Annotated in this window: 33 protein-coding genes, 2 tRNA genes and 3 rRNA genes (1 of these 38 running past the window's edge); 12 read left to right on the forward strand and 26 right to left on the reverse strand. The window is 71.9% G+C overall.

Annotated features, from left to right (window positions below; genetic code table 11):
* Positions 1 to 23 precede the first annotated feature (23 nt).
* From rrf to OG989_RS00015, 3 genes are all read right to left on the reverse strand, one after another.
* Positions 24 to 140: ribosomal RNA gene (gene rrf, locus OG989_RS00005) — 5S ribosomal RNA — on the reverse strand.
* Between the two features lie 84 nt (positions 141 to 224).
* Positions 225 to 3332: ribosomal RNA gene (locus OG989_RS00010) — 23S ribosomal RNA — on the reverse strand.
* Between the two features lie 372 nt (positions 3333 to 3704).
* Positions 3705 to 5219, reverse strand: a 16S ribosomal RNA gene (locus tag OG989_RS00015).
* The 16S, 23S and 5S rRNA genes sit together here, the layout of an rRNA operon.
* A 644-nt stretch (positions 5220 to 5863) precedes the next feature.
* Between OG989_RS00015 and OG989_RS00020 the strand changes: the two genes are divergently transcribed.
* Positions 5864 to 6091, forward strand: a complete 228-nt coding sequence (locus OG989_RS00020) for a hypothetical protein (RefSeq protein WP_121399376.1) — start codon at positions 5864 to 5866, stop codon at positions 6089 to 6091.
* Positions 6092 to 6094: 3 nt separating this feature from the next.
* On the opposite strand, the gene OG989_RS00025 is transcribed toward OG989_RS00020, so the two are convergent.
* The 6 genes from OG989_RS00025 to OG989_RS00050 all read right to left on the reverse strand — a co-directional run bounded on the left by OG989_RS00025 (position 6095) and on the right by OG989_RS00050 (position 11596).
* Positions 6095 to 6892 (reverse strand): carbon-nitrogen hydrolase family protein, encoded by a 798-nt coding sequence (locus OG989_RS00025; protein ID WP_327029344.1) that lies wholly within the window; start codon positions 6890 to 6892, stop codon positions 6095 to 6097.
* Between the two features lie 148 nt (positions 6893 to 7040).
* Positions 7041 to 8336, reverse strand: a complete 1296-nt coding sequence (gene clpX / locus OG989_RS00030) for an ATP-dependent Clp protease ATP-binding subunit ClpX (protein WP_151455911.1) — start codon at positions 8334 to 8336, stop codon at positions 7041 to 7043.
* Positions 8337 to 8555: 219 nt separating this feature from the next.
* The gene (locus OG989_RS00035; protein ID WP_327029345.1) at positions 8556 to 9218 is read right to left on the reverse strand and encodes an ATP-dependent Clp protease proteolytic subunit; all 663 of its coding nucleotides are present in this window, start codon (positions 9216 to 9218) and stop codon (positions 8556 to 8558) included.
* A 10-nt stretch (positions 9219 to 9228) separates the two neighbouring features.
* On the reverse strand, positions 9229 to 9870 hold the full coding sequence (locus OG989_RS00040; protein WP_091628855.1) for an ATP-dependent Clp protease proteolytic subunit: 642 nt from the start codon (positions 9868 to 9870) through the stop codon (positions 9229 to 9231).
* A gap of 169 nt (positions 9871 to 10039) precedes the next feature.
* A complete protein-coding gene (gene tig, locus OG989_RS00045; protein ID WP_327029346.1) occupies positions 10040 to 11386 on the reverse strand; it encodes a trigger factor in 1347 nt (448 codons plus the stop codon).
* Between the two features lie 136 nt (positions 11387 to 11522).
* Positions 11523 to 11596: transfer RNA gene (locus OG989_RS00050), tRNA-Pro, on the reverse strand.
* 179 nt (positions 11597 to 11775) lie between these two features.
* Here OG989_RS00050 and OG989_RS00055 point away from each other — a divergent pair.
* Positions 11776 to 11849, forward strand: a tRNA-Gly gene (locus OG989_RS00055).
* Between the two features lie 205 nt (positions 11850 to 12054).
* On the opposite strand, the gene OG989_RS00060 is transcribed toward OG989_RS00055, so the two are convergent.
* Complete coding sequence (locus tag OG989_RS00060) at positions 12055 to 13077, reverse strand: S66 peptidase family protein (protein ID WP_327029347.1); 1023 nt, start codon at positions 13075 to 13077, stop codon at positions 12055 to 12057.
* A gap of 40 nt (positions 13078 to 13117) precedes the next feature.
* On the reverse strand, positions 13118 to 13732 hold the full coding sequence (locus OG989_RS00065) for an AAA family ATPase (protein WP_151455988.1): 615 nt from the start codon (positions 13730 to 13732) through the stop codon (positions 13118 to 13120).
* 380 nt (positions 13733 to 14112) lie between these two features.
* Here OG989_RS00065 and OG989_RS00070 point away from each other — a divergent pair, with 380 nt between their 5' ends.
* Positions 14113 to 14556, forward strand: coding sequence for a hypothetical protein (locus tag OG989_RS00070; protein WP_151455989.1), 444 nt, complete (start codon positions 14113 to 14115; stop codon positions 14554 to 14556).
* Between the two features lie 499 nt (positions 14557 to 15055).
* The gene (locus OG989_RS00075; protein ID WP_225852340.1) at positions 15056 to 15475 is read left to right on the forward strand and encodes an ASCH domain-containing protein; all 420 of its coding nucleotides are present in this window, start codon (positions 15056 to 15058) and stop codon (positions 15473 to 15475) included.
* Between the two features lie 70 nt (positions 15476 to 15545).
* On the opposite strand, the gene OG989_RS00080 is transcribed toward OG989_RS00075, so the two are convergent.
* Complete coding sequence (locus OG989_RS00080; RefSeq protein ID WP_225852341.1) at positions 15546 to 16010, reverse strand: carboxymuconolactone decarboxylase family protein; 465 nt, start codon at positions 16008 to 16010, stop codon at positions 15546 to 15548.
* A gap of 147 nt (positions 16011 to 16157) precedes the next feature.
* Between OG989_RS00080 and OG989_RS00085 the strand changes: the two genes are divergently transcribed.
* The 4 genes from OG989_RS00085 to OG989_RS00100 all read left to right on the forward strand — a co-directional run bounded on the left by OG989_RS00085 (position 16158) and on the right by OG989_RS00100 (position 22935).
* Positions 16158 to 17024 carry a sigma-70 family RNA polymerase sigma factor gene (locus OG989_RS00085; protein ID WP_151455991.1) on the forward strand — a complete coding sequence of 289 codons (867 nt, stop codon included), beginning with the start codon at positions 16158 to 16160 and terminating at the stop codon, positions 17022 to 17024.
* Positions 17025 to 17130: 106 nt separating this feature from the next.
* Positions 17131 to 20322 carry an Hsp70 family protein gene (locus tag OG989_RS00090; RefSeq protein ID WP_327029348.1) on the forward strand — a complete coding sequence of 1064 codons (3192 nt, stop codon included), beginning with the start codon at positions 17131 to 17133 and terminating at the stop codon, positions 20320 to 20322.
* Positions 20323 to 20440: 118 nt separating this feature from the next.
* A complete protein-coding gene (locus OG989_RS00095; protein ID WP_327029349.1) occupies positions 20441 to 21664 on the forward strand; it encodes a S8 family peptidase in 1224 nt (407 codons plus the stop codon).
* A gap of 173 nt (positions 21665 to 21837) precedes the next feature.
* Entirely contained in the window at positions 21838 to 22935 is a 1098-nt protein-coding gene (locus tag OG989_RS00100; protein WP_327029350.1) for an NAD(P)/FAD-dependent oxidoreductase, read from the forward strand.
* A 100-nt stretch (positions 22936 to 23035) separates the two neighbouring features.
* Here OG989_RS00100 and OG989_RS00105 read toward each other — a convergent pair whose 3' ends face one another.
* The 7 genes from OG989_RS00105 to OG989_RS00135 all read right to left on the reverse strand — a co-directional run bounded on the left by OG989_RS00105 (position 23036) and on the right by OG989_RS00135 (position 33084).
* Positions 23036 to 24205: an MFS transporter gene (locus OG989_RS00105; RefSeq protein WP_151454979.1), complete on the reverse strand. Its 1170-nt coding sequence runs from the start codon at positions 24203 to 24205 to the stop codon at positions 23036 to 23038.
* 839 nt (positions 24206 to 25044) lie between these two features.
* Entirely contained in the window at positions 25045 to 25902 is an 858-nt protein-coding gene (locus OG989_RS00110; protein WP_151454978.1) for a family 3 encapsulin nanocompartment shell protein, read from the reverse strand.
* On the reverse strand, positions 25899 to 26636 hold the full coding sequence (locus tag OG989_RS00115; RefSeq protein WP_327029351.1) for a hypothetical protein: 738 nt from the start codon (positions 26634 to 26636) through the stop codon (positions 25899 to 25901). The genes OG989_RS00110 and OG989_RS00115 overlap by 4 nt, the downstream gene beginning before the upstream one ends.
* Before the next feature lie 58 nt (positions 26637 to 26694).
* A complete protein-coding gene (locus OG989_RS00120) occupies positions 26695 to 27678 on the reverse strand; it encodes an aldo/keto reductase (RefSeq protein ID WP_151454976.1) in 984 nt (327 codons plus the stop codon).
* Between the two features lie 44 nt (positions 27679 to 27722).
* Positions 27723 to 30848, reverse strand: a complete 3126-nt coding sequence (locus OG989_RS00125; RefSeq protein WP_327029352.1) for a non-ribosomal peptide synthetase — start codon at positions 30846 to 30848, stop codon at positions 27723 to 27725.
* Between the two features lie 448 nt (positions 30849 to 31296).
* Positions 31297 to 32865: a fatty acid--CoA ligase gene (locus OG989_RS00130; protein ID WP_327029353.1), complete on the reverse strand. Its 1569-nt coding sequence runs from the start codon at positions 32863 to 32865 to the stop codon at positions 31297 to 31299.
* A gap of 36 nt (positions 32866 to 32901) precedes the next feature.
* Positions 32902 to 33084: a hypothetical protein gene (locus OG989_RS00135; RefSeq protein WP_327029354.1), complete on the reverse strand. Its 183-nt coding sequence runs from the start codon at positions 33082 to 33084 to the stop codon at positions 32902 to 32904.
* 543 nt (positions 33085 to 33627) lie between these two features.
* Here OG989_RS00135 and OG989_RS00140 point away from each other — a divergent pair.
* On the forward strand, positions 33628 to 46599 hold the full coding sequence (locus tag OG989_RS00140; RefSeq protein ID WP_327029355.1) for an SDR family NAD(P)-dependent oxidoreductase: 12972 nt from the start codon (positions 33628 to 33630) through the stop codon (positions 46597 to 46599).
* Positions 46600 to 47704: 1105 nt separating this feature from the next.
* Here OG989_RS00140 and OG989_RS00145 read toward each other — a convergent pair.
* Both OG989_RS00145 and OG989_RS00150 read right to left on the reverse strand, forming a co-directional pair.
* Complete coding sequence (locus OG989_RS00145) at positions 47705 to 48526, reverse strand: FG-GAP-like repeat-containing protein (protein ID WP_192581577.1); 822 nt, start codon at positions 48524 to 48526, stop codon at positions 47705 to 47707.
* Positions 48527 to 49087: 561 nt separating this feature from the next.
* Positions 49088 to 49885 (reverse strand): S1 family peptidase, encoded by a 798-nt coding sequence (locus OG989_RS00150; RefSeq protein WP_327029356.1) that lies wholly within the window; start codon positions 49883 to 49885, stop codon positions 49088 to 49090.
* A gap of 193 nt (positions 49886 to 50078) precedes the next feature.
* Here OG989_RS00150 and OG989_RS00155 point away from each other — a divergent pair, with 193 nt between their 5' ends.
* Positions 50079 to 50345 (forward strand): hypothetical protein, encoded by a 267-nt coding sequence (locus OG989_RS00155; RefSeq protein WP_151457191.1) that lies wholly within the window; start codon positions 50079 to 50081, stop codon positions 50343 to 50345.
* A gap of 145 nt (positions 50346 to 50490) precedes the next feature.
* On the opposite strand, the gene OG989_RS00160 is transcribed toward OG989_RS00155, so the two are convergent.
* Entirely contained in the window at positions 50491 to 51036 is a 546-nt protein-coding gene (locus OG989_RS00160) for a hypothetical protein (RefSeq protein ID WP_151457190.1), read from the reverse strand.
* A gap of 396 nt (positions 51037 to 51432) precedes the next feature.
* Between OG989_RS00160 and OG989_RS00165 the strand changes: the two genes are divergently transcribed.
* The gene (locus tag OG989_RS00165) at positions 51433 to 51753 is read left to right on the forward strand and encodes a hypothetical protein (protein WP_327029357.1); all 321 of its coding nucleotides are present in this window, start codon (positions 51433 to 51435) and stop codon (positions 51751 to 51753) included.
* 149 nt (positions 51754 to 51902) lie between these two features.
* Here OG989_RS00165 and OG989_RS00170 read toward each other — a convergent pair whose 3' ends face one another.
* From OG989_RS00170 to OG989_RS00185, 4 genes are all read right to left on the reverse strand, one after another.
* On the reverse strand, positions 51903 to 52370 hold the full coding sequence (locus OG989_RS00170; RefSeq protein WP_151457188.1) for a ribose-5-phosphate isomerase: 468 nt from the start codon (positions 52368 to 52370) through the stop codon (positions 51903 to 51905).
* A 72-nt stretch (positions 52371 to 52442) separates the two neighbouring features.
* Positions 52443 to 53642: a DUF1015 family protein gene (locus OG989_RS00175; protein ID WP_151457187.1), complete on the reverse strand. Its 1200-nt coding sequence runs from the start codon at positions 53640 to 53642 to the stop codon at positions 52443 to 52445.
* Between the two features lie 92 nt (positions 53643 to 53734).
* Positions 53735 to 54088, reverse strand: coding sequence for a hypothetical protein (locus OG989_RS00180; RefSeq protein WP_151457186.1), 354 nt, complete (start codon positions 54086 to 54088; stop codon positions 53735 to 53737).
* Positions 54089 to 54288: 200 nt separating this feature from the next.
* Positions 54289 to 54912 carry a mycothiol-dependent nitroreductase Rv2466c family protein gene (locus tag OG989_RS00185; RefSeq protein WP_151457358.1) on the reverse strand — a complete coding sequence of 208 codons (624 nt, stop codon included), beginning with the start codon at positions 54910 to 54912 and terminating at the stop codon, positions 54289 to 54291.
* A gap of 213 nt (positions 54913 to 55125) precedes the next feature.
* On the opposite strand from OG989_RS00185, the gene pepN reads away from it, so the two are divergent.
* Positions 55126 to 57671 carry the 5' portion of an aminopeptidase N gene (pepN, locus tag OG989_RS00190; RefSeq protein WP_327029358.1) on the forward strand. It continues 7 nt past the right edge of the window, so 2546 of the gene's 2553 nt are visible here — the first part of the coding sequence; the start codon lies at positions 55126 to 55128; its stop codon lies off the right edge, out of view.

Here is a 57671-nt window from a genome sequence, read left to right on the forward strand (position 1 = left end):
GGGTGACCCTGAACTGAAAGATTGTCCGGCGGTGTCCTACTCTCCCACACCCTCCCGAGTGCAGTACCATCGGCGCTGGAGGGCTTAGCTTCCGGGTTCGGAATGTAACCGGGCGTTTCCCCTCCGCCATGACCGCCGTAACTCTATCGACATATCAAACAACACCAACCACGTGGTCTGTCGTTCGTTTATCGAGAGTTGCACAGTGGACGCGTAGCAGCTTAGTAGTCAAGTCCTCGGCCTATTAGTACCGGTCAACTGAACCCGTTACCGGGCTTACATTTCCGGCCTATCAACCCAGTCGTCTAGCTGGGGGCCTTACCCCACAAAGTGGGTGGGATACCTCATCTTGAAGCGAGCTTCCCGCTTAGATGCTTTCAGCGGTTATCCCTTCCGAACGTAGCTAACCAGCCGTGCCCCTGGCGGGACAACTGGCACACCAGAGGTTCGTCCGTCCCGGTCCTCTCGTACTAGGGACAGCCCTTCTCAAGTATCCTACGCGCACGGCGGATAGGGACCGAACTGTCTCACGACGTTCTAAACCCAGCTCGCGTACCGCTTTAATGGGCGAACAGCCCAACCCTTGGGACCTGCTACAGCCCCAGGATGCGACGAGCCGACATCGAGGTGCCAAACCATCCCGTCGATATGGACTCTTGGGGAAGATCAGCCTGTTATCCCCGGGGTACCTTTTATCCGTTGAGCGACACCGCTTCCACTCGCAAGTGCCGGATCACTAGTCCCGACTTTCGTCCCTGCTCGACCTGTCAGTCTCACAGTCAAGCTCCCTTGTGTACTTGCACTCAACACCTGATTGCCAACCAGGCTGAGGGAACCTTTGGGCGCCTCCGTTACCCTTTAGGAGGCAACCGCCCCAGTTAAACTACCCACCAGACACTGTCCCTGAACCGGATAACGGTCCGAAGTTAGATACCCAAATCAACCAGAGTGGTATTTCAAGATTGCCTCCACCCATACTGGCGTATGGACTTCACCGGCTCCCACCTATCCTACACAAGCTAATTCGGATACCAATGTCAAGCTATAGTAAAGGTCCCGGGGTCTTTCCGTCCTGCCGCGCGTAACGAGCATCTTTACTCGTAATGCAATTTCGCCGGGCCTGTGGTTGAGACAGTGGGGAAGTCGTTACGCCATTCGTGCAGGTCGGAACTTACCCGACAAGGAATTTCGCTACCTTAGGATGGTTATAGTTACCACCGCCGTTTACTGGCGCTTAAGTTCTCCGCTTCGCCCCAAAGAGCTAACAGGTCCCCTTAACGTTCCAGCACCGGGCAGGCGTCAGTCCATATACATCGAATTACTTCTTCGCATGGACCTGTGTTTTTAGTAAACAGTCGCTTCCCCCTGCTCTCTGCGGCCATACAACGCTCCACCCGCGCGGGGCTTCACGTCTCCGGCCCCCCTTCTCCCTAAGTTACGGGGGCAATTTGCCGAGTTCCTTAACCACAGTTCGCCCGATCGCCTCGGTATTCTCTACCTGACCACCTGTGTCGGTTTGGGGTACGGGCCGCTAAGAACTCGCTAGAGGCTTTTCTCGGCAGCATAGGATCACTGACTTCACCTGAATCGGCTCGGCATCACGTCTCAGCCCTAATGGTGTGCGGATTTGCCTACACACCGGCCTACACGCTTACCCCGGCACAACCACCGGCCGGGCTCAGCTACCTTCCTGCGTCACCCCATCGCTTGACTACTACCCGCCAGGTTCCCACGCTCCCCAACCTTGATCCGAAGATCGCAGCCGGTTTGGGTGGTTAGCACAACGAGGTTCATCAGGGACGCTCTTTCGCGGGTACGGGAATATCAACCCGTTGTCCATCGACTACGCCTCTCGGCCTCGCCTTAGGTCCCGACTCACCCAGGGCGGATTAGCCTGGCCCTGGAACCCTTGGTCATCCGGCGGAAGGGTTTCTCACCCTTCTTTCGCTACTCATGCCTGCATTCTCACTCGTGCCGCGTCCACAACTGGGTCACCCCGCTGCTTCACCCCCGGCACGACGCTCCCCTACCCATCCACACACCTGCACAAGGAATCAAGTCCAAGCGAGGTAAAAATGTGAATGCCACAGCTTCGGCGGTGTGCTTGAGCCCCGCTACATTGTCGGCGCGGAACCACTTGACCAGTGAGCTATTACGCACTCTTTAAAGGGTGGCTGCTTCTAAGCCAACCTCCTGGTTGTCTATGCGACCCCACATCCTTTTCCACTTAGCACACGCTTAGGGGCCTTAGCTGGTGATCTGGGCTGTTTCCCTCTCGACTACGAAGCTTATCCCCCGCAGTCTCACTGCCGCGCTCTCACTTACCGGCATTCGGAGTTTGGCTGATTTCGGTAAGCTTGTGGGCCCCCTAGACCATCCAGTGCTCTACCTCCGGCAAGAAACACGCGACGCTGCACCTAAATGCATTTCGGGGAGAACCAGCTATCACGGAGTTTGATTGGCCTTTCACCCCTAACCACAGGTCATCCCCCAACTTTTCAACGTTGGTGGGTTCGGCCCTCCACGCGGTCTTACCCGCGCTTCAGCCTGCCCATGGCTAGATCACTCCGCTTCGGGTCTAGGACACGCGACTGAACGCCCTATTCAGACTCGCTTTCGCTACGGCTCCCCCACACGGGTTAACCTCGCCACATGCCACTAACTCGCAGGCTCATTCTTCAAAAGGCACGCCGTCACCCCGCAAGGCTCCGACGGATTGTAGGCGAACGGTTTCAGGTACTATTTCACTCCCCTCCCGGGGTACTTTTCACCATTCCCTCACGGTACTCGTCCGCTATCGGTCACCAGGAAGTATTTAGGCTTACCAGGTGGTCCTGGCAGATTCACGGCAGATTTCAGGGGTCCGCCGCTACTCGGGAACACCCACAGAAGGTCAGCAACTTTCACCTACCGGACTCTCACCGTCTACGGTCAGCCATTCCAGACTGTTCGACTAGCCACTGACTTTGTAACTTCTCGAACAAGTGTCAGCTTGTTCAGCAGGGTCCCACAACCCCGACCACGCAACCCCTGACAGGTATCACACGCAACCGGTTTAGCCTCAATCCGCTTTCGCTCGCCACTACTCACGGAATCACTAAATTGTTTTCTCTTCCTACGGGTACTGAGATGTTTCACTTCCCCGCGTTCCCCCCACACACCCTATGTGTTCAGGTGTGGGTGACTGGACATGACTCCAGCCAGGTTTCCCCATTCGGACACCCTGGGATCACAGCTTGGTTGACAGCTCCCCCAGGCCTATCGCGGCCTCCCACGTCCTTCATCGGCTCCTGGTGCCAAGGCATTCACCGTTCGCCCTTGACAACTTGACCACAAAGATGCTCGCGTCCACTGTGCAATTCTCAACAAACGACCAACCCACAACCCGATCCGTGCGACACCAAACCCGACCACCGCCGGCGGTATGCCACACCAGGCCATGCCTGGCAACCATCCCCACCCACAGGTGAGGCAATGGCTCTGAAAGACAACCAACGGTTGTTCTTTCAGGACCCAACAGGGTGCTATCCGCCTTCTCCCAGCCGCACCAGGACTCCGTTCCCACCACCCGAAGGCAGCTGTACTAGGAAGAACCCGGCCGTTGCCAGGAAAAAACTCGCCAGTGTCTCCGCCATTGAGCACCCCGACCCGACATTCGCGGGCCGCGGGCTCCTTGCACCCTTTCGGGTGAAGGTGCTCCTTAGAAAGGAGGTGATCCAGCCGCACCTTCCGGTACGGCTACCTTGTTACGACTTCGTCCCAATCGCCAGCCCCACCTTCGACGGCTCCCTCCACAAGGGTTGGGCCACCGGCTTCGGGTGTTGCCGACTTTCGTGACGTGACGGGCGGTGTGTACAAGGCCCGGGAACGTATTCACCGCAGCGTTGCTGATCTGCGATTACTAGCGACTCCGACTTCACGGGGTCGAGTTGCAGACCCCGATCCGAACTGAGACCGGCTTTTTGGGATTCGCTCCACCTCACGGTATCGCAGCCCATTGTACCGGCCATTGTAGCATGCGTGAAGCCCTGGACATAAGGGGCATGATGACTTGACGTCATCCCCACCTTCCTCCGAGTTGACCCCGGCAGTCTTCGATGAGTCCCCGCCATAACGCGCTGGCAACATCGAACGAGGGTTGCGCTCGTTGCGGGACTTAACCCAACATCTCACGACACGAGCTGACGACAGCCATGCACCACCTGTGACCGCCCCCGAAGGACCTCACATCTCTGCGAGTTTTGCGGCCATGTCAAACCCAGGTAAGGTTCTTCGCGTTGCATCGAATTAATCCGCATGCTCCGCCGCTTGTGCGGGCCCCCGTCAATTCCTTTGAGTTTTAGCCTTGCGGCCGTACTCCCCAGGCGGGGCGCTTAATGCGTTAGCTGCGGCACAGGGAACCGGAGAGGCCCCCCACACCTAGCGCCCAACGTTTACAGCGTGGACTACCAGGGTATCTAATCCTGTTCGCTCCCCACGCTTTCGCTCCTCAGCGTCAGTATCGGCCCAGAGACCCGCCTTCGCCACCGGTGTTCCTCCTGATATCTGCGCATTTCACCGCTACACCAGGAATTCCAGTCTCCCCTACCGAACTCTAGCCTGCCCGTATCGACCGCAGGCTTGGAGTTGAGCCCCAAGTTTTCACGGTCGACGCGACAAGCCGCCTACGAGCTCTTTACGCCCAATAAATCCGGACAACGCTCGCACCCTACGTCTTACCGCGGCTGCTGGCACGTAGTTGGCCGGTGCTTCTTCTGCAGGTACCGTCACTTACGCTTCGTCCCTGCTGAAAGAGGTTTACAACCCGAAGGCCGTCATCCCTCACGCGGCGTCGCTGCATCAGGCTTCCGCCCATTGTGCAATATTCCCCACTGCTGCCTCCCGTAGGAGTCTGGGCCGTGTCTCAGTCCCAGTGTGGCCGGTCGCCCTCTCAGGCCGGCTACCCGTCGTCGCCTTGGTAGGCCATCACCCCACCAACAAGCTGATAGGCCGCGAGCCCATCCCAGGCCGAAAAACTTTCCACCACCAACCATGCGACCGGTGGTCCTATTCGGTATTAGCCCCCGTTTCCGAGGGTTATCCCAAAGCCTAGGGCAGGTTGCTCACGTGTTACTCACCCGTTCGCCGCTCGAGTACCCCGAAGGGCCTTTCCGCTCGACTTGCATGTGTTAAGCACGCCGCCAGCGTTCGTCCTGAGCCAGGATCAAACTCTCCAACAAAAACTTGTTGAAAAACTGTCCCGACAACAAAAAGTGTTGCCAAAGGAATCCAAGACCAACAAACCATAAATGGTCTGCCAGTCCGGGGTATAAATCATAATTGGCACTGGCTTATCAAGCACCCTGTTGAGTTCTCAAAGAACAACCACACACCACTCGGACGTCCCACATCGTGGGAACCCGCTTGGGGCAACCTCTTTACCTTACTCGGTTCGCTTCCCATCGTCAACCTCGTGTCCGAGGTGATCAAGGAAGTGTTCCGAATCCACGATGACGCTCGCCGTATCACGGCGGTCGTTGCTGTCGTGGGGAACCGCAGACCGGCCGATCGCCACTTCGTGGCCATCCGCCCGGCTCCTGCCGGCTTCCGAACTCTACCCGGTCGGCCTCGCGATCGCAACCCCATCTTGGAGTGTCCTCGCACCGCCCGGATCTCCAGCCTCGCCCGGCGTCTCCGCCACGAGCCTGGTGCCGTTGTCAGCCGGTTTGTCCGGCCTCCCGCGTGCAGAGAGAAAGTTACGCCGCCCGCCCGGAGAAGGCAAATCGGCGTTCGTCACTGTCAGTCCGGAATGACCGCCGGCGGTCGCGCATTCGTGATGACCGCCGGGGTCCGAAGGCGGTCCCGGCGTGCCAGAGTGTCTGTCATGGCTGACCTCCCGCGCACCCGGGTGACCGTGCTCGCCGAGGACGCGCTGACGGGACTGCTGCTGCCGTTCTGGCAGCTGGTCATCGGCGCCTTCGTGGTCTTCGTCGTCCTGGTCTCGGTGGCTCGGCTGGCCCGCCGTGGTCGGTCCCGCATGACGACGGCACTCCTGGTCACGGCCGCCGCGATCGCCGGCTTCGCCGTGCTGGGCGTACTGCTTCAGGGGTGAGCGTCAGAGGCGGCGGTTCGCGAGGCTGGGCAGCTCGGCGCGGATCGTCCGCAGCCGGTCGAGATCGAGGTCGGCGACGGCCAGGCCCGGGCCGTCGGGCACCTGGGTGAGCACCGTCCCCCACGGGTCGACCACCATGCTGCGGCCGTAACAGCTCCGGCTCGGCTGGTGGTCGCCGGTCTGCCCCGCCGCGGCGACGAAGCACTGGTTCTCGATCGCCCGCGCGCGCAGCAGCACCTCCCAGTGATCCCGCCCGGTGTGGACCATGAAGGCCGCCGGCACCACGAGCAGCTGGGCGCCGCCCTCGACCACGAGCTGCCGGTACAGCTCCGGGAACCGGAGGTCGTAGCAGATCGACAGGCCGACGCGAAGGCCCTCGACGTCAACGACCACCGGCTGGTCGCCCGGGGCGACGGTGGCCGACTCCAGGTAGGAGACCCGGCCGGGGATCTCCACGTCGTACAGGTGGATCTTCCGGTAGCTGGCGGCCAGCGTGCCGGAGCGGTCGAAGACCAGGGAGGTGTTCCAGGTGCGGGCCGGATCCGGCCCGCGCTCGTGGATCGACCCGGCGATCAGCCACATGCCCAGCCGCCGGGCGACGCCGGCGAAGAACTGGCCGACCTCGCCGTCGACCGGCTCCGGCTCGGGGAGCCCCGCGGCGGGGCCGAGATAGTCGACGAACTCCGGCAGGAGCGCGAGGTCCGCGCCGGCTGCCGCCGCGCGTTCCAGCAGGGCCTCCGCGGCCGCGAGGTTCGCCTCACGGTCTTCCCGCGAGTTCAGCTGACAGACGGCGACGCGCATGGGATCAGCGTACGACCGGAGGGGGCGCTTCGACAGCGTCGAAGAGGTGGCGGGGCTCCCGGGCCACGGGTGGATCGGGCCACCGGCGTCGGCCGGGCCGGACACGACACCGCGCCCGACCGGAGTGGTCGGGCGCGGCGGCGGTGGATCAGGCCGACTTCTCCTCGCGGTCCCGCCGGGCACGCCGGCCGGTGAACTCCCGGGGAACGATCGTCGGGTTGACGTTCTCGAGCACCACCTCGCGGGTGATCAGCACCCGGGCGGCGTCGGGGTTGCTCGGCACCTCGTACATCACGGAGAGCAGGACCTCTTCCATGATCGCGCGCAGGCCGCGGGCGCCCGTGCCGCGCAGCATCGCCTGGTCGGCGATCGCCTCCAGGGCCGGCGGCTCGAACTCCAGCTCGACGCCGTCGAGCTCGAAGAGGCGCTGGTACTGCCGGACCAGGGCGTTGCGCGGCTCGGTGAGGATGCGCACCAGGGCGATGCGGTCGAGGCTGCGCACGTTGGTGATCACCGGGAGCCGGCCGATGAACTCGGGGATCAGCCCGAACTTGAGCATGTCCTCCGGCATGACCTGGCTGAAGATGTCGTCGGTCGACCGCTCGGAGACCGACCGGAGCCGGGCGCCGAAGCCCGTGCCGCCGTGGCCGGTGCGGGCCTCGATGATCTGGTCGAGCCCGGCGAAGGCACCACCGCAGATGAACAGCACGTTTGTGGTGTCGATCTGGATGAACTCCTGGTGGGGGTGCTTGCGCCCACCCTGCGGCGGCACGTTGGCCACCGTGCCTTCCAGCATCTTGAGCAGCGCCTGCTGGACGCCCTCGCCGGAGACGTCCCGCGTGATCGACGGGTTCTCCGACTTGCGGGCGATCTTGTCGACCTCGTCGATGTAGATGATGCCGGTCTCGGCGCGCTTGATGTCGTAGTCGGCGGCCTGGATCAGCTTGAGGAGGATGTTCTCGACGTCCTCGCCGACGTAGCCGGCCTCCGTCAGCGCGGTGGCGTCGGCGATGGCGAACGGCACGTTCAGCATCCGCGCCAGGGTCTGCGCCAGGTGGGTCTTGCCGCACCCTGTCGGGCCGAGCAGCAGGATGTTGGACTTGGCCAGCTCGACGGCGTCACTGCCGGAGCCCGGCGCGCCGGCCGCCTCGGCCTGGATCCGCTTGTAGTGGTTGTAGACCGCGACGGCGAGCGCCTTCTTGGCCTGGTCCTGCCCGACGACGTAGGTGTCGAGGAACTGGCAGATCTCCATCGGCTTGGGAAGCTCTTCCCACTTCACCTCGCCGGACTCGGCCAACTCCTCCTCGATGATCTCGTTACAGAGATCGATGCACTCGTCGCAGATGTAGACCCCAGGGCCCGCGATGAGCTTCTTGACCTGCTTCTGCGACTTACCGCAGAACGAGCATTTCAGTAGGTCGCCGCCGTCACCGATCCGTGCCACCTACGTTCTCCCTGCACTCGTCGGCCGGAGACCCGGCCCTTGCCTGCGGACGTGGAAGCGCCCGCCTCGTTTCACCCCGCTCGTTTCACCCCGCCGGCGGACCGGTGGAGCGGCACAGACCCGACGTTACCCGCTGGCGGAGGTTTCTCCGACCCCCAAATCGGGTGTGTCAGACGGTCGGCCGGGAGCGGACTCCCGGCCGACCGCGACCCGAGCTGTTCAGCTGGCGGCGTTGGCCGCCAGCAGGCCCTTCTTGCGGCTGGTGAGGATGGTGTCCACCAGCCCGTACTCCTTGGACTCCTCGGCCGTCATGATCTTGTCACGGTCGATGTCCTTGCGGACCTTCTCGATCGGCCGGTTGCAGTGCCGGGAGAGCATCTCCTCGAGCTGCGTCCGCATCCGCAGGATCTCCCGGGCCTGGATCTCGATGTCCGAGCCCTGCCCGTAGCCGCCCTCGGTGGCCGGCTGGTGGATGATGATCCGCGAGTTCGGCAGCGCCATCCGCTTGCCCGGGGTGCCAGCGGCCAGCAGCACGGCCGCCGCGCTGGCGGCCTGGCCGAGGCAGACCGTCGAGATGTCCGGCCGGACGTACTGCATGGTGTCGTAGATCGCCGTCATGGCGGTGAACGAACCGCCGGGCGAGTTGATGTACATGATGATGTCGCGGTCCGGGTCGGTGCCCTCGAGCGTCAGCAGCTGCGCCATCACGTCGTTGGCCGACGCGTCGTCGACCTGGACGCCGAGGAAGATGATCCGGTCCTCGAAGAGCTTGTTGTAGGGGTTGGACTCCTTGACCCCGTACGACGTGCGCTCGACGAACGACGGCAGGACGTAGCGGTTGTGCACGGCCGCGAACTGGGGCGGCAGGCTCAGGTCGGTCATCGTCAGCTCCTCAGCTCAGGGTCCCGGCGCCATCCGGAACCTGGGCGGCCCCGATGATCACCTTGTCGATGAAGCCGTAGTCCAGGGCCTCCTGGGCGGTGAACCAGCGGTCGCGGTCGGAGTCGGCCTCGATCTGCGCCTGGCTCTGGCCGGTGTGGTGCGCGACCCGCTCCTGGAACATCCGCTTGGTGTAGAGCATCTGCTCCGCCTGGATGGCGATGTCGGACGCGGTGCCGCCCAGACCGCCGGAGGGCTGGTGCATCATGATCCGCGCGTGCGGCAGGGCGTAGCGCTTGCCCTTGGTGCCGGCGCAGAGCAGCAGCTGACCCATGGACGCCGCCATGCCCATCGCCACGGTCGAGACGTCGTTGTCGATGAACTGCATGGTGTCGTAGATCGCCATGCCGGAGTAGACCGAACCGCCCGGCGAGTTGATCCAGAGGTTGATGTCGCGGTCCGGGTCCTCCGCGGCGAGCAGCAGGAGCTGCGCGCAGATGCGGTTGGCGACCTGGTCGGTCACCTCGCTGCCCAGGAAGATGATGCGTTCCTTGAGCAACCGGTTGTAGACCGAGTCGTCGAGGTTGCCAATGGTGTCGCCACCGCGGGCATCGATCGCCCGGAGCGGCTTCGCTTGGATGTGCATGTCGGTCATGGCAGCCCTTCGCTCTCCGTACCGTCCTACCCGACACTAACCGCTCAGCCGGATGGCAGAGCGCCGGTCCGGGCAGTGTTCGCTATCAGCGCAGTACCGCCGAGGCGTACCCGAAAAGGGAATCGGCCGCCGTCCACCGCAGGCGGCGGACGGCGGCCTCCCCGCACTGTCAGTGCTCGTGGTTGTGCTCGGCCTCGTTCTCGGCGCGCAGCGCGTCGAGGGTGACCTCGTTGCCCGCCGAGTCCTTGATCTTGATGCGCTCCATGACCGAGGCCAGGGCCTTGCCCCGCCGCACGTCACCGAAGACGGCACCGGCCGCGCCCGAGCGGACCAGCTGGTCGTAGTACTGCTGCGGAGCCATCCCGGCGCGCTGGGCCCGGTGCACGATCTCGTGGCCGAACTCGTCGTCGGAGACCTGCACGTCCTCGGCGTCGGCCAGGGTGTCCAGCAGCAGCTGGACCTTGACGCCCTCGGTCGCCGCCTCGGTCAGCTCGGCGTCGATCTGCTCCTCGGTCTTCTCCTCGGCCGCGAGGTATTCCTCCAGGGAGGCGCCGATCCGCTCGAGCTGGTCGACCATCGCCTGCTTGCGGCTCTCGACCTCCTCGCGGACGATGCCCTCCGGCGCCGGCACCTCGGCGGCGGCCACCATCTGCTCCAGCGCCTTGTCGCGGGCGGCGTAGATCTGCTCGACCCGCTTGCCCCGGGTGACCCGCTCCCGCAGGTCGCCGCGCAGCTCCTCGATGCTGTCGAACTCGCTCGCCATCTGGGCGAACTCGTCGTTGAGCTCCGGCAGCTCCTTCTCCTTGACCGTGCGGACGGTCACCGCCACCTCGGCGTCGCGGCCGGCGAAGTCGCCGCCGACGAGCTGGGTGGTGAAGCTGGTGTCCTCGCCGGCGGCCAGGCCGACGACGGCCTCGTCCAGGCCCGGGAGGAGCTGCTTGCTGCCGACCTCGTGGGAGATGTTGCTGGCGGAGCCGCCCGGCACGTCCTCGCCGTCGACGGTCGCGTTCAGGTCGATCTGGACGTAGTCGCCCTCCTGGGCGGCCCGCTCGACGGTCTTCAGGGTGGCGAACCGCTCGCGCAGGTTCTTCACCTGCTCGTCGATCTCGCTGTCGTCGATCTGGAGCTCGTCGACGGTCACCTCGATGGTGGCCGGGTCCGGCAGGGTGATCTCCGGGCGGACGTCGACCTCGGCGGTGAAGTTCAGCGAGTCACCGTCGTTGAACTCGGTGATCTCGACCTCGGGGCGGCCGAGCGTCTTCAGGTCGTGCTCGCGGACGGCGGCGAGGATGTTCTGCGGGATGGCCTCCTGCACCGCCTCGTTGAGGACGGTGCCCCGGCCGACCCGCTGGTCGATCACGGCCGCAGGAATCTTGCCCTTGCGGAAGCCGGGCACCTGGACCTGCTGCCCGATCTCCCGGTACGCCTTCCTGAGGCTCGGCTCGAGCTCGACGAACGGCACCTCGATGGCGAGCCGCACGCGCGTCGGGCTCAGAGTCTCGACGGTGCTCTTCACAGGCGTACTCCTTGACGGATCTCGGTTTTAGTCTGGGCGTGATTAGCCCATCGAGTGTAGGCGAGCCGGCCGGACGCACCGGCAGCGGCCGGGGACCGCACAGAGGGCGACCCCGGCGACCGGCCGCGGACGACAGTCGGGGTGGCGGGATTTGAACCCACGGCCCCTCGCTCCCAAAGCGAGTGCGCTACCAAGCTGCGCCACACCCCGTGGCGACGAGCAGTCTATGCCGTCGCGACCCGCCGGAAGTCCCGGGGCGTCCCTCAACGCGCCGAAGGGGGACCAACCGGACATCCGACGCTCCGACACCACCCGCCGGGGATACGGCCGCGCGGAGCACGCGGGTCATTCGGTACGCTGTCGGCGCGCCCTGCGATGGCGGGGCGCACGCGGGCGTAGCTCAATGGCAGAGCTTCAGTCTTCCAAACTGACGGTGCGAGTTCGATTCTCGTCGCCCGCTCCAGCAGTACCGGCCCAGGTCAGCGGCGTTCTCGCCGAGCCTGGGCCGCTCTCGTCTCAGCTCTCTCTGATCTTACGTGCCATTGGCGGGCCAGTAGCGTCGGCCGTGCCGTCCGAGGCGGGTCCTTGTGCCGGTGGCCGACAGTCTGGTTCCCCGGCCGTCCGTTACCTTCGCCGACTCGTCGATGCCCCTGACCGATCCGTGTTGCTCAGCCGACCGGTCCCGTTGTCGCATGCGGCCGTACCGCCGGTTCGAGCAGTGACAACGTCCGCTGCTGGGCATCGAGGCCGACGTGGATGCCGACCGGCATCGGCAGATTCGGGCCGGCGTGTCCGAACTCGACGTTACCCAGGACCGGGATGTCACGTTCACCGAGGACGTCGAGGACTATCTCGGGCAGGGTCGGGGACGCGTCGGGCGCCCCGAGCCCGTCGATCGCGTACGGGACGCCCACGACCATGCCGGAGATCCGATCGAGGATGCCGCAGTGCCGCAGCACCTGCAGGTAGCTCCACACGTACGACGCGTGGCCGCCCATTTCCTCCCAAAACAGCACCGCACCGTCGAACCACTCGAGCGGCAGCGCGTAAGGCGTCGCCTGCGCCAGCACAATACGATTGATCACCCCGCCGATCAGCCGGCCTTCGGCACGACCGGCACGCCAGCACTCCCATGACGGGGTGGCAGGCAGCGCACCGATGGCCTCGGTACTGGTCAGCAACGTCGAGTAGAGCCTTTCAAGTTGCGCTCGGCGCGCTGCGGGCGCAACCTGCCACGCCCCGCCAAGTCCAGGCGTGGCCAAGTCGGCATGAAACCCGACGAGTCCCGTGCGTGCGTAGAGCACCAGATGCAGCAGCGAGATGTCGCTGTAGCCGAGGATCGGCTTGGGGTCGGCAGCGATCGCCGCAACGTCGATCAGGTCGAGGTAGCCGAGCGCTGTCTGGCCACCGTCGTGCGCGATGATGGCGCGCACCTCAGGATCACGCAGAAGAGCATTGAATTCCCTGGCGATCTCCGCTGGCGTAGCCGCGCTCCACCAATGGTGGCGTCCTGCTTCGAGTAGCGGAGCCCGACGCACGCGAAATCCCATCCGCTCGAGCACGACCATCGCCTGCTCGAGGTCGGGCTCGTAAGCGGCATGGAGCGGCCCGGACAGCGATGCGATGACGACGAGATCTCCGGGCCTCAGGGCACGAGGCCGAAGCAGCTGAGGCAGTGCGGATCCGGTCACCGGCGCAGTGTCCCAACACGCGCAAAGACACGCTACGCACTTACCGCCTGGACCGGAACGTACGGTCAGGCGTTGACCGAAGCAGGGTGAGGACCGCTTCCTCGATGGGTTCGATGACCGGATCCCCATGGCCTGAGGTGTCCACTTCGACGACGGCGTCGACTCCGTCCGGCGGCTCGAAGATCGACCGCTTCATGTCGCCTCGCTGGAACTGGGATTCGAGCTGTTGGTCGACAGCCGCGCCGCTGACCGCTCTGGCACGGAGGCGATCGCGGATCACTGCCTCATCGGCCACGACGTGCACAGCGAGCACTCGTGCGCCACACGTGATCAGCGCATCGAGCAGCCTGTGCGACAACACCGAGGACTCCACGACGAAACTCACCCGTGCGGTCGCGAACAGCCGGGCCGCGTCGGCCATCACGGCCTCGGCGCGGAGGCTGAAGGGACCACCGGCGATGTGGAAATCGGAATCGAGCTGGACACCGCCACCGTGCGTGACGGAAGCGGAGGACAACCCGAGACCGGCCTTCAACTCGTCCCGGGTCAGCAGCGGTAGCCCGAGGCGGCGCGCCGACGCGATGGCGACCGTGGTCTTTCCGGCTCCGGGAGATCCGCATACGGCAACCACCACCGGCCTCTCCCTTCCGAGCATCCGCCGATGGTGGCAAACCTCCAGCCGGCTGTCGACGGGCCCCACAGCTATCCCGGAGTCGTTCGCCGGGCGGGGTCGTCGACCGCGAAGCCGGTCCCGCCCGCGCCTGGAGGTGACCCAGGGTCGCCGCCGAACCGGAGGGTGGTCGTCAGCGGGTCGCGGTCGGTGACCGATTACGGGCGGAGCCTCGTACCCGAACTTGGACGGCCTGCTGGCCCGCACGGCACGGCAGAAAGCGACATGGTACCGAAACACCGTCAGGCCGAGGCGGTAGTGAGCAAATTAGGTCGATCCGCCGATCACTCGCCTATCGTGGCCATTGATCACACCAGGGAATGGCCGAGGCGGAGCAACGACCGCCCTGTCGGAAGAGGTGGGAAATGGCGAAGAAGGTTGCCGTCAAAGTCAACGAGGATGCGATCGTCTGGAAGGAGTTCACCAGCGCCAGGGGGAAGAAGTACGAGGTGGGCTACCTCGGCGAATCCGGCGCGGACCAGGGCGGGTCGGGTGCACCCATGGGGAAGACCGACTTCGGCATCAGCTGCAACTGGCCTGTTGGCGGAAACGACTGGATAACCACCGAGAGCAGCTTCAAGACCACGACGGCCATCTCGAGGTACAAGCTGCATTCCAATGCTGACATGTCGGGTGACAATGTCGGCGGCTATGCCTACCGGCTGGATTTCTCCAACGAAGAGCATTACGACTACGAATTCTTCGACCAGGAAGGTGACAGCTACCGGTGCAACACCTTCAGCAATACTGACCATTTTGTTCGGTACAACTCCGACAAGCCCACGATTGCGTACATCAAAGGTAGTTAGCGTCGAGAGCCGCCGATCGGCAGGTGCACGGGCAGCGCCGGGAGGCGCTGGAAGCACCCGCCCGCGGCCCGCCGGGTGTGCTGGTCAAGCTGCTCCTGTGCGTTGTCGGCGGAGTTCATCGACGCGGTCGGGGGCCTGTCGACCTTCGACAACCCGGTCACCTTGCCGCCTACGCCGGCCTGGCGCCGGTAGAGCCCTCGGCGAACGCGCCGTCTCCACCCTCAAGACCACGCTGACCGGCAACAGCCGGTAGCCCCGGCCCGACCGATCACGACCCCGGTGGACTCGAAGTAGCGGGTGTGCGCGGTGCAGAAGAGCAGAGCCAGCCGGGCGTCTGGGCAATCACGACAGTGGCGCGGCGAGGAACGTCGCGACGACCGGCGCTCGGCTGGTGAACATGGGTCCATTAGACCGGAGCCGGGGCCAGGCATCGGTGGATGCCGACGTCGTCGACGAAAACCCGACCGCCCCGAGCAGCGCTGACGCGTACCCTTCGGACGTGGAACTTGATGATCTTTCCCCTGCGGAGTTCGCGTTCCCGGGGCCACTGCGGGACCAGTTGGTGGCCGCGATCCTGTCCGGTGCGAAGACCTCGACGTCCAGCCTCGTGCTCGGCTACGAGCGGACGGACGAGCCGATGCCCGAGGTGGGTGAGCGCTCGGCGGTGGTCGACTCGGCGGGCCGGCGGGTCGCGGTGATCGAGGTGACCGAGGTACGCGTGGTCCGGCTCGGCGACGTCGACCTGCCGCACGCCCTCGACGAGGGCGAGGGGTACGAGTCGGTGGCGCAGTGGCGGGCCGGGCACGAGACGTTCTGGCACAGCGCGGAGGTGCGCGCGGAGCTGGGTGACCCGGGCTTCACCGTCGACGACGACACCCCGGTGCTGCTCGAGCGCTTCCGGCTGGTGCACACCGTCTGAGCGCCTCTTGCCGTACGCGGCGACCCGGGCGTGCGGCGGCGCGCGCCGTACGCCCGGGTCGGTCGCCCGCTCAGCCCCAGTTCTGCGGGGCGGGCTGGCGGGTGGTGGCGTTCAACCGGTTGAAGAAGTTGGTGGTGGCGAGCCAGAGCACCAGCGCGGCCAGTTCCTTCTCCTCGAAGTGCCGGGCGGCCTCGTCCCACACCTCGTCGGGCACGGGGTCGGCCCGGTCGGCCAGCCGGGTCGCGGACTCGGCGAGCGCGAGTGCGGCCCGCTCGGCGTCGGTGAAGTACGGCGTCTCCCGCCAGGCGGCCAGCGCGAACAGCCGCTCCTCGGTCTCCCCCGCCTTCCGGGCGTTGCGGGCGCCGGAATCGAGGCAGGCGCTGCACCCGTTGATCTGGCTGGCCCGCAGGTGGACCAGCTCCAGGGTGCTCCCCGGGACCCCGGCCGAGTGGGCCGCCTTGTAGAGCAGATTGATCGCCTTCACCGCGTCGGGAAGCAGGGTCGCGGGGTTCCGCATACGGGCCTGTACGGACATCGTGTGCCGTCCTTCCTGTTACGCTGCCGACGCCCCCGCCGCAGCGCTTTCCTCGTTCGTCACCCTGCTGTCGACAGCCGGAGGGGCGACGTGACAGATGTGACCCGGGCCACACGAAGGCCGGAGGCCGACCGGGATGGCGATGCCGTGAGCGACACCGACCTGCTCGCCGAGCGCTTCGAGGAGCAGCGCCACCGGCTGCGCTCCGTGGCCCAGCGGATGCTCGGCTCCCGGGCCGAGGCCGACGACGCGGTCCAGGACACCTGGCTGCGGCTCAGCCGCGCCGACGTCGATGGCATCGAGAACCTGCCGGGCTGGCTCACCACCACCGTCGGGCGGGTCTGCCTCGACCGGCTGGGCTCCAGCGCCGCGCGGCACGAGCGGCCCGCCGACGTGGCCGCCGACGAGTCGACCACGCCCGGAGACGGCGAGCCCGACCCCGAGCGGGAGGCGATGCTCACGGAGTCGGTCGGGCGCGCGCTGGACGTGGTGCTCCGGACCCTCGGCCCCACCGAACGGCTCGTGTTCGTGCTGCACGACATGTTCGCGGTCTCCTTCGACGAGCTCGCGCCCGTGGTCGACCGCAGCCCGGCCGCCGTCCGGCAGATCGCCAGCCGGGCCCGCCGGCGCGTGCAGGGCGGGTCGCCGGCGCCGGAGGCCGACCGGGCCCGGCAGCGTGGGACCGTCGAGGCGTTCCTCGCCGCGTCCCGCGAGGGGCGCTTCGACGACCTGCTCACCCTGCTCGACCCGCACGTCGTCCTGCGCTCCGACGCGGCGGCCGTGCGGATGGGCGGGGCCGGCGAGGCATGCGGCTCGGCCACGGTCGCCAGCTTCTTCTCCGGCAAGGCGCAGGGGGCGGTGCCGGCGTTCGTGGACGGCGCACCGGGGGCGGTGGTGCTCGTCGACGGCCGTACCCGCCTGGTGCTCAGCTTCGTGGTCGCCGACCGGATCCTCGGCATCGAGGTGGTCGCCGACCCCGAGCAGATCGCCGGCCTGGACCTGGTTGTCGGGTGACGGTCCGCGCCGCCTGAGTCGCACGTCAGGGCGCGATCGGCGCTGGTGCGGCTGCTGCGTACGATTCGGGGCCGGGCATCCCCTCGTCCCGCGGAGGTAACGGCAGATGGCAGGCCAGCACGAGGGGTACGCCCTCGGCGTCGACCTCGGCACGTCCCACACCGTCGCCGTGCTGCGCCGGCCCGACGGGCACACCCGAGCACTGCTCGTGGACGGGCAGCCGATCATCCCCTCCGGCGTGTACGCCGACGCGGACGGGCTGCTGCACGCCGGCCGGGACGCCCAGCGGCTGGCCCGCACCGATCCGGGCCGGTACGAGCCCAACCCGAAGCGGCGCATCGACGAACCCGCGGTCGTGTTGGGTGACCGCCGGTATCCGCCGGCCGAACTGCTGGCCGCGACGCTGCACGCGGTGGCCCGGGCGGCCGTCGAGGCGGTCGGGTTCCTGCCCCCGGCGGTGCTGACGTGCCCGGCGACCTGGGACGCCGCCCGCCGCCAGGTGCTGGCCGACGCCCTGGCGACGGCCGGTTGGCCGTCGGCGGCCGAGCACACGCTCTCCGGTCCCACGCCGCCGGGCACCCGTCTGCTGCGGGAACCGGTGGCCGCCGCCCGCTACTACACGCAGGTGCTGCGCCGCCCGGTGCCGGTGGGCGGAACGATCGCGGTCTTCGACTTCGGCGCCGGGACGCTGGACGTCGCGGTGCTGCGCAACGAGGGCGCGGACCCGTGGGGCGACTCCGGGTTCACGGTCGTCACCGCGGGCGGCGCGGACGACCTCGGTGGCCTGGACGTGGACGCCGCCCTGCTGGGTCGCCTCGGCGAACTGGTCGCCGAGGCGCACCCCGACCGGTGGGAGCGGCTCACCCGCCCGGAGTCCGCGACCCAGTGGCGGGAGCGCCACGAGCTCTGGGAGAACGTCCGGGGCGCGAAGGAGATGTTGTCGCGGGTGCCGGCGGCGCCGGTGGCCGTGCCGGGGGTGGAGGCGGCGGTCACGCTCACCCGGGCCGACCTGGAGCGGGTGGCCGGGCCGCTGCTGGGCCGGGCGGTGGCGGTGACCCGGGACGTGATCGGCGCGGCCGGCCTCGACCCGCAGCAGCTCTCCGGCCTGTTCCTGGTCGGTGGCGCCACCCGGATGCCGATGGTGGCCCGGCTGCTGCACGCCGAACTGGGCGTGGCCCCGACCGTGCTGGAGCAGCCGGAGCTGCCGGTGGCCGAGGGGGCGCTGACCGACCTGCCCCTGCCCCGGCGCGCCCGGGCCGCCGACGCCTTCGCCGCACCCGCGCAACCCCCCGCTGCGGCGCAACCGGCCGGCGCACCACAGCCCGATCCCGCCGTGCCGGCACCGCAGGCCCCCGCAGCGGCACCGCCCGCCGTGCCGGCGCAGCCCGCATCCGCCGGCAGCACGCCGCACGCGCCCGCCGCGTCGGGGGACGGCGTCGGCGGCCAGGACGGCAGTGCGCCGACCGTGCCCGCCGGCCCGGCCCCCACGCCGACCGCCGTCGCCGGACCGGAGGGCGTCACGCCGGCCCTGCCCGCCGGGCTGACGCCGACCATGGTCGCCGGGCCGCCGACCGCCCCGACCGTGCCCGCCGCACCGTCACCGGCCGACCCGTTCGCACCACCGGGCGCGGGCCCGGCACCGTTCGCACCGCCGGGAGCGGGCCAGTCACCGTTCGCACCGCCGTGGGCGCCGGCTGCGGGCTCGTCGGGCGCACCGGCCGAAGGCTCGGCACCGTACGCACCGCCGGGGACTCCGGCCGCAGCCCCGGCCTCGGGCGCACCGGCGGGCGGCGCGGCACCCTACGCGCCGCCGGGCGTACCCCAGGGTGGTCCTGCGGGGGTGTGGCCGGGCGTACCCGTCTCCGGCACGCCCGTGTCGGCGTCGCCCGGCGGCGGCCGGAGTCGGCCGGCGCTCCCCCGACGCCGGGCGCTGTGGGTCTCGCTCGCCGCCGTGTTGGCGCTCGCCGGCGTGGCGACGGCGGCGGTGCTGTACCTGACCCGCGACCGCTACCCCGCCCTGGAGTTCCGGACCGTCGACCAGCTGACCCGGGTGCCCGCCGGCACGGAACGACCGGCGGACATGTTCACCGCGGTCCTCGGGCAGCGGGCCTATCTCGGGTATCCGCTCGGCGACGGGCGGCTGGAGGTGGTGGCGGTCGACGCCGGCACCGGCGCGGTGAAGTGGCGGAAGCAGACCGCGGTGTCCTCCGACCGGTGGAAGGGGATCGTCGCCCTGCCCGGCGCGGTCGCGGTCTTCGCCGACGCGATCGGCGACGACACCCCCCGGGACCTCGTGCTGCTCGACGGCGCCTCCGGCGACCAGCGGTGGCGCCGGTCGATCCTGGGCAACGACGACGTGATCTTCGGCGACGGCGTCGCGGTGCAGGTGGACCGCGCCGGGAAGCGGCTCGTCGGGCTGCGCCTGGGCGACGGCGGGGAGGTCTGGTCGCAGCCCAGCCCGCGCGACGAGTACGACAACACCCGCACCAGCGTCCACCCGGTCACCACCGACAAGGCCCTGGGCGGCCCGGCCTTCCTCGACGGCTCCCCGCGCGATCCCTGGCGCGGCGAGGTCAACCGGATCGTGCAGGTGGGCGCGGACCGGTCCGTCCGACTGGTCGACATGGGCAGCGGCCAGGTGGTCCGCACCCGCGCCGGGGTGGCCGACCACGACGACCTGGTGGTGGCGCACGAGGACCGCCTCTACGTGGCCCGCGACGACGCCGGTTACCAGCTGCTCGCGTACGACCTGACGAGCGACGCCCAGCCGAAGGTGCTGTACACGGCCGAGGACGACAAGCGCCGGCCGGAGGCCCTGGTGCCCTGCGGCGAGCGGCGGGCGTGCCTGCTGGAGGTGACCGGCGGCGACGACGAGACCACCGAGGTCGTGGCGGCCACCGAGGAGAAGGTGAGCAAGTGGAAGGCGCCCCGGGCGACCCGGCTCGTGCCGCTCGGCGAGCACCTGCTCGCCCGGCGGACCTCCCCGGAGTCGGCCGGCACGCTGTTCGGCCCCGACGGTCGCGCCGTGCTCTCCGACCGTCGCGGGGTGGCGGTCCGGCTCGACGCGGGCAACCTGCTGCTCCTCGCCGACCCGCCCAGCTCGGTCGAGGACGACCGCAGCGTCGCCGGGCTGTCGGTGGGCTCGGGTGAGGTGGCCGAGCTGGGCCAGTTGGCGGACGTACGCAGCGACACGTGCTCGTGGAACACCAGCGTGATCGCCTGCGGTGCCGGCAGGCAGAGCGGGGACGCCGGGGCGGAGTCCCCGTACGGATTCGTGCTCTACCGGTTCGCCGGGTAGCCGACACCCCGACAGGCATTCAGATGGATCTATATAGCCGATAGCCTCCTCTCAACGGCCAGGCTGCTCCGCGTCCGGTCACGAGCCGGCGCGGGGCCGACAGGAGGAGGACCGGCAGATGACACTTCCCCGTACCCGGCGATGGCGGGCCCGCGCGGTGGGCGTACTCGCCGCCGCCGCGGTCGTCGCCGCGATGGGCACCCCCGCGGCGGCCACCCCGGCCACCGGCGAGATCCTGCACGCCGACGCCCCGAACGCGGTGACCGACGGATACGTCGTCGTGCTCAGGGACGACGCCATCGGACGCGCCGACGACCGGCGGGCCACCGTCACGGACGCCGCCGGGCGGCTGGCCGACCGCTACGGGGCCACCGTCGACCGCGTCTACGGGCACGCGCTCAACGGATTCGTGGCGCACCTGCCGGAGCGGGCCGCCCGGCGGCTCGCCGCCGACCCGGCCGTGGCGTACGTGGAGCGGGACCGGGTGGTGACCCTCGTCGGGCCGGGCGTACAGCTCAACCCGCCGTCGTGGGGCCTGGACCGCATCGACCAGCGCAACCTCCCGCTCGACGGCCGGTACGCCTACCCCAACACCGCGCACAACGTGCACGCGTACGTCATCGACACCGGCATCCGGAGCACGCACGGCGACTTCGGCGTCCGGGCCGGCGGCGGCGTCGACCTCGTCGACGGCGGCCCGGCGGACGACTGCAACGGCCACGGCACCCACCTCGCCGGCATCATCGGCGGCACCCTGCACGGGGTGGCGAAGGAGATCCGGCTGCGGCCGGTACGGGTGCTCAACTGCGCCGGCAGCGGCACCTTCTCCCAGGTGATCGCCGGGGTGGACTGGGTCACCGCGAACGCCGTGCGGCCGGCGGTGGCGCTCCTGGCACTCGGCGGCGGCGCCAGCACGGCGCTGGACGCCGCGGTGAACCGATCGATCTCGTCCGGGGTGACCTACTCCGTCACGGCGGGCAGCTCGAACGCCAACGCCTGCAACTTCTCGCCGGCGCGGGTCGCGGCGGCGCTCACCGTGGCGGGCACCACCAGCACCGACGCCCGGATGCCGAGCGGCAACCACGGCAGCTGCATCGACCTGTTCGCCCCCGGCGCCAACATCACCTCCACCTGGCACACCGGCGACGCGGCGGTGACCACCATCAGCGGCAGCTCGATGGCCGCCGCGCACGTCACCGGCTGCGCCGCGCTCGCCCTCTCGGCCAATCCGACCTGGAGCCCGGCGCAGGTGGCCGCGTACCTGGTCGGCAGGGCGACGACCGGCGTGGTGACGGGCGTGGTCAGCGGCACGCCGAACCGTCTGCTCTACTGCGGCCCCTGACCCGCGCGGCCCGTCACACCGGCGGGCCGCACGGCTCACCCGCGGCCGCGGCCGTGAACTCCGGCTGCGGCCGCGGCTGGGGCCAGGGCTGCGGCTGCGGCTGCGGCTGCGGCGGGAAGATCGATGTTCGGCGGGCCTTGTCCGCGCAGGGCTCGCCGACTACCGTTCAATCGATGATCGACTATCTGGTCATCGGCGGCGGAATCGCGGGCGCCAGCGCCGGACACCACCTCGCCGCGTACGGGACCGTGGTGCTGCTGGAGATGGAGCAGGTCCCCGGCCAGCACTCCACCGGCCGCTCGGCCGCCGTGTTCTCCGAGTACTACGGCGGGCCGGCGGTGCGCGCGCTGACCCGGGCCAGCCGGGGCTTCCTCACCGCGCCGCCGCCGGGGTTCGCCGAGCACCCGCTGCTCACCCCGCGCGGCACGCTCAGCCTCTGCCCACCGGGCAGCGAGGACGCCTTCGAGGCGGCGCTGCGCGACGGGGCCGAGGTGGACCCGCCGGCCCGCGAAATCGACGTCGCCGACCTGCCCCGGCACTGCCCCGTCGTACGGCCGCAGTGGTGCCGGCGGGCGATGGTGAAACCGGCCGTGCGGGACCTCGACGTCGCCGCGCTGCACCAGGGCTACCTGCGCGGCATCCGGGCGGCCGGCGGCCGGGTCGTGTGCGGCGCGCGGGTACGCCGGCTGCGGCGCGGCGGCGACGGTTGGCAGGTGGACACGGACGCCGGCGAGTTCACCGCCCGGGTCGTCGTCAACGCGGCAGGCGCCTGGGCCGACGAGGTCGCGACGGCGGCCGGCGTACGACCGGTGGGGTTGACGCCCCTGCGGCGCACCGCCTTCCTGGTGGACGCGCCGGCCGGTGTCCCGGCGGGGGACTGGCCGATGGTCAACGACGTCGACGGCACCTTCTACTTCAAGCCGGAGTCGGGGCGCCTGCTGGTCTCCCCGTGCGACACCACTCCCGTGCCGCCGGGCGACGCCCGCCCCGACGACCTCGACGTGGCGATCGGCGCCGACCGGGTGCAGGCGGCGACCACACTGGACATCCGTCGCGTCCACCAGCCCTGGGCCGGGCTGCGGACCTCCGTCCCGGACGACGTGCCCGTGATCGGCCCGGCGCCCGACGCGCCGGATTTCCTCTGGATGGCCGGGCTCGGCGGCTACGGCGTCCAGACCTCGCCGGCGGCGGGCGCCCTGCTAGCCGCGCTGGCGGTCGACGCCCTGCCCCCGGTCGACCCCACCCCGCTGTCCCCGTCCCGCCTCCCCTGACCCGACCCGGCCACCCGGGTCGATCATGAGGTTGGCGGGCGCCGAGGAGATCGGCTTCGCCGCCAACCCCATGATCAGCGAGGCATGGGTGGGTGGGAGGTCAGCCGGAGTGTTGGTTCAACGGGGAGCGGCGGGGCAGCATCGTCCACGCCGAGAGGGCCGCCGACAGCAGCGCCGCCAGCAGCATCACCTGGAAGACCGCCGGGTAGCCGGCCATGCTGGCGACCAGGCCGGCCAGCGGCGCCCCGGCCACCAGGCCGATGTCCCAGAACGAGGTGAACGCGCCGAGCGCCGTCCCCTGGTGGGCCGGGTCCGTGCGGTTGATCACCAACAGGGCCAGCGCCGGGAAGAGCAGCGAGAGCCCGGCGCCGATCACCAGCCCGCCGAGGACCGCGACCAGCAGGTTCGGCGCGACCGCGACCAGGAGCAGCCCCACCGCCTCCACCAGAGCCGACCCGACGGCCACCCGGCCGGCACCGAGCTTGTCGGGCAGCCCGCCCACGACGAGCCGGACCCCCACGTAGGTGAAGCCGAACGCGTTGAACGCGACGATGCCGTTCTCGATGCCCCGCTCCGCCATGTGCAGGGCCACGAACGCGGCCAGCGCGGCGTAGCCGAACCCGGCCAGGGAGAGCGCGACGCCGGGCGCCACCGCGCTGCGCGGCAGGATGCCGGCCCGGCCCGCCGGGCTCGCCTGCTGCGGCCGCGGTCGGGTCGCGACGAGCGCGGCCCCGACGGCCGCCGCCAGGACCGCGAACAGCCACACCGCGGGATAGCCGGAGGTACGCAGCAGCACCGCGCCGAGCAGGGCGCCCAGCGTGATGCCCAGCCACATGTAGATGCCGTACAGGCCGACGACGCGGCCCCGCCGGTCGGCCGGCGCCAGCGCCACCAGCCAGGCCGCGCCGGCGGTGTAGACGGCCGCCTCACCGATCCCGTGCAGGACCCGGACGCCGACCAGCACGCCGATGTTGCCGGCCACCAGGTAGGCCGCCCCGGCGGCGGCACACACCACCGCCCCGCCCAGCATCACCGTCCGGTACCCGTGCCGGTCGCCGACCCGGCCGGCGATGGGCCGGGCGATCACGGCGGAGACCGCGATCGCGGCGATCACCACCCCCACCTCGACCCGGTTGCCGCCCAGCTCGTCGAGGACGTAGAACGGCAGCACCGCCAGGGACGCGCCCACGCCGAGCAGGCACAGGAAGATCGCGGCGAAGAGCGGGACGATGGGCCGGTAGAACGATAGTTTCCCGCCGGTCGTGGTCATGCGGTGACGCTCCTAGCCCGTGCTCCGTGAGGCCTTGCTGGGCGGTGAGGTGTTCCGGCATCGCGGTTGCCGACGCAGGTCGAGTCCCCAGTGGACCGACCAGCGACCAGGCAGACCGAAGGCCGACCGGGCACCTCGCGCTCAGGATAGCGGCATCGAAGCGGAACGATCCAATCGACGACTCAAGACCGTCGCCGACGGCTGCGCCACCACCTGGATCCACGCCCCCTCAACCGGGTCCGCGAACGCACCAGCCCCGGCGGCAGCCTGCTGACGGAGCAGCCCCGGGGCGAACCTCCGCGTCGCGTGACCTCATCCAACGACCGCCATGCAGGTTGTCCTTCGCGAGATCATCGATCACGGGACACGAGCATGCCATCCGACCGCGAGCGGAGCAGCCCCGTACCTCAAGGCGCCGTGTTCGCAATTAGCCGGCACCAGTCCGACGAGGATCCAGTGCCTCGCCTTTGCAGGTGATCAGGACACCATGTGCGCTACCCAGCCGCTTTGAGGTACATGGCGTCCTGACCACGAACGGCTGGTCCGGCGTTCGGTCGGGTAACCGCTGGGGAACCAGCATTCCGACCGAGGCGCGGGTTCGCGACGAACTCCGGGGTCCGTCATGGTGTCCGTCGGCGGACGTGACCCACGTGGGACGCTGTCGAGCTGATGTCGCAGACGATTCACCGCCGTCTGGGGCCACAGTGGCCCGGACGACGCCTGATGTCACAGACGACTCAGCTCGACAGCGTCACACACCCTCCCGCCCCAGACCGGCTCGGCGGCCACCACCGTCCCACGCAGCACGGATCACCCGGCCAAGGCTGTACGACGAGGCGCTAGGCCGGTACGACGTGGAAGAAGTGGGTCGGCAAGTGCACGGCCAGTCCCTCGTGGATCTCGGCGCAGACGGCCGGACCGTCGGTGGACAGGGTGCCGGGCGGCGGGGTGTCGACGCGGATCGCGGACCGTCCGGCGTCCAGCAGGCGGGCCGCCATCGCGAAGTCGCCCACCACCGCCTCGCCCGGCGCCACCATCCGCGTACGGCTGATCTGGACGCCGTTGCGGGTCAGGTCCGTCAGGAGGGAGCCCTTCCCGAGCAGGTGGGTGTAGTAGTCCCGCGGGTTGACGATCATCGCGTGCGGGGTGGCCCCGGTCTGCTCGATCTCGTCGCAGGCGGCGAGCAGGCCGCTGAGCCAGTCGTGCCGGTACGGCAGCCGCCCGATCTCCGGGTGCCGCAGCAGGCCGCCCTCGCCGATGGTCAGCGCCTGGTTCTCGGCCGTGGCGAGGCGGACCAGCAGCCGGTAGTCGATGAAGGAGGCCAGCGCCTCCGGGTCGTCGGCGAGTTCCTCGGGGATACGCACCCAGGCGCGGATCGGGTGCACCCCGGCGGAGGCGGTGCCGAACCGGAAGGCGGCCTCCCGGCGCAGGACCGACTCGTGCACGGCGGCGGCCTCGCCCGCGTCGGGCCGGCCCTCGGACCAGAACCGGACCGGCTCCATGCCGACCGGCCGCTTGCGGAACAGGTTGCGCACGGTCACCCGGGGGCGTTCCTTGGTCGGCTGGAAGGCGTCCGTGATGGTGTAGTCGAAGCGCACCTCGGCGCCGGCGGGATCGTCGGCGTACGCGCGGGCGAACAGCTCACCCGGCGACAGCGTCGACGACGCGGTCACGGGCGGCGCGGCGGTGGTGGTCATGAGTCCTCCCCGATGGAGATGGCGTGCCGGATCAGCCGCTCGTAGAAGGGCTGGTGGTAGTCGTGGTACGACCGCAGGGTGTCGTTGTTGGCGACGGTCACCTCGAAGGACTTCTCGACCGGCGAGAAGCCCGAGGTGCGTTCGACGTCGAGGTGCCACTTGCGCGTACGCCGCCACTCGGTGCGCTCCCCCGGCGCCCAGTTCAGCGCCTCGGGCCGGAACGGCAGCCCCACGGCCTCGCACCAGGCCGACACCGTCTCCCCCGGGTGCCGCAGCAGGTCCTCGGCCCGGATCACCACCGGCGGCCGGTGCGCGGTCCGGCTGACCAGGTCGTACAGCTCCCACTGGTGCTCGTAGCCGATCTCCGGGCAGGTCACCGTCGGCTTGATCGCGTAGTGCGAGCTGATCGTGCGGGCCGGTTCCCGGACGATGAAGGTGTGCGTGACGTCGGCGATCGCTCCGGGATCGGCGAACAGGTGCCGGTAGCGGTATTCGAGCGTGTCCTTGACGAAGACGGTCCGGTCCCGGCCCAGCTCCGTCAGATGCGCGACGACCTCGGCCGCGTCGGTCACGGTGACGGCGCCGCCGTCGGCGGCGGGCAGCTCGACGTGCCCCTCGTCGACGAGGGTGACCAGGGGCTCGTGGACGACCGTGACGTCGCCGCGGGCGATCATCATGCGCAGGAACGCGGTGGAGAGCGCCCGGGGATGCGCCCACATGGCGATCACCGGCATGCCGGCCTCCCGTACCGCGTCTCCCGCCGCCCCGGGGCGGCGCCGCGGCGGGGCGCGCTCACTGCGACCACGACGTCGGCTTGCGGTCCCACCGGTGGCCGCGCAGCGTGTCCAGCAGCCCGGCGTCCAGCGGTACGCCGTCGCTGACGGCCAGGTTGGCGCGGACGTGCTCGGCGCGGCGCATGCCGGGGATCACCGTGCTCACCGCCGGGTGGTGCAGGATGAACCGCAGCGCCAGCTCCGGCATGGTCATCCCCGCCGGCACGTCGGCGGCCAGCCGCTCGGCGCGCTCCACGCTGGGCAGCAGGTTCTCCGGCCCGAAGTACGTGCTGCGCCAGTCCTCCTCCGGCCAGGTGCTGTCGGCGGTCAGCGTGCCGGTCAGCGTCCCCTCGTCGAACGGGACGCGGGCGATGATCGCGATGTCGTCGCGCTGGGCGCGCGGGAACAGCTCGTCCTCCGGCGCCTGGTCGAAGATGTTGTAGATGACCTGCACGACGTCGATCAGGCCGGTGTCGAGGGCGGCGTGGCAGTTCGTCGGCTCCCACCGGTTGACGCTGATCCCGACGCCGTCGACCAGGCCCTCCCGCTTGAGGTCCGCGACGGCCTCCTGCCAGCGGCCGTCGGCGGCCCACCGGTCCTCCCAGACGTGGAACTGGAGCAGGTCGATCCGGTCCACGCCGAGGTTCTCGAGGCTGCGGTGGGTGAACTCGCGGATGTGCTCGGCCGGGAAGACGTCGTCCAGGGTGTCCTGGGGGCCGGGCGGCCACTCGCGGTTCTTCGGCGGGATCTTGGTGGCCAGGTACAGCCGGCGGTCCGGGTGCCGGCGCACCAGGCCGCCGAGGAGCTGCTCACTGACGCCCCGCCCGTAGACCCAGGCGGTGTCGAAGAAGTTGCAGCCCCGTTCCACCGCCTCGTCCAGGCAGGCCGGCGCGGTGTCGTAGTCCCAGCCGGTGAAGCCGCCGGGCCCGCCCCCGATGCCCCACATCCCGTACCCGACCTCGCTGACCTGCCAGTCGAGCCGACCCATCCTGCGGTATCGCATTCCACTCCCTCATCCGTGCCGGAAATTGCGTCGCGCGCGACCGTTCACCCTGGTCCCGCCGGCAGCAGCAGCCGGTCGGCCTCCCGCCCCTCGTGCGCGCCCAGCCAGGCGCGGTAGGCGCCGACGGACGGGCCGAGCCGGTGGTCGGTGAAGCCCCGGCGGCGTTCCAACTCGGCGCAGCCGTCGCGCCGGAAGAGCCGGGGGTTGTCGGTGAGCAGCGTCGCGAAGACCGCGCGCAGCCGCTCCTCGTCGGCGCCCGCGCCGGGCGGGAAGAGGGCCAGCAGCACGGCGGCGTCGCGGTCGCCCTCGCCGGCCGCCTCGCGCAGCCCCGCCAGGAACCGCGCGCAGCTCACCCGGGGCAGGGCGTCCGCGCCGCCCAGCGGCAGGTCGGTGAAGTCGACGCTCACCGGGTGCAGGACGTGCAGCGTGCCGCCCCACTGGCGGGGGTCGACGACCGTGGCGACGATCCGCCGGGCGGCCCAGTCCACCGGCGTCCAGTCGGAGCGCACGGGCGCGTCGGGCCGCATCCGCAGCCGGTGGCAGGCCGCCAGCAGCAGGTGGGTCAGGGCCCGGGGATTGGGGTGGCCGTCGTCGGCCGCGGGCATCACCTCGCCGAGGCGCAGCACCGTGACGGTCGCGCCGCGCCGCCGGGCGTCGTCGAGGTACCGCTCCGCCACCCACTTCGACCGGCTGTAGCCGCTCGTCGGCGGGACGGCGAGGGCCGGGTCGTACGTCTCGGGCAGCGGCTGCGGATGGCGGGCGGCCTCGCTGTCGAGGACGCCGAGGGTGGAGACGTGGTGCAGCGGCTTCGGCCGTCCCGTCAGGCACAGCCGCAGCAGCTCGGCGGTGCCGAGGACGTTCGCTGCGCGGTGGGCCCGGTAGTCGAACAGGAAGTTGACAAGCGCCCCGGCGTGCAGCACGAGGTCGCAGTCGTGGGCCAGCCGGTCCCACGCCTGCGGGGTCAGGCCGAGGGCCGGGCTGCCGAGGTCGGCCGCGTACCCGTGCAGGCGCGGGCCGTGGCCGGGCCGCCACAGGCCCCGCTCGGCCAGCGCGCGCACGACGCGGGCGGTGGCCTCGGCGTCGTCGGCCGCGCGGGCCAGGCAGAGCACCCGGACGTCGGTGGTGGCGAGCAGCTCGTGCACCAGGCGCGCGCCGACGAAGCCGGTGGCGCCGGTTACCAGGACCGTACGCGGCGCCCGGCGCCGGCCGACGGGGCGTACGGGCAGGTCGGCCGGGATCTTCGCGTCCCGCTCCACCAGCTCGTCCTCGGTCTCGGTGGGATCGGCCGTGCGCAGCCGTACGGCGAGCGCCCGGGCGAGCCGGGCGGCGCTGCGGTGGGTGAACAGGTCCTGCACGCCGACGCGCAGGCTCTGGTCCGCGCCGAGGGCGGTGACCGCGTCGAGGGCCTGGAGCGAGTCGCCCCCGGCGTCGAGGAAGTCGGTGTCGGGGTCGAGGTCGGGCCGGCCGAGGACCGTCCGGAACACCCCCAGCACCCGCTCGGGCAGCGTCCGCGCCTCGGCGGGCGCGGCCGACGGACGGGTCCGGTCGGCGAACGTGCGGTCCAGCCATGCCTCCAGCGCCTGCCGGTCGACCTTGCCGTTGCCGGTCAGCGGCAGCGCGTCGCGCACGACGACGTGCCGGGGCACGTGGGTCCGGGGCAGCAGCAGCCGCAGGTGCGCCCGCACCTGCGGCTCGGTGACCTCGGGGTCGGCGGCGAGGAAGAGGGCCAGCGACTTCCCCCGGTGCTCGCGGGCGAGCAGGACCTTCGCCTGCCGTACGCCGGCCAGCCGGGTGGCGGCGGTCTCGATCTCACCCGCCTCGATCCGGACGCCGTTGACCTTGAGCTGGTGGTCGCGGCGGCCGGCGAAGTGCAGCCGGCCGTCGGGGGCGATCCGGCCGAGGTCGCCGGTGCGGTAGAGCCGGGCACCCGGGATGTCGGGGAGCGGGTTGGGCACGAACACCTCGGCGGTGCGGGCCGGGTCGCCGAGGTATCCCTCGCCCAGGCACACGCCGCCGATGACGATCTCGCCGGTCTCGCCCGGCGGCAGGGGGCGCAGCTCGTCGTCCACGACGGCGGCGTAGCAGTTGTCGATGGGCCGGCCGATGGGGATGACGTCACCGTCGCTGCGGGCGACGGTGTGGAAGATCATTCCGATCGACGCCTCGGTCGGGCCGTAGCCGTTGGTGACCGCCACGCCCGGCACCAACTCGACCAGCCGGTGCACCGCCCAGGGGTCGATCTCCTCGCCGCCGACGATCACGTTGCGCAGCGAGGCGACGGCGCGGCGGGCCGCCGGGTCCCGGTCCAGGACCGACACCAGCGCGCCGAGCACGCTCGGCACGAAGTCGGTCATCGTGACGGTCTCGTCGGCGATGGTCCGGATGGTCCGCTCAACGTCGAGGAACCCGCCCTCGACCGGCACCACCGTGCGGCCTCCGGTGGTCAGCGGCCAGAACATCTGCCACACCGACGAGTCGAAGGTGTGCCGGCTGTTCTGGAGCACCACCTCGTCGCCGGTCGCCGCGAAGTGTCGCGTCATGAACCGCAGCCGGTTGGCGATCCCGTCGTGCCGGTTCAGTGCGCACTTCGGGGTGCCGGTGGTGCCGGAGGTGAAGATGCCGTAGATCAGGTCGGCCGGGCCGATCGGCACGCCGGGCCGGCGGCGGGTCGGGGTGATCTCGTCGAGGTCGACGGGCAGGCAGGGGACGTCGCCGGTGTCGGGACGCGGGCCGGTGCCGCGTACCACCGCGAGCCGGGGCCGCACCTCCCGCAGCGAGGCGTGCAGCCGGTCCGCCGGCCAGCCGGGATCGACGGGCACGAAGGCCGCGCCGAGCTTCATCAGCGCCAGGTCGACGACGGGCAGTTCGAGCCCGTCGGCGATCAGAACGGGCACCACGTCGCCCCGCCGGACGCCCCGCCCGGTGAGGGCGGCGGCCACGCCGTTGGCCAGGTCGTCGAGTTCGCGGTACGTCAGCGAACGGCCCCGGAACGACACCGCCCGGCGGTGCGGGTGCCGGTCGACGCGCTCCTCGACCATGCCGGGCACGGCCAGGAAGGGCCGGTCGTCGTACGCCCTCCCGGCGGCCGCCGCAGTGGTGGCGGTGCACCGGCAGGTGGGCCCGTCGGAGACGGGAACCGCCGCCGCGGATCCGGTGTCGCCCGCCCTCATCACGCCTCCTGTCCCCGTGCCCGCAGGCCTGTCGTCATGCTGCGGACGGGACGAATCCGACCCGACGCGCAGCAAGGGTAGTTATCGGCGCCGGTCGATGCCCTGGCTGCTGGTCAAGGACACTAGAGGGCCGATCGATGGGAGGGAATATGCAACTTTCTGCTACATCGATTCCCGTCACTTGGAAGTGGTGACCGCGCTCCCCGCGCGCCGCCCGTCCGGCAGACAGGCCTCCCACCAGGGAATCCTTCGCCCACCTGCCGGCGTACGCGGAGATTCCACGCTGGACCGTCGGTTACGCGCGGAGGTGTACCGGCGGCGCGAACGGACACCCCCGCCACCCGACAAGCAGGCGCGATGACGGACGGTAGCCAGCAACGCGCGGGCCGTTCGAGCCGGCGCAGCGGGTCGCGGGTGTCCCGCTCGCTGGTCACCGCCGTCATCGCGATCAGCTCACCCGACGGTCGTGCCCCTGCCAGAACCTTTCCCGCAGCTCGCGCCGCAGGATCTTCCCGCTGGGGTTGCGCGGCACCCGGTCGATGAACTCGTAGTGCAGCGGCTGCTTGAAGCCGGCGAGCTGGCCGCGCAGGTGCAGCGCCAGGTCGCGCTCGGTGAGCTGCTGCCCCTCCACCGGCACCACGAACGCGTAGACGGCCTCGCCCCAGCGCTCGTCCGGCACGCCCACGACCGCCGACTCGGCGACCAGCGGGTGCCGGCTGATCACGTTCTCGACCTCGACGGGATAGACATTTTCTCCCGAGACGATGATCATGTCCTTGATCCGGTCCCGGATGTACAGGTAGCCGTCCTCGTCCAGCAAGCCGGCGTCACCGGTGACGACCCAGCCGTCGACGAGCGTCTTCGCCGTGGCCTCCGGCAGGTTCCAGTACTCCACCATCACGCCCGGCGAACGCAGCCAGACCTCGCCGACCTCGCCGGCCGGCAGCGGGTCGCCCTTGTCGTCCACGATCTTGACCTCGAAGCCCGGGTACGGCAGCCCCGCCGACTGCATCTTGCCGCCGTCCGGGGTGTGGTCGGCCGGGGGCAGGCAGACGGCGGAGTTGCCGGTCTCGGTCAGGCCGTAGATCTGGGCGAACTCGCAGCCGAAGCCCTCGATGCAGCGGGCCAGCAGCGCCGTCGAGATGGGCGCGCTGCCGTAGACGATCTTCCGCAGCGAAGCGAAGTCCGCCTTGGTGACGCCGGGCTCCGCGAGCAGCAGTCGCAGCATCGAGGGCACCGCGAGGATGGTGGTGACGCGCAGCGATCTGATCAGCCCGACCGCGCCCGCAGTGTTGAACTCGCGCATCAGCACGTTCGTGGCGCCCGCGGCGAAACCCATCGCCGCCCACGACAGGCCGCCGATGTGGAAGCCGCCGTTGCAGAGGAGGCTGACGTCGCTCTCGCGCAGGTCGAGCCAGTCCAGGTTCTCCGAGGCGAGCCCGTCGCGTACCGCGAAGAAGCTGCGGTGCGCGAGGACGACGCCCTTCGGCAGCCCCGTCGTGCCGCTGGTGTACATCTGCGCCAGCGGCGTGTCGGACGTGACCTTGGCCAGCACGTTCGCGTCCGGCTGCGCCGACACCCAGGCCGCGAAGCCGGCGCGGGCCACGCCGCCGTCGTCCAGCGCGACCACCTGTCGCAGCATCGGCAGCTCCGGCGCCAGCTTCTCGGCGACCGGGGTCGAGTCGGCGTCGACGAAGAGCAGGGCGGCGCCCGAGTCGCGCAGGATGTGCTCGACCTCGCCGGCGGCCAGCCGCCAGTTGATCGGCACGAACACCACGCCGGCCTTCGCGGCGCCGAAGAGCAGGTCGTAGAAGTGCTCGGACTCCCTGCCCAGGTAGGCGACGCGGTCACCGGGGCGCAGGCCCGCCGCCTGGAGGCCGCGTGCCACCTGGTTGCTGACGCGGTGCAGGGTGGCGTAGTCGACGCGCCGGCCCTCGCAGATGATCGCGACGGCGTCCGGCTGCTGGACGGCGTGCCGGCGCGCCACGTCGACGAGCGTGCGCAACTGAACGGTCACCAAGTCCTCCTCAGTGGACGTACGGGTGGGGGCGGCTCACGCCGCGTCGGCCTGGGAACGCATGCCGGGCGGGTTGACCAGCGCCATCCGCACCTCGCACTCGGCGATGCCGCCGTCGTCGTCTGCAAGACGCCGGGGCATGTCGATGATCTGGACGAACTCGCCCTCCGCGCTCGCCAGCCCATCGGCCGCGCTGAGCCTGGCCCGCGACGTCGTCATCGCTGTTCCTCCTTGTGCACGAGTGCGAACTGAACGTAATCAGCGCGTGTCCATCACCCGGTAACAGCGGAAGAACTGGCCCACGGGCCCGATTCGGGACCCGTACCCGTGAGGTGAGGCGTCACCGCACCAACGGCCGTCGTCCCGGCAGTTACCCGAGCGTGGACGGCCTGAGGGCACCATGGGCGCGCGGGCGGTCCCTCCCGCCCGGCGCACCGCATCCGACAGCGATTCCTTCCGAGCGATCACAGCGAGGACGACATGGCGGACACGTGCCCGGTGCACGGGCATCGGCAACTGATGGACGACGACCACTTCGCGAGCCCGTACGCGTCGTACGACGCCCCGAAGCGGTTCCCCGACCCGCCCTCCGGGAGCTGTGCACCCGTTTCCCGGACATCGAGCTCGCCGCCCCCCGGGAGTCGCTGAAGGTCAGGCGTACGCCGCCGGTGCCCGCCCTGGTGTCCCTTCCGGTCACGGTCTGAGCGCATCCCCACCCACGGTCCGCATCACCACTGCTATCCGACAAGAGGTTGTTGAACCATGCCGCGTACCGATCTGCTCCGGCCCCTGCCCGAACTGCTCCGGACCAACGCCGACCGGTCCGGCAACCAGGTCGCGTACGCCGATTCGCGGCGGAACGTGACCCACGCGGAGCTGGAGATACGGACGGCGCGGCTCGCCGGCCACCTCGCCGACCTCGGCGTGTGGCCGGCGGACCGCGTCGTCGTCCTGCTCGACGGCGTCACGGCGGTGGAGGGCGTCCTCGCCGTCGTCCGGGCCGGCGGCATCGCGGTGCCGCTGGACCCGGCCCTGGACGACGCCGAGCTGGCCCGGCTGGTCGAGGACGCCGGCGCCGACGCGGTCATCACCGACGCGGCCAACGCGGCGCGGGTGTCCGTGTCGGTCCTCGTCGTCGACGGCGGGTACGACGGCGACGGGCACTCGTTCGAGGAGCTGGCGACGACCGACCCGGCGTCGCCGCCCCAGGACGACGCCGGCCTCGACGACCTGGCGTTCCTCACCTGGACGGCGGGGACGACCGGCCGCCGCAAGGGCGTGCTGTCCACGCAGCGCAACGCGCTGTGGCCCGCCGCCGCGGCAAGTTACGTGGCCGGGCTCGGGTGGACGGCGGACGACCGGGTGCTGTGGATGCTGCCCGTGCACGCCTGCTTCGGGCAGCTCCTCGCCGCCACCGCGGCGGGGGCGTCGGTACGCCTCGCCGGCGGCCTCTCCCCCGACGAGCTGCGGGCCACGCTCGCCGCGCAGGGCAGCACCGTGCTGGTGGGCACCGGCGCGACGCACCGCGCCCTGCTGGACGCCCCGGGCCCCGACCCGCAGGGGGTACGGATCGCGCTGGCCGTCGGCCCCGTGGACCCGGCGCTGCGCGGTTCCTTCGAGGCCGCGTTCGCCGCGCCGCTGCTCACCGGCTACGTGACCACCGAGACGTCCGGCCTGATCGCGGTGAGCTGGCCCAACGGCGACGCGGAACGACGCTGCCTGCCCCTGCCGGGCCTGAGCGTGCGGGTGGTCGACCCCGCATCCGGCGCCGACCTGGGCCCCGGCCAGGAGGGTGAGGTCTGGGTCAGCGGCCCGAACGTGATGGCCGGCGGCTACCACGACCTCGCCGCCGAGACGGCCGAGGCACTGCGCGGCGGCTGGTACCGCACGGGCGACCTGGCCCGCCGCGACGACTCCGGGCACCTCACGGTCACCGGCCGGCTGGCCGACGCGGTCGAGGTCGGCGGCGAGCGGGTCCGGCTGGACCGGATCGACGCGGTGCTGCGCGGCGTGGCGGGGGTGGCCGACGCGGCAGCCCTCGCCGGGCCCGACGGTCCGGTCGCGTTCGTCGTCGGGTCCGACGTGGACACCGCCGGCCTGCTGGCGCGGTGCCGCGCGGAACTGCCCGCCGCGGCCGTGCCGGTCGAGACGTACCTGGTGCGGGAGATCCCCCGCACCGCCCTCGGCAGCCCCGCCCGGCACCGGCTCCCCGAGCTGCCCGCCCGCCTGGTCGGCGTGGCCTCGTCGCTGCCCGACCGGCTGCACGCGCTGCGCTGGGAGCCGGCACCGGAGCCCGGCTCCGAGTCGGACTCCGGTCGGCTCGCCTGGGCGGTCGTGGGCCCGCCCGAGCTGACCGCCGACCTCACCGACGACGACCTGACCGTCGACAGCTACCCCGACCACACCGCGCTGTCCGAGCTGCTGGCGCGGGTGCTCGACGAGGACCACCCGGCGGACTCGCGCCTGGTCGTACTGACCCGGGGCGGCCTGCACGGCGACGACGAGGCGGCCCCCGGGCAGGCCGCCGCCTGGGCGCTCGCGCGGGCCCACCAGCTCCGCCGTCCCGGCCGGCTCGTGCTGCTCGACGCCGACCGGGTCGGCGCCGAGGAGCTGCGCGCGGCCGTGGCCTGCGGCGAGGACGTGCTGGCCGTACGCGAGGGCGAACTGCTCGTGCCCCGGTACGCGGACGTCCCCGCCCTGCCCGGCGGCGCACCGCTGCGGGGCACGGTCGTGCTCGTCGCCCGGTCGTACGACGCGGCGCTCACCCGCCACCTCGTGGCGGCCCACGACGTACGCGAACTGGTCCTGGTGGGGCCGGACGACGTGCCGGCGGGCGCCCCGGCGGAGCTGGCGGCGTTCGGCGCCGAGGTCTGCGTGCACCCGGACGTGCCGTTCGGCCCGGAGACGCTGGCGGCCGTGCTCGGCGACCGGCCGGTCACCACCGTCGCGGCGGTGGACCTCACGGTCGAGGAGACGCTGGCGCTGCACACCGCGCCGCTCGGGCGCGCCCCGGCCAACCTCGTGCTGCTCACCGACGGCCGCGACGTCGCCGCCACCGTCGCCGCCGACGCGCTGGTGCGGCACCGGCGCGCGCTCGGCCTGCCCGGCGTCTCCGTGGCGTGGAGCGCGCCGGGGTTCGCCCGGCCCCCCGCGGCACGACGTAGCGCCCTCCTCGACGCCGCGCTGGCCTCGGGCGAGCCCTGCGTCGTCGCCGCGCGCCCCGTGCTGGCCGCCGACGCCGGCACCGACGGCGCCGGCAACGCCCTGGCCGAGCGGCTGCTGGCGTCCCCGGCGGACGACCGGCTCGGCCTGCTGCGCGAACTCGTACGGGCCGCGACCGGCGAGGTCCTGGGTGACCAGGCGCCCGCGACGATCGACGGCGAGACGCCGTTCCGCCAACTCGGCTACGACTCGCTCATCGCCGTGCAGCTGCGCAACCGGCTCTGCGCCGCGACCGGCCTCAGCCTGCCGGCGAGCCTGGTCTTCGACTACCCGACGCCGGACATCCTCGCCAGCCACCTGCTCGACGCCCTGGGGCTGGGCACGGCCGAGGCGGCGCCGGCCACGGTCGAGTCGTACGACGAGAGCGAGCCGATCGCGATCGTCGGCATGGCCTGCCGCTACCCGGGCGGCATCACCTCCCCGGACGACCTGTGGCGGGTGGTCGCGGACGGCACGGACGTCATCGGCGAGTTCCCCACCAACCGCGGCTGGGACCTCGCGGCGCTGTTCGCGGGCGACGGGCCGGGCACGTGCAACGCGACCGCCGGCGGCTTCCTGCACGACGCGGACGAGTTCGACGCGGAGTTCTTCGGCATCAGCCCCCGCGAGGCGCTGGCGATGGACCCGCAGCAGCGGGTGTTCCTGGAGACCGCGTGGGAGGCGCTGGAGCACGCCGGCATCCCGCCGACCTCGATGCGCGGCAGCGACACCGCCGTCTTCACGGGCCTGCACGTGCAGAACTACGGCCGGCTCGGGCACAGCGAGGAGGACGGGGTCGACGGCCACCTCATCACCGGCACCGCGAGCAGCGTGGCGTCCGGCCGGGTCGCGTACGCCCTGGGCCTGGAGGGCCAGGCGATGACCGTCGACACCGCCTGCTCGGCGTCGCTGGTCTCCCTGCACCTGGCCGTACGCGCGCTGCGCTCCGGCGAGTGCTCGATGGCCCTGGCGGGGGGCGTGACCGTGATGGCCGGCACGGAGACCTTCACCGAGTTCTCCCGGCAGAACGGCCTCTCCCCCGACGGGCGGTGCAAGGCGTTCTCCGACGACGCCGACGGCACCGGTTGGGGCGAGGGCGTCGGCGTGCTGGTGGTCGAGCGGCTCTCCGACGCCCGCCGCAACGGCCACCGCGTACTGGCGGTCGTCCGCGGCTCGGCCGTCAACCAGGACGGCGCCTCCAACGGCCTCACCGCCCCCAACGGGCCCTCGCAGCAGCGGGTCATCCGCGCCGCGCTCGCCAACGCGGGCCTCGCGGCCGGCGAGGTGGACGCACTCGAGGCGCACGGCACCGGCACGGCCCTGGGCGACCCCATCGAGGCCCAGGCGATCCTCGCCACCTACGGCCAGGGCCGCGAACAGCCACTCTGGCTCGGCTCGCTCAAGTCCAACATCGGCCACACGCAGGCCGCCGCCGGCGTCGGCGGCGTGATCAAGATGGTCCTCGCCCTGCGCAACGGGCTGCTGCCGCGCACCCTGCACGTCTCGGAGCCGAGCCGCAAGGTGGACTGGTCGGCCGGGGCGGTGTCGCTGCTGACCGAGCCGGTCGCGTGGCCCGCCGGCGAGCGGCCGCGCCGGGCCGCCGTCTCGTCGTTCGGGATGAGCGGCACGAACGCGCACGTGATCATCGAGGAGCCGCCCGCCGCCGACGCCCCGGCCGCCGACGCCCCCGCCGCCCCGCCGGTGCTGCCGTTGCTGCTGTCGGCGCGCTCGGAGCAGGCGGTACGGGAGCAGGCCCGCCGGCTGCACGACCACCTCGCCGACCGGCCCGAGCTGTCGGTCGCCGACGTCGGCCGGTCCCTCGTCACCACCCGGGTCGCCTTCGGCCACCGGGCCGCGGTCACCGGCGCCAACCGGCAGGACCTGCTCGACGGCCTCGCCGCCCTCGCCGCCGGTCAGGGCACCGCCGACGTGTTCACCGGCACCGCCCGCCCCGGCGGGCTGGCGTTCCTGTTCACCGGTACGGGCGCCCAGTACCTCGGCATGGGCACCGAACTCGCCGCCGCGTACCCCGTCTTCGCGGACGCCTTCGACGAGGCCTGCGCCGAGCTGGACCGGCACCTGGACAAGCCGGTACGCGAGATCATCCGCAGCGACGACCTGCACCGCTTCGCGTACACGCAACCGGCCCTGTTCGCCTTCGAGGTCGCCCTCCACCGGCTCGTCGAGTCGTGGGGCATCCGCCCCGACTTCGTGGCGGGGCACTCCCTCGGCGAGCTCTCCGCCGCGTACGTGGCTGGCGTCTGGTCACTCGCCGACGCCGCGAAGCTCGTCGCCGCCCGCGCCACCCTCATGGCGGCCCTGCCGCTGGGCGGCGTGATGGTCGCCGTGCAGGCCACCGAGGAGCAGGTCACCCCGTACCTGAGCGAGCAGGTCGGCATCGCCGCCATCAACACCCCCACCGACCTGGTCATCTCCGGCGACGAGGCCGCCACCCTCGCCGCCGCCGAGCGGCTCGCCGCGCTCGGGCACAAGACCAAGCGGCTGCCGATCCCACTGGGCGCCCACTCCCACCTGATGGACCCGATGCTCGACGACTACCGCGCCGTCGCCGCGTCCATCACCCACCACGAACCCCGCATCGGGCTGATCTCCACGGTCGACGGGCAGCCGCTGCGCTCCACGCCCGAGCACTGGGTCACCCAGGTCCGCCGGGCCGTACGCTTCCACGACGCCGTCGCCGCCCTCACCGCCGCCGGCCGCGTCGAGACCTTCCTCGAGATCGGCCCCGACACCGTCCTGGCCACCACCACCGGCGACGCCACCGGCATCGCCACCATGCGCCGGGGGCAGCCGGAGACGCGCAGCCTCGCCCGGGCCGTCGGCCACCTCTTCACCGTCGGGACCAGCCCCGACGCCGACGCCTACTTCCCCGGCGCCCGCGAGGTGCCGCTGCCGACGTACCCGTTCCAGCGGAGGTCGTACTGGCTGCGGCCCACGGCCGGGGGCGACGTGGGCACGGCCGGCCTCACCGCAGCGCGCCACCCGCTGCTCGGCGCGGTGCTGGGCGTCGTCGACACCGACCGGCTCGTGCTCACCGGGCGGCTCTCCCTACGCGAGCAGCCGTGGCTGGTCGACCACGCCGTCCTCGACACGGTCCTGCTGCCCGGCACCGCGTTCCTCGAACTGGCCGCGCACGCCGCCGAGCACACCGGCAGCGGCACGATCGAGGAACTCACCCTCCAGGCCCCGCTGACGCTGACCGAGGAGCAGCGGGTCAACCTCCAGGTGTGGGTCGGCCGACCCGACGAGCAGGGCCGCCGCGAGTTCGGCGTGTACTCCCAGCCGGCCGGGCAGCCGCCGGGCGCGGAGTGGACGTGCCACGCCTCGGGCACGCTGGCCGACGCACCCGCGCCGGCCCCGGTGGTCGACGAGTGGCCGCCAGCCGGCGCGGAGCCCGTCGACGTCGGCGACTTCTACGGCTGGCTGCTGGCGCGCGGATTCTGCTACGGCCCCGCCTTCCAGGGCGTCCAGGAGGTGTGGCGGCGCGGCGACGAGCTGTTCGCCCGGGCCACCCTGCGCACCGAGGACGAGCCGGCAGCCGTGCGCTACGGCGTACACCCGGCGCTGCTCGACGCCGCCATGCACCCGCTCGTGCTGCACCTCGACGGCGGCGGGAACCCGGCCGGCCGGGCCTGGCTGCCCTTCTCCTGGCGGGGGGTGCGGCTGCACCGCCGCGGGGCCTCGGCGCTGCGGGTCCGGCTGACCCCGGCCGGCGAGAACACCCTGCGGGTGAGCACCACCGACGACGACGGCAACCCGGTGCTGAGCGCCGACGCGGTCGCGGTCCGGCCGGTCACGACGGACGGCCTGGCCGGCGCGAGCGGCCCCACCGCCGCGCTGTACCGCACGGACTGGGTGCCCGTGGCCGCCCCGACCGGCACCGGCACGCCCGACGTCGAGGTGTTCCGGGTCGAGGCGGGCGACACCGCCGACGCCGTACGACAGTCCCTCCACGACACGCTGGCGACGCTCCAGCGGGCCGCGGCCGGCACCGCGCGGCTGGCCGTGGTCACCCGCGGCGGCGACCTCGCGGGCGCGGCGGCGTGGGGCATGGTCCGCTCCGCCCAGACCGAGCACCCGGACCGCTTCGTCCTCGTCGAGACCGACGGCACCGACAAGTCGGAGCGCGCCCTCGCCGCCGCGCTCGCCACCGGGGAGCCGCAGCTCGCCGTCCGCGACGGGGCGCTGACCGTGCCGCGGCTCGCGCGGCACGCCGCCGCCACCCAGGACGGCGCGCTGTTCGACCCGACGGGGGCCGTCCTGATCACCGGTGGCACCGGCACGCTCGGCGCCGCGCTCGCCCGCCACCTGGTCACCCGGCACGGCGCGGAACACCTGGTCCTCGCCTCCCGCCGGGGCCTGGACGCGCCGGGCGCCGCCGCGTTGGCCGAGGAGCTGACCGCCCTCGGCGCCACCACGGTCGACGTCGTCGCGTGCGACACCGCCGACCGCGAGGCGCTGTCGGCGCTGCTCGACGGGCTCGCCCGGCCGCTGGTGGGCGTGGTGCACACCGCGGGCGTGCTCGACGACGGCATCCTGGAGTCGCTCACGCCCGACCGCCTCGACGCCGTCCTGCGACCCAAGCTCGACGCCGCGCTCAACCTGCACGAGCTGGCCGGCGACGTCGACCTGTTCGTGCTCTACTCCTCCGTCGCGAGCGTCATCGGCACCGCGGGGCAGGCGAACTACGCGGCGGCGAACGCGTTCCTCGACGCCCTGGCCGCACAGCGCCGGGCCGAGGGCCGGGCCGCCACCTCGCTGTCCTGGGGCCTGTGGGCCGAGGCCAGCGCGATGACCAGCCAGCTCGGCGAGACCGACCTGGCCCGCATCGCGCGCGGCGGTCTCCTCCCGCACAGCGTCGAGGAAGGGCTCGCGCTGTTCGACGCCGCGTGCCGCTCGGACCTGGCGCACCTGGTGCCCGTCACCATCGACGTCGCCGCGGTACGCGCCGCCACGAACGCCGCGCCGCCGCTGCACGGCCTGGCCAGGGTGCCGCGCCGGCGGCAGGCCGCGACCCGGCCGGGCGCCACCGCGCTGGCCCGCGAGCTGGCCGGGCGCAGCGAGGAGGAGCAGCGCGGGCTGCTGCTCGACATCGTGCGTACGCAGGTCGCCACCGTGCTCGCCCAGCCGGACGCGGACGCCGTCTCCGTGGCCGAACCGTTCCGCCAGCTCGGCTTCGACTCGCTGATGGCCGTCGAGCTGCGCAACCGGCTCAACACCGCGACGGGGCTGCGGCTGCCCGCGACGTTGACCTTCGACTACCCCACCCCGGAGGCCCTCGTCGAGTACCTGCGGGGCGAGCTGGGTGACCGGGAGGACGAACCGCGGCCCGTCGTGGCGGCGGTCGCCGCCCGCCCCACCGACGAACCCATCGCGATCGTGGGCATGGCCTGCCGCTACCCCGGCGGCGTCACCTCACCCGACGAGCTGTGGCAGCTGCTGCTCGACGGCCGCGAAGGCATCAGCGGCTTCCCGACCGACCGCGGCTGGTCGCTGGACACGCTGTTCGACCCCGACCCGGACACCCCCGGCACCAGCTACGTCGACCAGGGCGGATTCCTGCTCGACGCGGCCGGATTCGACGCGGAGTTCTTCGGCATCAGCCCCCGCGAGGCGCTCGCGATGGACCCGCAGCAGCGGATCTTCCTGGAGACCTGCTCGGCGGCGCTGGAGAACGCCGGCCTCCGGCCGGACGCGCTGCGCGGTTCACCCACCGGCGTGTTCACCGGCCTCATGACGCACGACTACGCCGCCGGGGCGAGCGCCGTACCCGACGGTGTCGAGGGATTCCTTGGCACCGGAACCGCGGGCAGCGTCGCCTCGGGCCGGGTGGCGTACACGTTCGGGCTGGAGGGGCCGGCGGTCACCGTCGACACCGCCTGCTCGTCGTCGCTGGTCGCCCTGCACCTCGCCGTGCAGGCGCTGCGCTCCGGCGAGTGCTCCCTCGCGCTGACCGGCGGCGTGACCGTCATGTCCACCCCCAGCCTGTACGTCGAGTTCTCCAAGCAGCGGGGCCTCGCCCCCGACGGCCGGTGCAAGTCGTTCGCCGCCGCCGCGGACGGCACCGGCTGGGCGGAGGGCGTCGGCGTACTGGTGGTCGAGCGGCTCTCCGACGCCCGCCGCAACGGCCACCGCGTGCTGGCGGTCGTACGCGGCTCGGCCGTCAACCAGGACGGCGCCTCCAACGGGCTCACCGCCCCCAACGGGCCCTCGCAGCAGCGGGTCATCCGGTCGGCGCTGGCCAACGCCGGGCTGTCGGCCGACCAGGTGGACGCCATCGAGGCGCACGGCACCGGCACCTCCCTGGGCGACCCCATCGAGGCCCAGGCAATCCTCGCCACCTACGGCCAGGACCGCGAACGCCCGCTCTGGTTGGGCTCGCTGAAGTCCAACATCGGCCACGCCCAGGCCGCCGCCGGCGTCGGCGGGGTCATCAAGATGGTCCTCGCCCTGCGGCACGGGCTGCTGCCGCGCACCCTGCACGTCGACGAGCCGTCGCCGAAGGTCGACTGGTCGGCGGGCTCGGTCGCGCTGCTGACCGAGCCGGCCGAGTGGCAGCGCAACGGCCACCCGCGCCGCGCCGGGGTGTCGTCGTTCGGCGTCAGCGGCACGAACGCGCACGTGATCATCGAGGAGCCGCCCGCCGAGGCCGACAGCGCCGACGCCGGCACGCCGCCGCAGGCCCTGCCGTGGCTGCTGTCCGCCCGCTCGGAGCAGGCCCTGCGGGAGCAGGCCCGCCGCCTGCACGACCACCTCGCGGCCCGCCCCGAACTGCCGGACGCCGACGTCGCGCGCTCCCTGGCCGCCCGGGTCCGGTTCACGCAGCGGGCCGCCGTCGTCGGGACCGACCGGCGGGAACTCCTCGACGGCCTCGCCGCGCTGGCCGCCGGCCAGGAGGCCGCCAACCTGGTCACCGGCACCCCCGGGGCCGGCAGGTTGGCGTTCCTGTTCACCGGGCAGGGGGCGCAGCGGCTCGGGATGGGCGCCGAACTCGCCGCCGCGTACCCCGTCTTCGCCGCCGCCTTCGACGAGGTCTGCGCCGCCCTCGACGCGCACCTCGACCAACCGCTGCGCAAGGTCATCGACACCGACGAGGTGCACCAGACCGGCTACACCCAACCCGCCCTGTTCGCCTTCGAGGTCGCCCTCTACCGGCTCCTCGAATCCTGGGGCATCCGCCCCGACCACCTCGCCGGACACTCCATCGGCGAACTCGCCGCCGCCCACGTCGCCGGCGTCTGGGACCTCGCCGACGCCGCGAAACTCGTCGCCGCCCGCGCCCGGCTCATGCAGGCCCTCCCCACCGGGGGCGCCATGGTCGCCGTGCAGGCCACCGAGGAACAGGTCACCCCGTACCTCTCCGACGTGGTCGGCGTCGCCGCCGTCAACACCGGCACCGACCTCGTCCTCTCCGGCGACGAGGCCGCCACCCTAGCGACCGCCGAGGCACTCGCCGCGCAGGGCCACCGAACGAAGCGGCTCACCGTCTCGCACGCCTTCCACTCCCACCTGATGGACCCCGTCCTCGACGACTACCGAGCCGTCGCCGACTCCATCACCCACCGGGAGCCCACCGTTCCCGTCATCTCCACCGTCGACGGCCGACCGCTGCGTTCCACCCCCGACCACTGGGTCACCCAGCTGCGCCACACCGTCCGCTTCCACGAGGCCGTCGAGGCTCTCGCCGGCACGCACCACGTCGGCACCTTCCTCGAGATCGGCCCCGACACCGTCCTCGCCACGGCCGCCGCCACCGGCGACGCCACCGCCATCGCCACCGCCCGCCGGGGGCAACCCGAGACCGCGACCCTCGGCAGGGCCGTCGGACGACTCTTCACCGCCGGGACCGGCCCCGACGCCGGCGCGTACCGGGCGGGCGCCCGCGAGGTGGAGCTGCCGACGTACGCGTTCCAGCACCAGCGGTACTGGCTGGTCCCCGACGAGGGGCCGGCGGACGCCGCCGGGCTCGGGCTCGGGGCGGCGGACCATCCGCTGCTCGGAGCGGTGCTGGCGCTCGCCGACTCCCAGCGGAGCGTGCTCACCGGCCGGCTCTCCCTGCGCGAACAGCCCTGGCTCGCCGACCACGCCGTCCTCGGCACGGTCCTGCTGCCGGGTGCCGCGTTCGTCGAACTCGCGCGGCGGGCCGCCGAGCACGTCGACCTCGACCGCATCGAGGAGCTGACCCTGCACGCGCCGCTGGTGCTGCCGGCCGACGGCGCGGTACGGGTGCAGGTGGAGGTCGGGGAGCCCGACGAGGCCGGGCGCCGGCCGCTGCGGGTGTACTCCCGGCGCGAGGACGCGCTCGACGGCGAGCCGTGGACGCAGCACGCGAGCGGCCTGCTCGACGCCGCAGGGGAGGCCGAGGCCGGCTGGGCCGGTGAGTGGCCGCCCGCCGACGCCGTGCCGGCCCCGGTCGAGGAGCTGTACGACCGCATCGCCGACCTCGGCGTCGACTACGGCCCCGCGTTCCGGGGACTGGTGGCGGCCTGGCGGCGCGGCGACGAACTGCTCGCGGAGGTCGCGCTCCCCGTCGACGCGCCGGCGGGTCGCTTCGGACTGCACCCGGCGCTGCTGGACGCGGCCCTGCACCCGATCTCCCTGGCCACCGGGGCCGACGGTCCGCTGCGCCTGCCGTTCAGCTGGCACGGCGTACGGGTGCTGACCACCGGGGCGACGGCCCTGCGGGTGCGGATCACGCCCACCGCCGGCGACGCGTACGCCCTGGCGCTCGCCGACGGCACCGGCATGCCGGTGGCCACGGTCGAGTCCCTGGTCGCGCGCCCGGTGACGATCGAGCAGCTGCGCTCCACCGCCGGTCCGGACGGGCTGCACCGGTTGGAGTGGCAGCCGGTCCCCACGCCCGTGGCCTCCGCCAGCGCCTTCGACGTGTTCCAGGTCGGGACCGGCACGGACGCCGAGGCGGTACGGGCCGCCGTGCACGACGCGCTCGCGGCGGTCCAGGAGTGGCTGCCCGGCGACCGCTCCCCGCTGGTGTTCGTGTCCCGGGGTGCGACCGACGGCACGAACCCGGCGGGCGCGGCGGTCTGGGGCCTGGTCCGCTCGGCGCAGACCGAGCATCCCGATCGTTTCGTCCTCGTCGACACCGACGACCCGGCTCTCGTCGGCGCGGCCGTCGCGACCGGTGAACCACAGGTGGCCGTCCGCGACGGGGTGTCGACCGTGCCGCGGCTCGCGACGTTCGTGTCCGCCTCGGACCGCCGCCTGTTCGACCCGGCGGGCACCGTGCTCGTCACCGGCGGCACCGGAGCACTGGGCGCGGAACTCGCCCGCCACCTGGTCACCGCGCACGGTGCGCGGCACCTCGTGCTGACCTCCCGCCGTGGCCCGGCCGCGCCAGGCGCCGCGGAGCTGACGGCCGAGCTGGAGTCGCTGGGCGCCAGGATCACGGTCGCCGCCTGCGACGCCGCCGACCGGGCCGCGCTGGCGGACCTCCTGGCGTCCCTGCCCGACCTGGTCGGCGTCGTGCACGCCGCGGGCGTGCTGGACGACGGTACGGTCGAGTCGCTCACGCCGGAACGGGTGGACGCGGTGCTGCGGGCGAAGGTCGACGCGGCGCTCAACCTGCACGAGTTGGCCGGCGACGTCGAGATGTTCGTGCTGTTCTCCTCGGCGACCGGGGTGCTGGGCACGGCCGGCCAGGCGAACTACGCGGCGGCGAACGCCTTCCTGGACGCGCTCGCCGCGCGGCGTCGGGCGTCCGGCCTCACCGCGACGTCGCTGGCCTGGGGCCTGTGGCGCAGCGGTGGCGCGATGACCGGTGGGCTCACCGAGGCCGACCTCGCCCGCATCGGGCGCACCGGCGTGCGGGCGCACACCGTCGAGGAAGGCCTCGCGCTGTTCGACGCGGCCTGCCGGACCGACGAGCCGTGCCTGGTCCCGATCAGGTTGGACGTGGGCGTCCTGCGCACGAGCACGTCGGCGCCGGCACCGCTGCGCTCCTTCACCCGCCCCCGGCGCTCCTCCTCGGCCGGCAGCGCGGCGTCGCTGTCCGGCCGGCTGGCCGGCCTCGCCGAGCCGGAGCAGCGCGAGGTGCTGCTGACCCTGGTACGCACGAACGTGGCGGCGGTGCTGGCCCACGACTCGGTGGAGACCATCGCGGCGGACCAGGCGTTCAAGCAGCTGGGCTTCGACTCGCTGACGGCGGTGGAGCTGCGCAACCGGCTCAACCAGGCCACCGGCCTGCGGATGCCGGCGACGCTGACGTTCGACCACCCCACGCCCGCGGCGCTCGTGGAGCACCTCATCGGGGAGCTTGGCGGCAACCAGGCGCAGCTCAACCTGCGCACCCTCGTCGACAGCATCGCCAGGGTGGAGGCGACGCTGGAGTTGGTGGACGCGGCGCAGACGGCGGAGACGGACATCGCCGCGGCCCTGCAACGGCTGCTCACCAGGTGGCGCGACAAGTCCAGCCCGGCCGAGGCCACGGACCTCGCCTCGGTCACGGCGGACGACCTGTTCGACATCCTGGACAGCGAGCTGGACAACGCCTGACCCCGGGGCGAGCCACGACCGCCCCCCACCCCGACGGACGACGGGGTGGGGGGCTGGTCCGTTCGCGGGACGCAGGACCGGGTGGAGGGCTGGTCCGTTCGCGGGACGCACGAGACGCCCGCCGGGGCCGCAAGCAGGCCGCGACCGGACCGGGAGCAGCCCGACCGGGGACGGCCGCCCCGCCCAGAGCGGGAACGACCCGTCCCGCCCGGACCGGAAACAGTCCCGACCGGAGAAGGCCCACCCCGCCCGGACGGGAACGGCCCGCCCGGACGGGAACGGCCACTCCGGAACGGAAAAGGCCCACCGGCCCCGGGCGTACCCGGGGCCGGTGGGCTGATCAAGCACGAGGGTGACCACCACCGGAACGCAGCCACTTCCAGCGCGACATGGCTCGGCTCAACGCTCTCCGCGCGGCGGGCTGGTTGGCGCTGTGCTTCAAGGCGGACGACGCAGTGCGGCACCCCGCCCGAATTGTCCGGCTGATAACTGACGCAATCCAGGAGCGCCGCCCCAGCCAATGCTGATCAGGACGCCATGGACCTTAAAACGGCCGGATAACGTCCATGGCGTCCTGATCACCGGGGCGCTCGCACGCGAAGGCGGGGCGGCCGAGCGCCCCCCACGCGATAGCGCGGCGGCCGGGCGCCCCACGCGAGCGGCGGGACGGCAGGATGCTCCCCACACGAAAGCGCGGCGGCCGGGCGCCCCCACACCAAAGCGCGGCAACCGGGGCGCTCGCACGCGAGCGGCGGGACCGTCGGGACGCTCCCCACACGAAAGCGCGGCGGCCGGGGCGCTCGCACGCGAGCGGCGGGGCGGTCGGGCGCTCCCCACGCGAAGGCGCGGCAGCCGTTTCGAGATGTCCTGGGGTCACCGGTGCTTCAGCCGGTCGTTCGCGGGTGCGGGATGTCGCCGGGCCGGACCGGTGGTGTCGCCGCGTGGCCGGGAGCCGGGCGCGGGACCCGGCCGCCGTCACCTCGTCGAGACGGTCTGTGCACCGGCCCGCGCGTCGAACACCGAGATTGCCTCTGCCGGACAGAAGCTGGCGTCACCGAGCCGGCCGGCCCTCAGCGGGCGGCCGGCCTCCAGCCGGCGGCCTACGTCAGCTCACCACCGAGTACTTCTGCCAACCCGTCGCGAGCACCTCGGGCGCGGAGAACGTGGCCGAGGGCCGCTCCGCGTCGAACTTGCCGTTGTGCAGGTGCACGACGAGCGTGCCGTCGGCGCGTACGGCCAGCAGGTCCGGCCGGCCGTCGAGGTCGATGTCGGTCACCGTGATGTGCGCGAACTCCTGCCAGCCCTTGCCGAGCGTGAACCACTGGCCCTCGCCGCGCCACCACGGGCCCTCGCCGGAGGTGTCGTGCGCGAACTCGTACAGGTCGAGGTCGCCGTTGGCGCGGCGGACCAGCAGGTCGGGCCGGCCGGTGCCGGTGAAGTCGGCCATCGCCAGCGGGAAGTCCTCGACGTCGATCGTCACCAGGCGGTGCGCGGTGCGGTCGTACGTCTCGTTCTGCGTGACCTGGCGCTTGTTGAAGAACGCGTCGACGTGGCCCGCGTCCTGCTCGCGGCCGAACATGTCGTCACAGCCGTCCAGGTCCACGTCGGCGATGCCGAGCGTCTCCCACTTCTTGTCGTCCCGGGCGCCGGAGATGCGGATCGGATCGCCGAGGGTGTCGAGACCGTTCAGCCCACCCCTGTTCGGATAGAGGAAGATCCCGTGCGTCTCGTTCATGTGTCGCATGCTCACGCCGATGACGTCGGCGTAGCCGTTGCCGTTGACGTCGATGGGACGGACCATCCCGTAGTTGCGATACGGATGGAAGTCGGTGCTGATCAGCACGGGCTCGTCGTATGTGTCGCCACCACGGAAGCTGCCGCTGTGCGGGAAGACCAGCAGTTCACCCGTGTCGTCGTCACGGGCCATGATGTCCATCCTCCCGTTCCCGTTGAACGAACGGCAGTGACCATTCCCGCCCATGCGTGCCACGAACTACCTCCCCGTACACCCCGAAATACGACAGTCCGATCATTACGAACAGGGGCTGGGGGTGGTAACCCCTACCCGCACCCCTCACCACCCGCAAGAAGGTGCTCGACAGGCGAGATCGACAGGCGACAAAGCCACCTACGCCTATCGGCGCTGATCCATGCCCCCATCGCCGGCCACGGGCATTAGGGGACCGATCGAAAAAGGGGCGTAGGCGACTTTCTGCCACCTCGGTCTTCTGTCACTTGAAGTCGAAGCCGCGGCCCGAGCGGCCCGCCGCGGGCCGACCGTCGCCGGGGCGGGCCGCCCGGGTAGGGGCCAGCCGTCGCGCGGGGCTGGCGCACGGGCAGAGGCCAGCCGGAGCACGCGCACGAGGGCGGGCGCACGGGCAGAGGCCAGCCGTCGCGCGAGGGCGGGCGCACGGGCAGAGGCCAGCCGGAGCACGCGCACGAGGGCCCGGCCGGACGAGCCGGCCGGGCCCCCAGGGTTGGTTCCGGGTCAGCCGCCGAGGCTCGCCGCCGCCGAGGCGATCGCCGGGGCGAAGGTGCTCACCTGCGTGTAGACGCCGGGGTAGGAGGGCCGGGCGCAGCCGTTGCCCCAGCTCACGATGCCGACCTGGATCCAGGCGTTGCTCGCGTCGCGCCGGAACATCGGGCCGCCCGAGTCCCCCTGGCAGGTGTCGATGCCACCGCTGGCGTAGCCGGCGCAGATCTCCTCGTTCGCGATGATCTGGCCGCCGTAGTAGGAGTTGCAGGTCGCGTCGCTGACGAACGGCACGCTGGCCTTGCGCAGGTAGCGCTGCTGCGCGCCGTTCTCGCGGGTGGCGCCCCAGCCGGCGACCGTGAAGGTGCCGTTGTCGTACGCGGTGCTGGTGGCGATCTTCAGCGTCGGGAGCGTGGTGACCGGCGTGGCCAGCCGGATCAGCGCCCAGTCCTTGCCGTTGCCGTTGTAGCCGGGCGCCCGGTAGACGTAGTTCGAGCGCACCTGGATCCGGCTCGACGACTGGAGGTCCACGACGCCGAGGGTGGCGGTGATGCTGGTGTTCGTACCGGTCCCGCCGACGCAGTGTGCGGCCGTCAGCACCAGGCGCGGGCTGTAGAGGGAACCGCCGCAGCCCATGGAGAGCCGGACCATGAAGGGGAACTCGCCCTGCGCGGCCAGCGTCCCGCCCACGACGTACGGGGTCACCTCGGGCCCGGGCTTGGCGGAGGCCGGAACGGCCAGGACGAACGAGCCGGCGGTGACCGCCACCAACGCGGCGGCCAACCGGCCGACGAGTGTGCGCCAACGGACCATGGGAGCCTCCCGAACCCTCGCGGCGGGCCGAGGCGGCGCGCCGGAAACCGATGGCGGGAGCCTATGGATATCTATCGATGAATAGCAATGCCCCGACACATCCCGCGTCGGTCATACCGCAGCCGACCAGGATTCGGCGCGCCGGACGCGCATCGCCCGTTTTGCGCCGGGACCGCCCGGGTACGGCCTGGACATGGACACGAACAAGAAGGCACACCTCGTTGGCGGACCCCGGGACGGCAGCACCATCGACACGGGCGGCGACGCCCTGCTCGAGGTGGAGATCGACGGCATGATGCACCGCTACATCCGGACCACGAAGCAGCACGGCGAGGACGGCACGGTCTACAACTACGACGGAATGGTGGCGCCGGACGGCGGGGAGCCCGGCGTCGAGGACCCGGCGGCCCGGGTGGCCTCCCCGAAGGCCGACGCGGAGGGCCACGGCGGGAAGCACTGAGCTGCGGATCAGCTCCGGCCGGGCGCGGATGAACCGCGGCCGGCCGGGTAAGCAGCCGGCGACCTGGTGGAACGACCGGAGGTCGCGAGACGCCGCGACCGGGCGCGCGGGCGGGCGGCGCAGGCCGGCCCGCCCGGGCGTACGGTCAGTTGTTGCTGATCCAGTTCCAGGCCGACACGACCCACTCGGTCTGCTGGAGGTAGGCGATCCCGAGACCGGCCAGGAAGACCGCCGTCACCAGGTGCGCCCCGCGCGCGCTGCGCCGCACCCGGCCCAGCTGCCGCTCCAGCACCACCCGGCCGAGCAGCCGGGCCAACGCGAAGAGGCCGACGGCCACCAGCAGGCTCAGCAGGAAGATCAGGAACGGGCCGCCCAGGTTCCCGCCGCCCGAGATCGCCCAGATCCCCCAACAGACGAAGGCGAAGAGCGCGCCGGCCGCACTCCACTCGCCGCCGCGCTTCAACTGCTCGACATGCCAGCTCAGCGGCCGGCGCGGGGCCGGCGCGTCCGGCCACCCGGTGCCCGTCGGCTCGTGCTCGACGACGGGGAACGGCTCGGTGCGCGTCGTACGGGACTGCCCGACCGAGGCCACCCCCCGCTGGTACGCGTCGCGCTGCGGCGGCACCCCGGCACCGGGCTGCGGCGGCACCTCGACGGTCCGCTCGGCCCACGGCTGCGTCTGGTCGACCATCTCGTCCCTCCCCTGGACCGACGGCAACCACCGGCCGCCGTCCGTTCCGAGGGTAGCCAGCCCGCAAACCGGTCGCCGAGGCCGCACCCGGGCACGGGCCCCGATCCGCTGGCCACGGCAGGGCCGGCCGACCCCGCGTGCGCCGACGACCGGGGCGTCGTGACCGAGGTCACCGGCCACTCCGCGCGCCACGCGCCGGACGCGCGAGCCGACGCGGGACCCGCAAGCCGACACCGAACCCGCAAGCCGACGCCGAACCCGCGAGCCAGCGCCGGACGCGCGAGCCAGCGCCGGACCCGCAAGCCGACGCCGGACGCGCGAGCCAGCGCCGGACGCGCGAGCCAGCGCCGGACGCGCGAGCCAGCGCCGATCGGGCCGGGGCGGTACGGTCGGCTGATGGGTGACACGGAGCGACGCCGGCGCCGGATACGGCACCCGAGCGGCGACGCGGGCGCGACCGGGGGCCCCGACGCGACGACCGCCGGGGTGCACGACGGCCCCGAGCCGCCGCGTGCCCGCCGGGGCGGCCCGGGTGACGAGGGCGACCGCGGCCTGCGTGGTCTCGTCGGCCCCGGCTCGTCCCAGGTGAGCGTGACCGCCGCGATGCGGGCCCGCGACGCCTCCCGCCCCACGGACGAGGACCTGGCCGCGGCCGAGGAGCGCGTGGTGATCATCCGCCGCAACTGGACGCCCCGCGAGGACCTCCCCCGCCGCTGACCCCCGGTCCTGGCGGGAACCGCCCCACAGGGGGCACAGCCCGTCCGGAAGCTACGGCGATCCCACCACCCTCGGACCCGCCCGGCCGAGCGGTCAGGCGGTCAGGCGGTCAGGCGGTCAGGCGGTCAGGCGGTCAGGCGGTCAGGCGGTCAGGGCAGCGTGGGGAGCTGGCGGGTGCTCTCGTAGTCGGCCACCTGGGCGATCCGGCGGGCGTGCCGCTCGTTGCCCGAGAACGGGGTCGTCAGGAACGCCTCGACGATGGCGGTGGCCTCGTCCAGCGTGTGCTGGCGGGCGCCGACCGCGACGATGTTCGCGTCGTTGTGCTCGCGGGCCAGCTGGGCGGTGTCGATGCTCCAGGCGAGGGCCGCCCGGACGCCGGCCACCTTGTTCGCGGCGATCTGCTCGCCGTTGCCCGAGCCGCCGATGACCACCCCGAGGCTGCCCTCGTCAGCCACCACCCGGTCACCGGTGTGCAGGCAGAAGGCCGGGTAGTCGTCGTCCGGGTCGAAGGCGTGCGGGCCGACGTCGACCACGTCGTGCCCCTCCTTGGTCAGGTGGTTGACCAGGTGCACCTTCAACTCGAAACCGGCGTGGTCGGATCCCAGGTAGACGCGCATACCGCGCAGTCTGTCAGGCGCGCCTCCGGGACGACGCGCGGGCGGCGTCCCGGAGGCGGATTCGTCACAAGGTCAGCGGGACAGCTCGGCGACCACCAGGCCGCCGCGGGCCTTCGGGGTGAACCAGGTGCTCTTGCGCGGCATCTTCTCCCGCGCCAGGTTGACCGCGACGAAGTCGTCCACCGTCACCGGGGCGACCAGCACCGCCAGCTCGGCCCGGCCCGCGTCGACCTCGCCGGTCAGCCAGCTCGCCGGGTAGTCGCCGCCGACGTAGGTGATCCGCTTGTCGCCCGGGTCGAGCCCGAGCGCGTCGCGCAGCAGCAGCCGCTCGACCAGGGCGTGGTCCAGGTTCTCCAGCCGGTTGTCGCCGACGTGCGGCAGGGTGACCGCGTACCCCTGGCCGGCGAGGCGGAGGTGCACGGTGCCGCCGGCCGCCGGGACCTCGACCGGGCCGTCGATCGGGCTGATCTCCGCGCCGGCGGCGCGGAGCCGGCCGAGCAGGTCGTCGGCGGTGGTGGTCAGCTCGCTGACCAGCCGGTTGTAGGGCTGGATCGCCACCGACGCCGGGGTCGTGATGACCGACAGGAAGCGCGGCAGCCCGCCGGTCTGCGCGGCCAGGCTGCGGTGGTTGCCGTCGGCCACGACCAGCTCCCCGCCGCCCGCCAGGGCGGTCAGCTCGTCCTGGCGCGGGCCCGGCCCGAGCAGCCAGATGGCGTGGGTGCGCCCGGCCTGGTCGGTGTCGGTCGCCGCCGGCGCGCCGGCCGCGTCGGTCGCCGCCGCGAGGGCGGCGTGCAGCTCGTCGCCGCGCCCGGTCTGGAGCAGGAGTACGGGCGACAGCAGGTGCCCCAGGGCCTCGGCGAGCGCCACCCGTTCCCGCACCTTCGCGATGAAGACGTCCTCGTTGCGGATGACCAGGCCGGGCTCGTCGGCCCGGGTGGAGATCTGGTCGGTGTCCACCATGGCGAAGAGCCCGTACGCGTTCTCCTCCCCCGGCGCGCTGATCCGGTAGAGGACCACGACCTGCTCCGCCGGCGTGTAGCTGCCGTCGGCCTTGGCCTCGGCGAGCCGGGTCACCGCGTCCGGCAGGGCGTCGAGGAAGGACCTGCCCAGGCTCTCCGGAGCCCGGTGCGGCATCTCGATGCCGAGGGCACTGTGCGGGTTCGCCTCGATGATCGCGGTGATCTCCGCGTCGTCGGCGAACTCGTCGTAGTTCTGCGCGCCGGTGCCGCCAGTGGTGATCCAGGCCCGGGTGATCGGATGCACGACCGTCATGTGCGGAGACGCTACCGGCGACGCGAGTCCCGCCGGCGCGGGACCCGCGCGGGGTCCACCAGATGAAAGAGCTACCGGGGCGGGCGCCGGATTCAGGCGGTACGGTCGGACTGTCCCGCAGTCCTGCGGTGCCGGCCGCCCGGCGTGGGGCCGCCCGCCGGTCGCCGGCCCGGCACGCCCGGTCCGGCGGGCACGATCCGCCGGGTCCCGCCCGGCACAGCCGGTACCAGCCGGTGCTCGGCCGGCGGGGTGAGCCGGGAGGTGGCCGGCACGCGGGCGACGCCGACCACGATCGGCGGGGCGAGCAGGTCCACCATGTGGGCGGGAAGGTCGGGACGGACCGCCGGCCAGCGGGAGTCGTCGACCGACCAGTACGCCGCGTCCGGGCGCTCGGTCACCCCCTCCCGGGTCGACGGGTCGTCACCGGGCACACGGTGCTTGGCCATCGGAACTGCCTCCACGAGCTGCGGGTGCGGCCCTGCGGGTCGCTGCGGCGGACACCCGGGCCAACGATCCCGCCGCCACCCCGGTGACGCCCCCGCCCTCCCCCGGGCCCCGCGCCACCGCCGCCGACCAGGGGGTTCACGACGCGAACCCCCTGGTTGGTCCGGGAGCTGCCCACGGTGGGGCCGAACGAAGGAGCGGTTCAGTCGAAGATGGGGTCCTGGTCTCGGGAGCGCTTCAGCTCGTAGAAGCCGGGGGTGCCGGCGACCAGCAGGACGCCGTCCCAGAGCCGGCCGGCGGCCTCCCCCTTCGGCGCCGGGGTGACCACCGGGCCGAAGAAGGCGACCGGGCCGCCGTCCGGGCCGGGCGCGTGGATCACCGGGGTGCCGACGTCGGTGCCGACCGGACGCATGCCGGCCTCGTGGCTGGCCCGCAGCGCCTCGTCGTGGGCGGTGCCCTCGGCCACGTCGGCCAGCTCCGGGTCGAGCCCGACGTCGGTCAGCGCGGCGACGAACAGCTCACGAGTGAGCTTCTCCTGCCCGAGGTGGATCCGGGTGCCCAGCGCGGTGTAGAGCTTCCGGACGGCGTCCTGGCCGTACCGCTGCTCCACCGCGATGCAGACCCGCACCGGGCCCCAGCCGGTCCGCATCAGCTCCTGGTACTGCTCCGGCAGCTCCCGGCCCTCGTTGAGCACCGAGAGGCTCATCACACGGAACCGGACGTCCACGTCCCGGACCTGCTCCACCTCCAGCAGCCAACGGGAGGTGATCCACGCCCACGGGCAGAGGGGGTCGAAGAACATGTCTACGGCGGCACGCTCACTCACGGCTGGTCCCTTCACGACGGGTGTGCGCCGGCCTCCCGGCGCCTCCTGCGATCTTCACCCCAGCGGGTGTCGACCCACAGCGGAATGAGAGCGTGACCTCGCCCACCACAGGGTGTTCGTGCATGGAAGACTCGAATCCGGCCGTCACGAGCGGTCGATGACGGCGCCACCAAGGCGTGCGGCGAAACGGGATGGAGACGAAAAGTGCCGGGAGTGCGCAACCTGACGCAGGTCGAGGCCACCGAGCGGGCCCGCCTGCTCGACGTGACCGGATACGACATCAGTCTGGACCTCTCGTCCGCCGTACGGGCGGCGGCCGAGGCTCGCACCTTCCGTTCGAGGACCGAGGTGCGGTTCCGGTGCACGGAACCCGGCGCGAGCACCTTCATCGAGCTGGCCGCCGACTCGGTGCGGTCCGCGACGCTGAACGGGACCCCGGTGGACCTGGGCGACTGGTCGGCCGAAAAGGGCCTGACCCTGTCGGGACTGGACAGCGAGAACACGCTCGTCGTCGAGGCGGACTTCGCGTACTCGAACAGCGGGCAGGGCCTGCACCGCACCGTCGATCCGGTCGACGGCGAGACCTACCTCTACAGCCAGTTCGAGACGGCCGACGCCCAGCGGGTCTACGCCTGCTTCGACCAGCCCGACCTGAAGAGCGTCTACACCTGGCACGCCACCGTCCCGGACCACTGGAAGGTGGTCTCGAACATGCCGGTGGAGCGGGAGGAGGCGGCGGGCGAAGGGCTGAAGACGGTCCACCTCACCACCTCGGTGCGGATGAGCACCTACATCACCGCCCTCTGTGCCGGGCCGTACCACGAGGTGCGGGACAGCCACGACGGCATCGACCTGGGCGCGTTCTGCCGGGCCTCCATGGCGCCGCACCTCGACTCGGACGACCTCTTCCTGGTCACCAAGCAGGGCTTCGACTTCTTCCACGAGCAGTTCGGCGTGCGCTACCCGCTGCCCAAGTACGACCAGCTGTGGGTGCCCGACTTCAACGCCGGTGCCATGGAGAACTTCGGCTGTGTCACGCACGCCGAGTCGCACTACCTCTTCCGCTCGCAGGTGACCGACTACGAGTACGAGCAGCGGGCCAACACGATCCTGCACGAGCTGGCGCACATGTGGTTCGGTGACCTGGTCACCATGCGCTGGTGGAACGACCTGTGGCTCAACGAGTCGTTCGCCGAGTGGGCCAGCCACTGGTGCAACACCCACGCCACCCGCTTCACCGAGGCCTGGACGACGTTCCTGTCCATCCGCAAGAACTGGGGCTACCGGCAGGACCAGCTCTCCTCCACCCACCCGGTCTACTGCGAGATGCCGGACCTGGAGGCGGTCGAGGTCAACTTCGACGGCATCACCTACGCCAAGGGCGCGAGCGTGCTCAAGCAGCTCGTCGCGTACGTCGGTGAGGAGCCGTTCCTGGCCGGCCTGCGGGCCTACTTCGCCAAGCACGCCTGGGGCAACGCCACCTTCGACGACCTGCTCTCCGAGCTGGAGACGGCCTCCGGCCGGGAGCTGCGCAAGTTCGCCGCCCAGTGGCTGGAGACGGCGCAGGTCAACACCCTGCGGCCCGAGCTGACGATCGGCGCGGACGGCACCTACGAGCAGGTGGTCGTGCTCCAGGAGGCGCCCACCGCGCACCCGACGCTGCGTACCCACCGGATCGGGGTGGGCCTCTACGACCTGACCGACGGCCGGCTGGTCCGCCGCGAGCGCCACGAGATCGACGTCGCCGGCGAGCGGACCGAGCTGACCGCGCTGCGCGGGGTGCCCGCCGCCGACGTGCTGCTGCTCAACGACGACGACCTCACCTACACCAAGCTGCGCCTCGACGAGCGGTCGATGGCCACCGTGGTGCAGCACATCGCCGGCTTCGAGTCGTCGCTGGCCCGCGCGCTGTGCTGGACCGCCGCCTGGGACATGACCCGCGACGCCGAGCTGGCCGCCCGCGACTACGTGGCGCTGGTGCTGGCGGGGCTGCCCGCCGAGACCGACATCAACCTGGTCAACGCCGCCCTGCGCCAGGCCAAGACGGCGCTCACGTTCTACGCCGACCCGGCCTGGGCGCCGACCGGCTGGGCGGAGCTGGCCCGCACCGCGCGGACCACGCTGGCGGCGGCGGAACCGGGCAGCGGCTTCCAGCTGACCTGGGCCCGCGCGTACGCCACGGCGGCCCGCTCGGCCGAGGACCTGGCCACCCTGCGGGGCTGGCTGGCCGGCAGCGACGTTCCGGCCGGCCTGTCCATCGACACCGAGCTGCGCTGGGCCGTGCTGGGCGCGCTGGTCGCCAACGGCGCGGCCGGTCCCGCCGAGATCGAGGCCGAGCTGGCCGGGGACCGCACGGCCAGTGGCGAGCGCGAGGCCGCGTACGCGCACGCGCTGGTGCCGACGGCGGAGAACAAGGCCGCCGTCTGGGCTCAGCTGACCGGCCCGGAGTCGCTGCCGAACTGGCGCAACCGGGCGCTGTTGCAGGGTCTCATCCACCCGGCGCAGGTCGAGCTGACGGTGCCCTACCGCGACGCGTACTTCGCCACGGTGGACCAGGTCTGGGGCAGCCGGGACAGCGAGCCGGCGCAGGAGTTCGCGCAGCTGGCGTACCCGGCGTACCTGGTGGACGACGAGACCGTGGCGGCCACCGACGCGTGGCTGGCCGGCGACGGCCACTCGGCCCCGCTGCGCCGGCTGGTGGGCGAGGGCCGCGACGGCGTCGTCCGCGCCCTGCGGGCCCGCGAGCGGGACGCGCGCAG

It is taken from the genome of Micromonospora sp. NBC_01740 (assembly GCF_035920365.1).
In the GTDB taxonomy this organism is placed as follows: Bacteria; Actinomycetota; Actinomycetes; order Mycobacteriales; family Micromonosporaceae; genus Micromonospora; species Micromonospora reichwaldensis.

Coding starts and splice junctions, on each gene's coding strand:
- OG989_RS00020 (WP_121399376.1), top strand. CDS start 5,864: ATGGCTGACCTCCCGCGCACCCGGGTGACCGTGCTCGCCGAGGACGCG.
- OG989_RS00025 (WP_327029344.1), bottom strand. CDS start 6,892: ATGCGCGTCGCCGTCTGTCAGCTGAACTCGCGGGAAGACCGTGAGGCG.
- OG989_RS00035 (WP_327029345.1), bottom strand. CDS start 9,218: ATGACCGACCTGAGCCTGCCGCCCCAGTTCGCGGCCGTGCACAACCGC.
- OG989_RS00040 (WP_091628855.1), bottom strand. CDS start 9,870: ATGACCGACATGCACATCCAAGCGAAGCCGCTCCGGGCGATCGATGCC.
- OG989_RS00065 (WP_151455988.1), bottom strand. CDS start 13,732: ATGCTCGGAAGGGAGAGGCCGGTGGTGGTTGCCGTATGCGGATCTCCC.
- OG989_RS00070 (WP_151455989.1), top strand. CDS start 14,113: ATGGCGAAGAAGGTTGCCGTCAAAGTCAACGAGGATGCGATCGTCTGG.
- OG989_RS00080 (WP_225852341.1), bottom strand. CDS start 16,010: ATGTCCGTACAGGCCCGTATGCGGAACCCCGCGACCCTGCTTCCCGAC.
- OG989_RS00090 (WP_327029348.1), top strand. CDS start 17,131: ATGGCAGGCCAGCACGAGGGGTACGCCCTCGGCGTCGACCTCGGCACG.
- OG989_RS00095 (WP_327029349.1), top strand. CDS start 20,441: ATGACACTTCCCCGTACCCGGCGATGGCGGGCCCGCGCGGTGGGCGTA.
- OG989_RS00100 (WP_327029350.1), top strand. CDS start 21,838: ATGATCGACTATCTGGTCATCGGCGGCGGAATCGCGGGCGCCAGCGCC.
- OG989_RS00105 (WP_151454979.1), bottom strand. CDS start 24,205: ATGACCACGACCGGCGGGAAACTATCGTTCTACCGGCCCATCGTCCCG.
- OG989_RS00110 (WP_151454978.1), bottom strand. CDS start 25,902: ATGACCACCACCGCCGCGCCGCCCGTGACCGCGTCGTCGACGCTGTCG.
- OG989_RS00115 (WP_327029351.1), bottom strand. CDS start 26,636: ATGCCGGTGATCGCCATGTGGGCGCATCCCCGGGCGCTCTCCACCGCG.
- OG989_RS00120 (WP_151454976.1), bottom strand. CDS start 27,678: ATGCGATACCGCAGGATGGGTCGGCTCGACTGGCAGGTCAGCGAGGTC.
- OG989_RS00125 (WP_327029352.1), bottom strand. CDS start 30,848: ATGAGGGCGGGCGACACCGGATCCGCGGCGGCGGTTCCCGTCTCCGAC.
- OG989_RS00135 (WP_327029354.1), bottom strand. CDS start 33,084: ATGACGACGTCGCGGGCCAGGCTCAGCGCGGCCGATGGGCTGGCGAGC.
- OG989_RS00140 (WP_327029355.1), top strand. CDS start 33,628: ATGCCGCGTACCGATCTGCTCCGGCCCCTGCCCGAACTGCTCCGGACC.
- OG989_RS00145 (WP_192581577.1), bottom strand. CDS start 48,526: ATGGCCCGTGACGACGACACGGGTGAACTGCTGGTCTTCCCGCACAGC.
- OG989_RS00150 (WP_327029356.1), bottom strand. CDS start 49,885: ATGGTCCGTTGGCGCACACTCGTCGGCCGGTTGGCCGCCGCGTTGGTG.
- OG989_RS00155 (WP_151457191.1), top strand. CDS start 50,079: ATGGACACGAACAAGAAGGCACACCTCGTTGGCGGACCCCGGGACGGC.
- OG989_RS00160 (WP_151457190.1), bottom strand. CDS start 51,036: ATGGTCGACCAGACGCAGCCGTGGGCCGAGCGGACCGTCGAGGTGCCG.
- OG989_RS00165 (WP_327029357.1), top strand. CDS start 51,433: ATGGGTGACACGGAGCGACGCCGGCGCCGGATACGGCACCCGAGCGGC.
- OG989_RS00170 (WP_151457188.1), bottom strand. CDS start 52,370: ATGCGCGTCTACCTGGGATCCGACCACGCCGGTTTCGAGTTGAAGGTG.
- OG989_RS00175 (WP_151457187.1), bottom strand. CDS start 53,642: ATGACGGTCGTGCATCCGATCACCCGGGCCTGGATCACCACTGGCGGC.
- OG989_RS00180 (WP_151457186.1), bottom strand. CDS start 54,088: ATGGCCAAGCACCGTGTGCCCGGTGACGACCCGTCGACCCGGGAGGGG.